Origin of the sequence: Halalkalibacter oceani, from assembly GCF_023715605.1 — a bacterium.
Classification (GTDB): Bacteria; Bacillota; Bacilli; order Bacillales; family Bacillaceae_D; genus Halalkalibacter; species Halalkalibacter oceani.
In genome coordinates this window covers 115,344-168,436 of sequence record NZ_JAMBOL010000007.1, presented here as the reverse complement: position 1 = coordinate 168,436, position 53,093 = coordinate 115,344, and the positions used below count along the sequence as shown (strand labels likewise).

Annotated in this window: 56 protein-coding genes; 46 read left to right on the top strand and 10 right to left on the bottom strand. The window is 47.1% G+C overall.

The window, feature by feature from the left end:
* The first annotated feature begins 308 nt into the window (after positions 1-308).
* Positions 309-755, top strand: coding sequence for a hypothetical protein (locus M3202_RS10390; RefSeq protein ID WP_251223269.1), 447 nt, complete (start codon positions 309-311; stop codon positions 753-755).
* A gap of 149 nt (positions 756-904) precedes the next feature.
* Here M3202_RS10390 and M3202_RS10385 read toward each other — a convergent pair whose 3' ends face one another.
* Positions 905-1,351, bottom strand: a complete 447-nt coding sequence (locus M3202_RS10385) for a DUF3888 domain-containing protein (RefSeq protein WP_251223268.1) — start codon at positions 1,349-1,351, stop codon at positions 905-907.
* A 267-nt stretch (positions 1,352-1,618) separates the two neighbouring features.
* Between M3202_RS10385 and M3202_RS10380 the strand changes: the two genes are divergently transcribed.
* Positions 1,619-1,840: a helix-turn-helix transcriptional regulator gene (locus tag M3202_RS10380; RefSeq protein ID WP_251223267.1), complete on the top strand. Its 222-nt coding sequence runs from the start codon at positions 1,619-1,621 to the stop codon at positions 1,838-1,840.
* Between the two features lie 18 nt (positions 1,841-1,858).
* Complete coding sequence (locus M3202_RS10375; RefSeq protein WP_251223266.1) at positions 1,859-2,245, top strand: hypothetical protein; 387 nt, start codon at positions 1,859-1,861, stop codon at positions 2,243-2,245.
* Positions 2,246-2,370: 125 nt separating this feature from the next.
* Here the strand turns inward: M3202_RS10375 and mreBH are convergent, their stop codons facing one another.
* Both mreBH and glcT read right to left on the bottom strand, forming a co-directional pair.
* Positions 2,371-3,378, bottom strand: coding sequence for a rod-share determining protein MreBH (mreBH, locus tag M3202_RS10370; protein WP_251223265.1), 1,008 nt, complete (start codon positions 3,376-3,378; stop codon positions 2,371-2,373).
* Between the two features lie 499 nt (positions 3,379-3,877).
* A complete protein-coding gene (gene glcT, locus M3202_RS10365; RefSeq protein ID WP_251223264.1) occupies positions 3,878-4,708 on the bottom strand; it encodes a glucose PTS transporter transcription antiterminator GlcT in 831 nt (276 codons plus the stop codon).
* A 129-nt stretch (positions 4,709-4,837) separates the two neighbouring features.
* Here glcT and M3202_RS10360 point away from each other — a divergent pair, with 129 nt between their 5' ends.
* The 4 genes from M3202_RS10360 to M3202_RS10345 all read left to right on the top strand — a co-directional run bounded on the left by M3202_RS10360 (position 4,838) and on the right by M3202_RS10345 (position 7,930).
* Positions 4,838-5,602: a YkgJ family cysteine cluster protein gene (locus M3202_RS10360; protein WP_251223263.1), complete on the top strand. Its 765-nt coding sequence runs from the start codon at positions 4,838-4,840 to the stop codon at positions 5,600-5,602.
* On the top strand, positions 5,589-6,002 hold the full coding sequence (locus M3202_RS10355) for a thiol-disulfide oxidoreductase DCC family protein (RefSeq protein ID WP_251223262.1): 414 nt from the start codon (positions 5,589-5,591) through the stop codon (positions 6,000-6,002). The genes M3202_RS10360 and M3202_RS10355 overlap by 14 nt, the downstream gene beginning before the upstream one ends.
* A 118-nt stretch (positions 6,003-6,120) precedes the next feature.
* The gene (locus M3202_RS10350) at positions 6,121-6,456 is read left to right on the top strand and encodes a hypothetical protein (protein ID WP_251223261.1); all 336 of its coding nucleotides are present in this window, start codon (positions 6,121-6,123) and stop codon (positions 6,454-6,456) included.
* A gap of 112 nt (positions 6,457-6,568) precedes the next feature.
* Positions 6,569-7,930 (top strand): MATE family efflux transporter, encoded by a 1,362-nt coding sequence (locus M3202_RS10345; RefSeq protein ID WP_251223260.1) that lies wholly within the window; start codon positions 6,569-6,571, stop codon positions 7,928-7,930.
* Between the two features lie 140 nt (positions 7,931-8,070).
* Here M3202_RS10345 and M3202_RS10340 read toward each other — a convergent pair whose 3' ends face one another.
* Positions 8,071-8,322, bottom strand: coding sequence for a hypothetical protein (locus tag M3202_RS10340; RefSeq protein ID WP_251223259.1), 252 nt, complete (start codon positions 8,320-8,322; stop codon positions 8,071-8,073).
* Positions 8,323-8,742: 420 nt separating this feature from the next.
* Entirely contained in the window at positions 8,743-8,877 is a 135-nt protein-coding gene (locus M3202_RS22345) for a hypothetical protein (RefSeq protein WP_285890382.1), read from the bottom strand.
* Between the two features lie 130 nt (positions 8,878-9,007).
* On the opposite strand from M3202_RS22345, the gene rnhA reads away from it, so the two are divergent.
* The 11 genes from rnhA (at position 9,008) to M3202_RS10285 (ending at position 21,353) form a co-directional block, all read left to right on the top strand.
* Positions 9,008-9,625 carry a ribonuclease H gene (gene rnhA / locus M3202_RS10335; protein ID WP_251223258.1) on the top strand — a complete coding sequence of 206 codons (618 nt, stop codon included), beginning with the start codon at positions 9,008-9,010 and terminating at the stop codon, positions 9,623-9,625.
* Positions 9,626-9,710: 85 nt separating this feature from the next.
* On the top strand, positions 9,711-11,024 hold the full coding sequence (locus tag M3202_RS10330; RefSeq protein WP_251223257.1) for a lysine N(6)-hydroxylase/L-ornithine N(5)-oxygenase family protein: 1,314 nt from the start codon (positions 9,711-9,713) through the stop codon (positions 11,022-11,024).
* Between the two features lie 281 nt (positions 11,025-11,305).
* A complete protein-coding gene (locus tag M3202_RS10325; RefSeq protein ID WP_251223256.1) occupies positions 11,306-12,274 on the top strand; it encodes a sugar phosphate isomerase/epimerase family protein in 969 nt (322 codons plus the stop codon).
* A 23-nt stretch (positions 12,275-12,297) separates the two neighbouring features.
* On the top strand, positions 12,298-13,449 hold the full coding sequence (locus M3202_RS10320; protein WP_251223279.1) for a Gfo/Idh/MocA family protein: 1,152 nt from the start codon (positions 12,298-12,300) through the stop codon (positions 13,447-13,449).
* 22 nt (positions 13,450-13,471) lie between these two features.
* Positions 13,472-14,533: a LacI family DNA-binding transcriptional regulator gene (locus M3202_RS10315; protein WP_285890381.1), complete on the top strand. Its 1,062-nt coding sequence runs from the start codon at positions 13,472-13,474 to the stop codon at positions 14,531-14,533.
* 32 nt (positions 14,534-14,565) lie between these two features.
* On the top strand, positions 14,566-15,216 hold the full coding sequence (locus M3202_RS10310; RefSeq protein ID WP_251223254.1) for a ThuA domain-containing protein: 651 nt from the start codon (positions 14,566-14,568) through the stop codon (positions 15,214-15,216).
* 15 nt (positions 15,217-15,231) lie between these two features.
* Positions 15,232-16,350: a Gfo/Idh/MocA family protein gene (locus M3202_RS10305; RefSeq protein WP_251223253.1), complete on the top strand. Its 1,119-nt coding sequence runs from the start codon at positions 15,232-15,234 to the stop codon at positions 16,348-16,350.
* 6 nt (positions 16,351-16,356) lie between these two features.
* A complete protein-coding gene (locus M3202_RS10300; protein WP_251223252.1) occupies positions 16,357-17,649 on the top strand; it encodes an ABC transporter substrate-binding protein in 1,293 nt (430 codons plus the stop codon).
* Between the two features lie 62 nt (positions 17,650-17,711).
* On the top strand, positions 17,712-18,644 hold the full coding sequence (locus M3202_RS10295) for a carbohydrate ABC transporter permease (protein ID WP_251223251.1): 933 nt from the start codon (positions 17,712-17,714) through the stop codon (positions 18,642-18,644).
* Positions 18,641-19,471 carry a carbohydrate ABC transporter permease gene (locus M3202_RS10290; protein ID WP_251223250.1) on the top strand — a complete coding sequence of 277 codons (831 nt, stop codon included), beginning with the start codon at positions 18,641-18,643 and terminating at the stop codon, positions 19,469-19,471. Before M3202_RS10295 ends, M3202_RS10290 begins: the two co-directional genes overlap by 4 nt.
* Positions 19,472-19,736: 265 nt before the next feature.
* Entirely contained in the window at positions 19,737-21,353 is a 1,617-nt protein-coding gene (locus tag M3202_RS10285; RefSeq protein WP_251223249.1) for a gamma-glutamyltransferase family protein, read from the top strand.
* Positions 21,354-21,654: 301 nt separating this feature from the next.
* On the opposite strand, the gene M3202_RS10280 is transcribed toward M3202_RS10285, so the two are convergent.
* Positions 21,655-22,104, bottom strand: a complete 450-nt coding sequence (locus tag M3202_RS10280) for an Lrp/AsnC family transcriptional regulator (protein ID WP_251223248.1) — start codon at positions 22,102-22,104, stop codon at positions 21,655-21,657.
* A 108-nt stretch (positions 22,105-22,212) separates the two neighbouring features.
* Here M3202_RS10280 and M3202_RS10275 point away from each other — a divergent pair, with 108 nt between their 5' ends.
* Together M3202_RS10275 and M3202_RS10270 are read left to right on the top strand one after the other, a co-directional pair.
* Positions 22,213-22,794, top strand: coding sequence for a chromate transporter (locus M3202_RS10275; protein ID WP_251223247.1), 582 nt, complete (start codon positions 22,213-22,215; stop codon positions 22,792-22,794).
* Positions 22,791-23,321, top strand: a complete 531-nt coding sequence (locus tag M3202_RS10270) for a chromate transporter (RefSeq protein ID WP_251223246.1) — start codon at positions 22,791-22,793, stop codon at positions 23,319-23,321. Before M3202_RS10275 ends, M3202_RS10270 begins: the two co-directional genes overlap by 4 nt.
* 182 nt (positions 23,322-23,503) lie before the next feature.
* Here M3202_RS10270 and M3202_RS10265 read toward each other — a convergent pair whose 3' ends face one another.
* On the bottom strand, positions 23,504-23,653 hold the full coding sequence (locus M3202_RS10265) for an FbpB family small basic protein (RefSeq protein WP_251195146.1): 150 nt from the start codon (positions 23,651-23,653) through the stop codon (positions 23,504-23,506).
* Between the two features lie 216 nt (positions 23,654-23,869).
* On the opposite strand from M3202_RS10265, the gene M3202_RS10260 reads away from it, so the two are divergent.
* From M3202_RS10260 to M3202_RS10230, 7 genes are all read left to right on the top strand, one after another.
* Positions 23,870-24,289: a hypothetical protein gene (locus M3202_RS10260; protein ID WP_251223245.1), complete on the top strand. Its 420-nt coding sequence runs from the start codon at positions 23,870-23,872 to the stop codon at positions 24,287-24,289.
* Positions 24,290-24,443: 154 nt separating this feature from the next.
* Positions 24,444-24,590: a hypothetical protein gene (locus tag M3202_RS10255; protein WP_251195148.1), complete on the top strand. Its 147-nt coding sequence runs from the start codon at positions 24,444-24,446 to the stop codon at positions 24,588-24,590.
* Between the two features lie 125 nt (positions 24,591-24,715).
* On the top strand, positions 24,716-25,057 hold the full coding sequence (locus tag M3202_RS10250; protein ID WP_251223244.1) for a hypothetical protein: 342 nt from the start codon (positions 24,716-24,718) through the stop codon (positions 25,055-25,057).
* Positions 25,058-25,701: 644 nt separating this feature from the next.
* Positions 25,702-26,082, top strand: coding sequence for an OsmC family protein (locus tag M3202_RS10245; RefSeq protein ID WP_251195150.1), 381 nt, complete (start codon positions 25,702-25,704; stop codon positions 26,080-26,082).
* A 149-nt stretch (positions 26,083-26,231) separates the two neighbouring features.
* Positions 26,232-27,602: an MATE family efflux transporter gene (locus M3202_RS10240; RefSeq protein WP_251223243.1), complete on the top strand. Its 1,371-nt coding sequence runs from the start codon at positions 26,232-26,234 to the stop codon at positions 27,600-27,602.
* Between the two features lie 20 nt (positions 27,603-27,622).
* Positions 27,623-28,237, top strand: coding sequence for a YczE/YyaS/YitT family protein (locus M3202_RS10235; RefSeq protein ID WP_251223242.1), 615 nt, complete (start codon positions 27,623-27,625; stop codon positions 28,235-28,237).
* 115 nt (positions 28,238-28,352) lie between these two features.
* Positions 28,353-29,156 (top strand): YfkD famly protein, encoded by an 804-nt coding sequence (locus tag M3202_RS10230; protein ID WP_251195153.1) that lies wholly within the window; start codon positions 28,353-28,355, stop codon positions 29,154-29,156.
* A 165-nt stretch (positions 29,157-29,321) separates the two neighbouring features.
* On the opposite strand, the gene yfkAB is transcribed toward M3202_RS10230, so the two are convergent.
* A complete protein-coding gene (gene yfkAB / locus M3202_RS10225) occupies positions 29,322-30,434 on the bottom strand; it encodes a radical SAM/CxCxxxxC motif protein YfkAB (protein WP_349775615.1) in 1,113 nt (370 codons plus the stop codon).
* A 158-nt stretch (positions 30,435-30,592) separates the two neighbouring features.
* Between yfkAB and M3202_RS10220 the strand changes: the two genes are divergently transcribed.
* From M3202_RS10220 to M3202_RS10190, 7 genes are all read left to right on the top strand, one after another.
* Positions 30,593-30,781, top strand: a complete 189-nt coding sequence (locus tag M3202_RS10220) for an SE1561 family protein (protein ID WP_251195157.1) — start codon at positions 30,593-30,595, stop codon at positions 30,779-30,781.
* Between the two features lie 14 nt (positions 30,782-30,795).
* Complete coding sequence (locus M3202_RS10215) at positions 30,796-31,434, top strand: histidine phosphatase family protein (protein ID WP_251223241.1); 639 nt, start codon at positions 30,796-30,798, stop codon at positions 31,432-31,434.
* A 299-nt stretch (positions 31,435-31,733) separates the two neighbouring features.
* Positions 31,734-33,278, top strand: coding sequence for a fumarate hydratase (locus M3202_RS10210; protein ID WP_251223240.1), 1,545 nt, complete (start codon positions 31,734-31,736; stop codon positions 33,276-33,278).
* Positions 33,279-33,363: 85 nt separating this feature from the next.
* A complete protein-coding gene (locus tag M3202_RS10205; RefSeq protein WP_251223239.1) occupies positions 33,364-33,786 on the top strand; it encodes a hypothetical protein in 423 nt (140 codons plus the stop codon).
* A gap of 153 nt (positions 33,787-33,939) precedes the next feature.
* The gene (locus tag M3202_RS10200; protein WP_251223238.1) at positions 33,940-34,344 is read left to right on the top strand and encodes a hypothetical protein; all 405 of its coding nucleotides are present in this window, start codon (positions 33,940-33,942) and stop codon (positions 34,342-34,344) included.
* 63 nt (positions 34,345-34,407) lie between these two features.
* On the top strand, positions 34,408-35,214 hold the full coding sequence (pdaA, locus tag M3202_RS10195) for a delta-lactam-biosynthetic de-N-acetylase (RefSeq protein ID WP_251223237.1): 807 nt from the start codon (positions 34,408-34,410) through the stop codon (positions 35,212-35,214).
* Positions 35,215-35,328: 114 nt separating this feature from the next.
* Entirely contained in the window at positions 35,329-36,366 is a 1,038-nt protein-coding gene (locus M3202_RS10190; protein ID WP_251223236.1) for an LLM class flavin-dependent oxidoreductase, read from the top strand.
* A 222-nt stretch (positions 36,367-36,588) separates the two neighbouring features.
* Here the strand turns inward: M3202_RS10190 and M3202_RS10185 are convergent, their stop codons facing one another.
* The gene (locus tag M3202_RS10185) at positions 36,589-37,800 is read right to left on the bottom strand and encodes an MFS transporter (protein ID WP_251223235.1); all 1,212 of its coding nucleotides are present in this window, start codon (positions 37,798-37,800) and stop codon (positions 36,589-36,591) included.
* Positions 37,801-38,132: 332 nt separating this feature from the next.
* On the opposite strand from M3202_RS10185, the gene M3202_RS10180 reads away from it, so the two are divergent.
* The 11 genes from M3202_RS10180 (at position 38,133) to M3202_RS10130 (ending at position 50,819) form a co-directional block, all read left to right on the top strand.
* Positions 38,133-39,917 (top strand): sensor histidine kinase, encoded by a 1,785-nt coding sequence (locus tag M3202_RS10180; RefSeq protein WP_251223234.1) that lies wholly within the window; start codon positions 38,133-38,135, stop codon positions 39,915-39,917.
* Positions 39,914-41,461 carry a response regulator transcription factor gene (locus tag M3202_RS10175; RefSeq protein WP_251223233.1) on the top strand — a complete coding sequence of 516 codons (1,548 nt, stop codon included), beginning with the start codon at positions 39,914-39,916 and terminating at the stop codon, positions 41,459-41,461. Before M3202_RS10180 ends, M3202_RS10175 begins: the two co-directional genes overlap by 4 nt.
* Positions 41,462-41,541: 80 nt before the next feature.
* Positions 41,542-42,861 (top strand): ABC transporter substrate-binding protein, encoded by a 1,320-nt coding sequence (locus M3202_RS10170; RefSeq protein WP_251223232.1) that lies wholly within the window; start codon positions 41,542-41,544, stop codon positions 42,859-42,861.
* Positions 42,862-42,916: 55 nt separating this feature from the next.
* Positions 42,917-43,783, top strand: a complete 867-nt coding sequence (locus tag M3202_RS10165) for a carbohydrate ABC transporter permease (RefSeq protein WP_251223231.1) — start codon at positions 42,917-42,919, stop codon at positions 43,781-43,783.
* 10 nt (positions 43,784-43,793) lie between these two features.
* Positions 43,794-44,684: a carbohydrate ABC transporter permease gene (locus M3202_RS10160; protein WP_251223230.1), complete on the top strand. Its 891-nt coding sequence runs from the start codon at positions 43,794-43,796 to the stop codon at positions 44,682-44,684.
* A gap of 32 nt (positions 44,685-44,716) precedes the next feature.
* Complete coding sequence (locus M3202_RS10155) at positions 44,717-45,880, top strand: Gfo/Idh/MocA family protein (RefSeq protein ID WP_251223229.1); 1,164 nt, start codon at positions 44,717-44,719, stop codon at positions 45,878-45,880.
* Between the two features lie 19 nt (positions 45,881-45,899).
* The gene (locus M3202_RS10150) at positions 45,900-46,994 is read left to right on the top strand and encodes a Gfo/Idh/MocA family protein (protein ID WP_251223228.1); all 1,095 of its coding nucleotides are present in this window, start codon (positions 45,900-45,902) and stop codon (positions 46,992-46,994) included.
* Positions 46,995-47,023: 29 nt separating this feature from the next.
* Positions 47,024-47,473, top strand: a complete 450-nt coding sequence (locus M3202_RS10145) for a VOC family protein (protein WP_285890387.1) — start codon at positions 47,024-47,026, stop codon at positions 47,471-47,473.
* A complete protein-coding gene (gene uxaC, locus M3202_RS10140; protein WP_251223226.1) occupies positions 47,470-48,894 on the top strand; it encodes a glucuronate isomerase in 1,425 nt (474 codons plus the stop codon). Before M3202_RS10145 ends, uxaC begins: the two co-directional genes overlap by 4 nt.
* A 4-nt stretch (positions 48,895-48,898) precedes the next feature.
* The gene (gene uxuA, locus M3202_RS10135; protein ID WP_251223225.1) at positions 48,899-49,987 is read left to right on the top strand and encodes a mannonate dehydratase; all 1,089 of its coding nucleotides are present in this window, start codon (positions 48,899-48,901) and stop codon (positions 49,985-49,987) included.
* Positions 49,971-50,819: an SDR family oxidoreductase gene (locus M3202_RS10130; RefSeq protein WP_251223224.1), complete on the top strand. Its 849-nt coding sequence runs from the start codon at positions 49,971-49,973 to the stop codon at positions 50,817-50,819. Before uxuA ends, M3202_RS10130 begins: the two co-directional genes overlap by 17 nt.
* Before the next feature lie 318 nt (positions 50,820-51,137).
* Here the strand turns inward: M3202_RS10130 and M3202_RS10125 are convergent, their stop codons facing one another.
* Positions 51,138-51,500, bottom strand: a complete 363-nt coding sequence (locus M3202_RS10125) for a GAF domain-containing protein (RefSeq protein WP_251223223.1) — start codon at positions 51,498-51,500, stop codon at positions 51,138-51,140.
* A 135-nt stretch (positions 51,501-51,635) separates the two neighbouring features.
* Between M3202_RS10125 and rlmD the strand changes: the two genes are divergently transcribed.
* Complete coding sequence (rlmD, locus tag M3202_RS10120; RefSeq protein ID WP_251223222.1) at positions 51,636-53,033, top strand: 23S rRNA (uracil(1939)-C(5))-methyltransferase RlmD; 1,398 nt, start codon at positions 51,636-51,638, stop codon at positions 53,031-53,033.
* The last annotated feature ends 60 nt before the right edge of the window (positions 53,034-53,093 follow it).

Genomic DNA, 53,093 nt, shown 5'->3' with positions numbered 1-53,093 from the left:
CACTGGTAATGGCCGACATTATGGAAGGCGTCTTTTCCTTTCTTCAGGGTGGTTAATGACATTATATCCGTCAATCCCTGGACAAACAATACCGTCAACAAGTGGACGTTTTTAACCAGCATTAACACCTTATAAAATGAAAAAGGCAGATCATGATAAAACATTTGTTTAGTGAAAAGGACTACACTTTAATTTCAAAGAATGATAGAGGAATCAGAATATAGTAGCTCTATCATGGTAAGAGAAACATCATCAAAATAATTTAATATAGAAACCCAGTCATATCAACGATTAAAGGTGAGGTGGTCATGAGAAAAGCCATTATAACGTTAATTGTACTTATAATAGCAGTTGGATCTTATCTTATTTTCATGAAGACCAATACAATTACATTTAGCGATGCTCTTTCCAATGCAATGGAGGAAAATAATGAAATACAAGGCGAGGAAGTAATAAGATCCATTGACATTACTAGAAGGCACACAGCGAATGATGGGGATTCACAGGGGCATGAATATATAAAAATTGAAGAGGAAGAAACAATAAATGAGATTATGGAGCACACTAACGATATGAGATTAAATAGAAATAATGAAAACCCTGAAGTATGTTACTTCATGTCCATTAATACGAATCATTCAAGTTATGATTTAATAATTGGATTAGACGATTACATTTGGATTAATGATAGATCTTATCAGGTAGAAGGAGAAAACAAGCTTTTAGAAATAGTTAGCTCATTTGATTATGAATAAACATGCCTTCAGTTTAGTGATGAAACTAGTACACTTTCTATGGAATAGGGGTAGTGTTTTTTCATAAACACTTTGTTATCCAATAACAGTAATGCCTGATAAAAAGCCTTTCATTCATGAAAGGCTTTTTACTTTTAGAAAATGTACCGTTAATCACGATAAGGTTTAACAAGATGCTTCCAATTGAGAGGCAGTTCGTAAGTTTTTAGGTGTTTGTATTTTGTCAACTTTACTTGCTCAGGCAAGAGCGGTGAAATTTCAAAAGTTAACCGATCCTTTCCTACGGAGATATGAGGACCGATTACTGGTTCAACTTCAAGAGTGAATGTAAAGTGAAATGACCGAAAACCAGCTACTCTTTTTGTATCAATCATTTTTATGTCATAGGGGTAAACAGTCGGTATTTCTAATAACATTTTTGAATAGTAATTCCCAATTGCTTTATCAAGAGGGTCGAGAAGAAATAGCATTAACGCATCATGAACCATTAATTCTCTTGAATCTGTTGTGACATCGCTACCTTTAGCTGAAATAGGGTTTGGGAAAAGTATACTTAGAGCTAAAAATAAGGTCATGAAAAGAATAAGACGTTTCATTTTGCTCCACCTTGTGTGTCGGAGATTTAGTACATATATCTTTCCATCTTTTTTGAATTTAATGCAGCATATTGGACAACTTGATCGGAATAGAAGTGGTTGACTGTATTTATAAACAAGGAGATGGTTCAGAAGTGGCAGAGGGAGACAGATGTAAGTGGAGCGTTAATGGATAATTAAGACAACGTACTGGTATCTAAGCCTCACAAAAGAAAAAAGTAAAGGGTGCTTTACTATACGATGAGTAATGAAAAGGGAGGCTGTTGATTGAAAAACAAACTACCGGTTTATAGGAAGCAAAATGGCTATTCACAAGACAAACTGGCAGAAAAACTTGGCGTTTCAAGACAAACCATAATTTCAATTGAAAAAGGAAAATATAATCCTTCGCTTCCGTTAGCACTGGTTATGGCGAAATTATTCAATACGTCGGTAGAAGAAATCTTTTATTTAGACGATGAGGATTTAAAGAAGTACGTTAAAGAATAAATACAGGAGGCAATTAAAATGGCATCTCAAAAAACCTTTTTTATCATAGGGGTTTTGTTATCATTTATTTTTGTTGTAAGACTCTTTTTCTTTTTTATGACTGACAATCAAGAGGCGATTGTATATGCTGTGGAACTTTTGAATTGGGGTTCTATCGCAGTAATGGCTTTTTGCTATAGTTATCTTTTCCCTCAATTTAAGGAAAAAGATGAAAGAGCGCAGACTATAAGGCAAAAAGGGATATATTACGCTATGTTTGTAATGATAATCTCTCTAATTATAATAATGCTACTCATTCAATATAGTATTTTATCTTTAACAACCCTTGCAGTCGTACGAATTTTAATCTCATTAGTTCTTATAACCATTTCATTATCTTGGGTTATACTTGCAAAAAAAATGTAATGCGAAAGATGAGTATCCAAACTGAAATGTCAGCTCTATTCTGCACTCAGCCCGGAGGAAAAACCATTTTCCTCCGGCTTTTAAACTCGTGTGCAGCTTTCATTCATCGCTTCCTGGATGTGTGTTTACACAGTGGCCTTTTGCAGCTTGTCGATGAATTTCAATGATCGTCCTGTGCCGATTGCGACGGATTCGAGCGGCGTGGGGGCGATATGGACAGGGACGTCGATCTCGGTTGAAAGCCATTCCTGAATGCCGTTGAGCAGGGCGCCGCCGCCGGTGAGCATGATGCCTCGATCTACAATGTCACCGCTCAGCTCGGGCGGACAGTCCTCTAATGTCGAGCGGATTGATTCGAGCAGCTGGAGCATATGCTCTTGAATCGCCTGCTGAATTTCCGTGGAGCGCAGCGTAACGGTTTTTGGCAGGCCGTTCACGAGGTCGCGTCCTCTAATCTCCATCGTCATTTCCTCGTGGGTAATCGGAGCGTAGCCAATTTCCATTTTGATCTGCTCGGCCGTGCGTTCGCCGATCAGGACGTTGTAAGACTTTCGCACGTATTGAATAATGCCTTCATCGAGCTTGTCGCCGCCAATTCTGACGGAGCTGCATGAAACGACGCCGCCGAACGAAATAATCGCGACTTCGGTTGTGCCGCCGCCGATATCAACGACGACATTGGCCACCGGCTCTTCGACGGGAAGGTCGGCGCCGATGGCGGCCGCAACCGGTTCTTCAATGACATGAACCTGTTTGGCGCCGCAGCTTTTCACGGCGTCGAGAATGGCCCGCCGTTCGACCGAAGTCGAGCCGGAAGGAGCGCAGACGACGACATTCGGCTTGCGCATGGCCAGACCAAGCTGCTTGCTTGCCTTTCGCATAATCGCTTTCAGCATTTTCGAGGTCATATCAAAGTCAGCGATTACGCCATCCTGGAGTGGGCGGACGGCGACAATATTTGCTGGCGTCTTTCCGACCATGCTTTTCGCTTCGAGGCCGACGGCCAGCACCTCCTGCGTTTGGGTGTTTATCGCCACAACGGAAGGTTCGTTTAAAATAATTCCTTTTCCTTTGCTATATACAAGTAGGTTCGCAGTTCCTAGGTCAATTCCAATTTCAACATTATTCCACATTTTTTTCACCAACTTCATAGATTTCATTGTCTAGGGTAACATTTTAACAATGAACAAACTCGAAAAATAGAGACGGAACGCTTATCTTCTATGTAAGAATATGAGAGAAAGTCAAGTGGATAAAGAGATTCAGCGGATTTAATGGAAAACGTTGCTAAAAACGCCGGTACTTAGGTCTTAAGCCTGGTGAAGGATGGAGGGGGGCGGAAGCTTTTTTTCTTTAAAGCAACATTAGGAGGGGAGACAAAGCCAGTTAGCATACAGTAGCAATGGCTCCGCTCGCCACAATCCCGTTGTGAGAAACCCACTCACAACGGGATTTAAAAGATAGTGGCGGCTTCGCTCATTGCTTGAGGCTGGGATAAAAGATGAAAAATAACCTTTTATCCCAGCCTCTATAGTAAGGTGGGGAGGTGACAAGAGCGTAGGCCAAGCATAACCTGCTCTTACATAGACAATACCCGGCCACCTCCGGATTAAAACCTCATTCTTTTTTCGATTATCGTCTGGCGATCCGTTGCAAATGCAATGTTAAATAAACCGCCTCCGTCTCAGGTACTTTTTTTTCTAATGACTGCTCCATCATCTCCAAAAGAGTCGATGCTAATTCATAGCAAACGGGGTACTGCGCCTGGAGAATGTCTTTCAGCGCATCCTGGTTATCGTCATACTGATCTTTGTTGATCAGTTCAATCGAATGGCGAAGATGTCTGACGAGGCGCAAATAGTTGATGTCTTTGCGGTCAATTGACAGCTGCAACGTGTTCTCCACTTCCTGCACGATTTCACCGATCAGCCACGTATGCTGATTAACTTCCTGAATGGAACGCTTCGTCAGCGCGCTATGAATGTGGAGGGCGACAAAGCCGATTTCATCCGGCGGGATCGAGACGGAAAGCTCCTGGTTGAGCCGGGCGATAATTTCGGCGGCAACATCAAATTCTTTCGGGTAGGCAAGCTCTGTTTCAGGCAGGAAAGGATTCTTAATATCCAGCTTCTGCTTGACGCGCTTCACCGCATAAAAAAGATGATCCGTCAGCGCGCTATGAATATGCTCGTGAAGCCGGATGGAAAAGCGCTCCTCGACATGCTCAATCACGTCGTTCATTAACCCGATAAAATCTTCATCTATATAATGTAACAGCTTTTTATAGCGTTCCTGTTCTTTCGCTTCCTTCAGGACAAAGAATTTTTCAGCCTGTTCACCGGCAACGAGTTCACCGTTTTTTTTACCGAAGCCGAGTCCTTTGCCAATTAAAATGACTTCATTGTAGTCCGGGTGATGCGCTATAATAACATTATTGTTTAATACTTTTTTGACAGCTAGCATAGCTTCCCCTCCCGTTTTCATCATAGCGGGAATGCTGAGGAGCGTCAATGAACGAAGCTTTGACATTCTTGGCTCTTCTGGCTGCACTTCCCTATTTTCATAAACTTTACTAGAAAGAGAGGCGGATGGATGACCCCTCTAACGATAGACGAGATTAAGCAGGTCGCTGTTAAGATTAATAAAAGAACATATGACTATGAAGCGCCATTTCTGCAAAAGGTTGATCAGATTTTGGATGAAAGTGAAGGTAAGCATGTCGAGACGGTGCTGAATGAGGCCTTTACCGGTCTGCTTGCCCAGGTTGATCGGGAAATCGAAGAAATGGAAAGCGAGCTTGGAGTACGGCCGAGCTGCGCGCTTGGCTGCGATCATTGCTGCTATTTTCCGATTATTGTAACGCGGCTTGAGGTGAAGCTGATGCTAAAAGTGATCAAAGGCTGGCCGGCAGAGCGGCGACAGAGGATGGCAGCGCAAATTGATGGGTATTTGACGACTTATCAGGCGGAACTGGCGGAATTAGTCGAGCTGGACTTTCGGGAAAATCCAGCCTTTAAGGAGCGTTATAAGCAAAAAAATCTTCCATGCATCATGCTCGATCAAGAGACACGGACATGCATGGCGTACGAAATCAGGCCGATTCCATGCCGCACTTATTTAAATTATGCAAGCCCGCACGTTTGTCAGGAAAGTCATGTGCCGGCGGAACCACTTAGCTATGAATTTCTCTACCCTTTTTATGTAGGGGGGATGGCCGAGGTGCTGGCGGAAATTCTTGAAGTGGTCGAGGACAGTGCGCTCGGTTTTTCTTATCCACAGGATGCCGCCGAGGTTCATTATCTCCCATTGCTGCTGCAGGAGGAATGGAGAGGGGGAGCTGTCATTGCCGGAGAGTAACGAAGAGGATCGCCCGATTTTAATGTTTGACGGAGAGTGCAACCTATGCAACGGTTTCGTTGATTTTATATTACGTAAGGAGAAGGATCACCGCTTCTTGTTTGCTTCGCTGCAATCTGAACGGGGAAGGCAGCTGCAGGAGCAGTTTGCGATAGCGCCGACGGTTGATTCCGTTATTGTGATTAATGATAAGGCCGCTTATCTTTACTCCGATGCTGTATTTCAAGTAATGAAGGCGTTGCCTTGGTATTTTCGGCTATTGCTTGTGCTGCGTGTTGTACCAAAGGCCGGACGTGACCGGCTCTACCGGCTTGTCGCGAAAAACCGTTACCGTCTTTTCGGGAAACGGGAGAGCTGCCGCCTGCCGACTGCGGAGGAAAAGAGCCGGTTTTTGCAATAGCAGTTTTTTCTTATTTTAGTCTTAGGAAAAATCATGGTATGATATAAGTATAGAAATAGAACTGCCGGAATGTGAGACACGATGCGTTAGTATGAGAGAGAATCTGGGAGGGATACCGATGGAAGAGAAAAAAATAGCTGCCTATCTTCAGGAAAGGCTGACTGAAGCCAAACGTCAATTTGAAAGAACGGTGGACTGTAAGCACACGGAATTTGATGATCTCTATCCATATATGACAGAGCAGCCGCAGTTTTTCTGGTACAAACGCTATGTCGCTTGGCAGGAGCTGTTAACCGTCGTCAAAATAGCGGAAGATCTCGATGTTCCGTGGAAGGATTTGTTTCTTGAAAAACAGGCTTCCTTTGTTGAAGCAAGGGTGCTTGATGCCAAGGTGCTGGATAATTGGTATGAAGAAGAGCTTGAAGCCGAATCAGCACAAAACGATAAAAAATAACGAATGTCCGCTATTGGAATTCCGTTCCTGTAGCGGTTTTTTCTTGGGGTTTTCCTAAAGGCCATCATGTTGGGGAAGCTCTCCTTGTTGTGATAATGTAGGAGGAATAGGGATGAAACCGACACAAACCATTCGCCAGAAAATACGGCTGTTTCTCATCGTGATGATGCCGATTTTGGTGACACAGCTTGGTTTATACGCGATGAATTTTTTTGATACGATGATGTCCGGGCAAGCGGGGGCGGAGGACTTGGCCGGGGTGGCGATCGGCTCAAGCTTATGGGTTCCGGTCTTTACCGGGCTGAGCGGTGTGCTGCTCGCTTTGACGCCGATTATTTCCCAAACGATTGGCGCTGACCGCAAGGAAGACGTTCCGTTTTCTGTTTTGCAGGGTGTGTATTTATCCGTTTTTCTTTCCGTTGTGATTCTGATCAGCGGGGCGCTCGTCATCGAGCCGATCCTTGCTTATATGAGCCTTGATGCCGATGTTGAGCATATCGCTTATCATTATTTGATCGGGCTTGGTTTTGGCGTGCTGCCATTGTTTATTCAGACAGCCCTGCGCTGCTTTATTGATTCGCTCGGCCAGACGAGGGTGACGATGCTCATTACCTTGATCGCGCTTCCGATCAATGTGTTTTTTAATTATGTTCTTATTTTCGGCAAGCTCGGTTTTCCGCAGCTCGGCGGAATCGGAGCGGGCTATGCTTCCGCTGTGACCTATTGGGTGATTTTGTTCATTACGATTTATTTCGTCAGCCGGGTGCGCCCGTTTGCGGCGTATGGCATTTTTAAAACGTTTGTTAACGTCTCGCTTGCGAAATGGAAGGAAATTTTATGGCTCGGTTTGCCGATTGGATTTACGATTTTCTTTGAAACGAGTATTTTCGCTGCCGTTACGTTGTTAATGAGTACATTTGACACGGCGACGATTGCGGCTCATCAAGCAGCGATCAATTTCGCTTCGTTTCTGTATATGATTCCATTGAGCATGGCTTTTACGTTAACGATTGTCGTCGGCTATGAAGTCGGGGCTAAGCGGCTTACTGATGCGAAGCAGTACAGCAAGCTCGGGATGGTCATTGCGATCGGCATGGGGATTGTCGCGGGAATTATCATTTTTCTCTTGCGTGAACCCGTTTCCCGTCTTTATACGGTAGATGCGGCTGTCGCTGTGTTGATTCAGCAGTTTTTGATTTACTCGATTTTCTTTCAGCTTTCTGATGCGATTGCCACCCCGATTCAAGGGATTTTGCGCGGCTATAAGGATGTCAATATTCCATTTTTGTTCGCGTTCGTTTCCTTCTGGTTAATCGGGCTGCCAACAGGATATATTCTCGCCAATTACACCAACTTCGGCCCGTTTGGCTACTGGATCGGGCTTATTACCGGTCTTGCCGTCGCCGCCATTGCCCTGCTGGGCCGCCTGGCAAAAGTGGAGAAAGGCGCAGCTCAAAGCCGGCTTGAAGGCTGAGGTGGCTGGAGCAATGGCTTCACGCGCCACAAGCCCGTTGTGAGTGGTTTTCTCACAACGGGCTTTAACAAATAGTGGCGGTTTCGCTCATTGCTTCGGGACTGGGGAAAAGGTGAAAAACAACCTTTGTCCCAGCCCTGCTAATTCAGCGTAATATGAGAGTCGCGATGCTGGTACACACCATCGAGTTCGTCCTTAACATCTTCTTCAATTTCATCGTTTGTCGGCAGGGAGTCATAGCTTTCAATAATCGTAAATGTTTCAAGACAGAGCAGATGATAAGGGTATTTTTCACCATGGTCGCAAATGATCGCGTAAAGCTTGTTTCCTTTCGTACTGACCAAATCCCCCGGCTCCTGAACCGACCGCTTCCGATTAATCGTGATATTCACCTACCATCACCTCTTTTTGACACCCAGTATAGCCAAAGAAAGAAGTAAATATACAAGGACTCGTCCGAAAAGGTTGGTTTTTACCTTTTCGGACGAGTCCTAAGCAATGTGCGGAGTCGCTACATCATTTATAAGCATAGAGAGGAGTGGGGTCCTCCTCTCTATGCGAGTAGCGAACGAAGCCATTGCAGCATCCTGAAACAGGGGGGAAGGTTGGTTTTTACCTTTTCGGACGAGTCCTAAGCAATGTGCGGAGTCGCTACATCATTTATAAGCATAGAGAGGAGTGGGGTTCTCCTCTCTATGCGAGTAGCGAACGAAGCCATTGCAGCATCCTGAAACAGGGGGAAGGTTCTTCTCTTCTTAACTTTGCGCAGAACAGAGCCGCTGCTATCCTCTCTGAACTGTCCAGCTAATCCCTTACTGTTTCTTCTTATTCGCTTTGTTGCCGCCCTCGTCGACAAGCTCGCTGGCGACCTCCTGATTAAACAGGTTGCGTTGCGGAGTTTGGTTATTGGTCAGGGCTTTGTCTTTTTGCGGTTGACGTTTTTTCATCGAAGCAGCTCCTTTTCTTCATTTGTGAAATAGCTCTTTCGCTGTTAGTATTTCTGTATTGGCATAATTTATTAAGAGCTTTTCACAGACAAACGAGGAGAACCAGCTCTCGGAATAGGAAGGTGCAGACATGGCAAAGCAGAAATTTTATGTAGTCTGGAAAGGGAGGAAAACAGGGATCTTTCCTACATGGGCGGAATGCGAGGCGCAGGTGAAGGGCTTTACAGGAGCTCGTTTTAAATCATTTGCGACAAAAGCAGAAGCGGAGAAGGCGTTTAACGAGGGGGGCTTCAAACAATCATCGGCAAAGCGTGCTGAACCGCTGGCGACGTTTGATGAAGAAATCGATTACGACAGCATTTCGGTCGATGTTGGATGTCGGGGAAATCCGGGTATTGTGGAATATAAGGGCGTCGACACGAGGACAGGAGAGGTGCTTTTTTCTCACGATGAAATTCATATCGGCACAAACAACATGGGAGAGTTTTTGGCGATTGTCCACGGTCTTGCTTATACGAAGCAGCGCGGTGAGACGAAAACGATTTACTCCGATTCTTTAACGGCAATTAAATGGGTGAAGCAGAAAAAGGTGAACTCTTCGTTGAAACGAACGGAGGAAACAGCCTATATTTGGTCCCTCGTCGAACGAGCGGAGCGCTGGCTACAGACAAACACGTATCAAAACAAAGTGAAGAAGTGGCATACAGAGAAATGGGGAGAGATTAAAGCGGATTATGGACGTAAATAATGGTCCTCCTTCCCTGGCGCTCCGGACAGGCTGTCCCTCTAATGAAATCAGATTTTAAAAAAATCGAAAAGAGATGGTGAGACAGATGAACGAGTATACGCAGTATGACCTGGTCGGAGTAGGGATTGGACCCTTTAATCTTGGACTGGCTGCCTTAGCGGAGGAGGGGACATCCTTAAAGACGGCATTCTTCGATCAAACTGAAGTCTTTCAATGGCATCCGGGAATGCTGCTGGAGCAGGCGAACTTGCAGGTGCCGTTTTTGGCCGATTTAGTTACGATCGCCAATCCGCAAAGCCGGTATACGTTTTTAAATTACATTCATAAACAGAATCGGATGTTTCCGTTTTATTTTTTTAAGCGTTTTGACATTCCTAGACAGGAAAATAATGAGTATTGCCGCTGGGTGGCAAATCAGCTGGCAAACTGCCATTTTGGCTACGAGGTTGTCAATTGCCGCTATCAAATGCAAGATGGCGTCTATCTTCTGACGATAAAACATGTTCGGACCAAAGAGGAGAAAACCGTCTTGGCACGTCATGTTGTGCTTGGGACAGGAAGTGTTCCCCTCATTCCGTCCCCGCTTCAAGAAGTGCTCAATGACGATGTCATCCATTCCGGCAGCTACCTTCATTATGCAGCAGAAATGAAAGAAGCGCGTTCGATTACGGTCATCGGTTCAGGGCAGAGCGCCGCTGAAATTTTTCATGACTTGTTGAAGCAGCAGGAGGCTCATCGCTATCAGCTCACCTGGTTAACGAGGTCGGCCGGCTTCTTCCAATTAGAGTCGGGGAAGCTTGGACAGGAGGTCTTTTCCAATGATTATGTCGATTATTTTCATCGGCTCTCGTTTGAGCAGCGGCAGGATGCTTTGCCGACCTTGGAAAGCTTGCGAAAAGGCGTCGAGGAAGAGACGCTGAAAGCCATTTATGAGCTGCTTTATTATCGGTCTGTTGGAAAAGAGCGGCTGCCGGTCAGAATCCAGGCTATGACGGAGATAGACGGGATTGTCCCGGAGGAGCAAGGCTATCGGCTTGAATGTCATCAGTGGCAGCAGAACAAGTCGTTTACGCTCCGTTCAGAAAAGGTGATTCTTGCCACCGGCTACAAGCCAAACCTGCCCGGCTGGCTGATCGAGATGGAGAATGAATTGGAGTGGGAGGACGATAAACGCTTCGCCGTTACCCGTGATTACCGGTTGAAATGGAAGGAAGAGCGTAGCGGGCATATGTATACACTGACGAATCTTGAACATACTCACGGAGCCGGGGCGACAAACCTCGCCTTATCGGTTCAACGGAACCAAATGATTCTTAATGCGATTACGGGAGAAGAGGTATATCCTCTACCGTCGCAAACTGTTTTTCAGCAGTTTGGAATTGAGGGTAAAGAGGAGTAACAAAGGAGACAGAAGTGTCGACGAGGCTTGGCCGAAGGGGTGTTTTTCCCTTTTGCCAAGCCTCTAAGCAGTGGGCTTGAAGCAAGTGAAGCTGTCGGCATTTGATCATTTTATTTCAAAAATTCAGAAAAGTTGTTGAACTTTTTCGGAAGATCAGCTAGAATAGAAATGTGAAAGCCCTTTCAAAAAATCAGGTTCATTCCAAGGTTTATAGAGGAGCAGGCTGAGAACCTTTTAGCCGCAGCCCTATAAAATAAATAAGCAGGCGAAGGGGAGGTTACATGAAAGTAGGAGTTTTTGCCGTGTTGCTGGCCACTGAACCATTACACGAGGTACTTGATTACTTGCAGAAGAAGGGAATAAATACCGTGGAAATCGGGACTGGAGGCTTTGTGGGGAATGCGCATTGCAACCCGACTGAATTGCTTGCCAATCCAGAAAAGCTGGCAGCCTTTAAGCGTGAATTTGAATCGCGCGGTATGGAAATAAGTGCGCTAAGCTGCCATGGGAACCCTCTGCACCCTAACGTCAAACGGGCTCAGGACGATCATCAGACTTTCGTTGATACAGTCAGGCTTGCAGCGAAGCTGGGGGTTGAGAATGTCGTGACGTTTTCCGGATGTCCTGGTGAATCAGAGCAGTCGCGGTATCCGGTATGGAACACGTGCACGTGGCCAAATGATTTTGCTGAAGTCTCCGAATGGCAATGGGAAAAGAAAGTAATTCCGTATTGGAAGGAGCAGAATGCGTTTTTGGCGGAACAAAATGTACGCGCGTCCATTGAGCCGCATCCGGGCTTTGTCGTTTACAATACGGAGACGATGCTGAGGCTGAGAGCAGAATGCGGAACTCAGATTGGCGCTAACTTTGATCCGAGTCATTACTTTTGGCAAGGGATGGACCCGGTCGCTTGTATCCGGGAGCTGGGCAAGGAAAATGCTCTCTTTCACTTTCATGCGAAAGATACGAGAATTGACCGGCAAAATAGTGCGCTTAACGGCGTACTCGATTTAAAAAGCTATCGTGATCTGGCGAACCGCTCGTGGATTTTTAGAACAGTCGGGTACGGACATGGGGAGGAGATTTGGAAAGAGATTATTAGTGAATTGCAAAGGATCGGCTATGATGGAGCAATCAGTATTGAGCATGAGGATGGATTGATGAATCATCTGGAAGGACTCGAAAAAGCCATCTCCTTTTTACAAAGCATCATTATTGAAAAACAGGAGGTGGAGATGTGGTGGGTGTAGAGAAGCGTAAAATCAGAATCGGCATGGTCGGCTATAAGTTTATGGGAAAGGCTCACTCTCATGCGTATCGCGATGTTTCCTTTTATTTTGATAATCAGGTTGAACCGGTTCTTCAGGCAATTTGCGGCCGCGATCAGGCTGCCGTAAAGGAAGCGGCGGAAAAAATGGGCTGGCTCAGCTATGAAACGGACTGGAGAGCACTGATCGCCCGTGACGATATTGATTTAATCGATATCGTAACCCCGAATAGCAGTCATGCGGAAATTGCGATTGCGGCAGCTGAAGCCGGGAAGCATGTGTTTTGTGAAAAGCCGTTGGCGATGACATTGGAGCAGGCGAAGCGAATGCTGGCCGCCGTTGAAAAAAATAATGTCCTCCACATGATCAACCATAATTACCGTTTCGCTCCGGCTGTGCAATTTGCCAAGAATTTGATCAATTCGGGGCGTCTAGGAAGGATTTATCATATTCGCGCGACTTACTTGCAGGACTGGATAATGGATCCGCAGTTTCCACTCGTATGGCGGCTATCCAAGGAAGCGTGTGGTTCAGGCGCGCACGGCGATTTAGCTGCGCACAGCATTGATCTAGCGAGATTTCTTGTAGGGGAATTTAATGAGGTTAGTGGATTAATGGAAACCTTTATAAAGGAACGGCCGCTTGTTGAAGGAAGTTCCGGCTTAAGCGGAAGTGCGTCAAGCTCAAAAACAGGACCAGTACATGTCGATGATGCCAGTTTATTTCTCGCCCGTTTTGAGAATGGGGCAATCGGGACCTTTGAAGCGACTCGTTTTGCCGGTGGAAATCGAAACGGCAATCGCTTTGAAATTAACGGTGAAAAAGGCTCGGTTCGTTGGGATATGGAGAAAATGAACGAACTGGATGTTTATTTTCACGATGATGAAGTCAATGTTCAAGGCTTCAGAACAATAAGCTGCACGGAGGAGGGGCATCCATTTGCCGCTGCTTACTGGCCGGCAGGACATATTATTGGCTATGAACATACTTTTATCAATCTAGTAGTAGAATTAGTAAAAGGACTTGAGAAAGGGGAAAGTCCAGCACCGAACTTTGTTGATGGTATGAAAAACCAGGCTGTGCTGGAAGCTGTTGAGCGTTCCGCAAGCTTGAAAAGATGGGTCGCCATATCAGAAATAGAATCAAAATTCAGCTAACATTTGTACGCGCGTACAAAATTTGAACGCGGGTACATACGAGAAAGGAAGAGCAACAATCGCAACGAGAAAAGATGTCGCAAAAATGGCAGGAGTATCAGAAGCAACCGTATCTCGTGTCTTCAGTGAACAGGATGCGGTAAAGGAGCATACAAAGCAAAAAGTTCTAGCAGCAGCCAAGTCGCTAAACTATTATCCAAATGTGATGGCGAAAAACTTTGCAAAACGTAAAAGCGGGAATATAGGGGTGATTTTACCCTATTTACCAAAGGTGAAGCTGTTTTCTGTTTATTATTTTTCTGAGATTTTAAATGGGATTGGCGAGGCGATTGAAAAAGAGGGCTATGATATGCTGCTATTATTTCAGCGTGTCGGCCAGCCGTATGATTACAAAAAATATTTTCTGAGTCATAAGATTGATGCAGCGATTATATTAGGCGCGAAGGATTCACCTGAAGAAAGGGATTCACTGCGGGAGCTAAGGGATGCCGACTTCCCTTTCTGTCTGGTCAACCAACATTTTGACGGTGAGCAATTTTGTGAAATTGACGCTGAGCATGTGGCAGGCAGCTATGCTGCTGTGACTCATTTAATTGAGCAGGGCTGTCAGAACATCGCTTTTCTCAATGGACCTCTTGCCTATTCGAACAGTCTTGATCGTTTGAAAGGCTATCAGAAAGCCTTACAGGATCACGGCCTTTCAGGACAGGAACAGGCGGTTTTCTATGGTCAATACAGTCTTACGAGTGGTTATAAGGTGGCAGATGATCTGTTATCAGGTCAGCTGTATGACGGTATTGCGGTTGCTAATGACAGAATGGCGATTGGTCTTATGCAGCGGATGAAGGAGCTTGGGATCAAGCCGGGAGCTGATATAGCGGTTGTTGGATATGATGACTCCGATGCTTCCGCGATGTGTGATCCGGCTTTATCAAGCGTTCATGTTCCCTTTTTCGAAATGGGCAAACGATCTGTCCAGCGGCTTGTTAATCAACTGGCCGCTCCACACATGAAGCTGTTTCAAGAGAAGCTGGAAACAAGGCTGCTCATTCGGGAGAGCTCTCAACGAAATCAAGTCAAATAAGAATGTTCATGTAGGAGTAGGAGGAACTGGTGATGAAAAAGGCATTGATATTCCAAGGAGGCTGGGAAGGTCATGAGCCTGCTGAAGTAGCTGAGATTCTGGCCGGCATTTTAAAGCAGGAAACGTATGAGGTTGATATAACGGATACATTGGAAACGTTAGAAAAGGCTGAGCTAACGGGCTATGACTTAATCGTGCCGAATTGGACACAGGGCACGATCACGAAGGAGCAGCTTCAGCCTCTCCTTGACGCTGTTGCCGCCGGTACAGGGCTGGCCGGGTTGCACGGAGGAATGGGAGACAGCTTTCGGATGGCAGTGGATTATCAATTTATGGTGGGAGGTCAATGGGTAGCACACCCGGGCAATGAATTTGTTGAATATCAAGTCCGGATTCTTGATCAAGACCACCCGCTTACCGAAGGAATCAATGATTTTACCGTCGTTTCTGAGCAGTATTATATGCATGTTGACCCTGCTGTAAAGGTTCATGCGACGACAAAGTTTCCAATTAGTGAAGGGCCACATGAGGCAAATGGCGAGGTTGAGATGCCTGTCGTTTGGACGAAACGCTGGGGGAAGGGAAAGGTCTATTACTGTTCTCTGGGACATGTGGCAAAAACGGTGAATATGCCGGAAGTCATTACCTTAATGCGAAACGGAATGGTCTGGGCGACACGATAAGGGGGCGGGTTGACGATGAAAATTGGAGTGATCGGATGTGGGAATATTAGCAGCATCTACCTTGAGAACTGTCAATCATTTGCTGAAATAGACGTAAAAGCTTGTGCTGATTTACATCGGACTAAGGCAGAGCAGCAAGCAAAGAAATTCGGAATTCCTTTTGTTTACACGGTCGAAGAGCTGTTAGCGGATCAGGAAATTGAGGTTGTCATTAATTTGACGATTCCAAAGGTTCATGCTGAAGTTAGCCGGCGTGTGCTTGAAGCAGGTAAGCATGTCTACGTGGAAAAACCATTAGCGGCCGAGCTTGACGAGGGAGAGGAGCTTGTCGCTCTTGCCGCGCAGAAAGGTTTGCGAATTGGTTCGGCTCCGGATACGTTTTTGGGAGCTGGCATTCAAACGTGTAAAAAGCTAATTGACGAAGGGGCTATTGGTCGGCCGCTTGCTGTCACTGGATTTATGCTGAGACCTGGACATGAGTGGTGGCACCCCGATCCGGCATTTTTTTACGAACGGGGCGGTGGTCCGATGTTCGATATGGGGCCTTATTACTTAACGGCATTTGTTCAGCTTCTCGGTCCGATGAAGCGAGTGACCTGCTCTGCCTCCAAAGCCTATTCAGAAAGAGTCATTACGAGCGAACCAAAATATGGCGAAAAAATTCCTGTGGAAACACCAACCTATTTGGCCGGGACGATTGAATTTCAAAACGGAGTCATTGGAACGCTGATTACAAGCTTTGATACATTTGCCAAAACTGACTACCCGAATATTGAAATTTTCGGGACGAAGGGGGTGCTGCGCGTCCCTGATCCAAATCGTTTTGGAGGGCCGGTATATGTGAAAAAGCAGGGGGAAGAAGAATGGATGGAAGTAGAATTGACACATTCTTATGATTATAATGCGCGTGGGCTAGGCGTATTAGATCTTGTCACAGCGATAAGAGAGAATCGTGAGCACCGGGCGAATGGAAATGTCGGGCTGCATGTACTTGAAGTGATGCATGGCTTCCATAGAGCAGCAGAGGAAGGACGGCATTATACAGTGAAGAATCAGTGTGATATTCCTAAACCGTTGCCGGAAGAGAAAAAACAGGCCGGATTTGAAAGCGCTATCAAAAAAGTAAAGGAATGATGATGAATGAAGAAATTCCATTTGTTGTTCGGTGCTTTGGTCATTTTGCTTGTTGTTGCAGCGTGCTCCCCAAGTGATGAAGGGAGCAGTACCCCGGAGTCGAGTGAGCAAAATGGCGATAAGAAGGTCATTGATTTTTGGCATATTGATCCTGGTGTGAGAGAAGAGGTTTATATGGAGGCTGTTGCCCGGTTTGAAGAGAAGCATTCGGATGTGCAAGTCAACGTTCTGCAAATTCCGAACGACGATTATAAGCAGAGGATGGTCGTTGCGATGTCAGGGGGGAATCCGCCGGATGTTTTTCACAGCTGGGGAGGAGGCTGGCTTGAGGAGTTCGTTCAATCCGGTCAGGTGAAAAATTTAAATGATGAGGATATTGATTTTAGTCAATTTGCTGAAGTGGCTTTAGACAATTCCACGTATGATGGAAACGTTTATGGGTTGCCGCTCGGATTATCTCCTTATGTCTTCTACTACAATAAAGATATTTTTGCTGAACATCATTTGGAGGTACCTGAAACGTATGATGAATTACTGACGATCATTGATGTGTTAAATGAAAATAATGTCATTCCCATCGCTTTAGCGAATCAGCCGAAGTGGCCAGGTGCTTTCTTCTTAATGTATTTGGCTGACAGGCTCGCCGGGGAGAATCTTTTTCTTGAAGCGTATCACCGCGAAGGAAGAGGCTTTGATGACCCTGCCTACGTTCAGGCAGGAGTGTATATTCAGGAGCTGGTAGAACGAAATGCCTTTAACCCGGGCTTTAATGGCATTTCCTATGATGCAGGTCAGGGGCGGCAGCTGATGTATTCAGGGCAGGCAGCGATGATGTTGATGACAAGCGGTTTTGTAAATAACATGCGGGACGAAAGCCCAGACTTTGAAGAAAAAATGGGAGTTTTTAACTTCCCGGCGCTCTCAGAGGGTGAAGGCGATCCTTCCAATATTAGTGCGGGAGCATCCCCGGTATGGTCGGTTTCTGAAAACGCCGAGCATGCTGACCTGGCTGTTGAACTTGTCAAGGAACTGACGAGCGTAGAAACGGCCCAGGCATTTGTTGATCGGACGGGTACAGCAGTGGCGTTGCTGGGAATAGAAAGCAGTGATCCATATGTGCAAACGTTTATGGAGTTGATCGGCGAGGCCAATTCAATCCAGTTTCCTTATGATCAGGTACTTCCGCCGGCTTTAGGGGAGTTGCATAAGGATACAACACAGGAAATTTTAGGATTGACGATGACACCGGAAGAAGCAGCGGCGCAAATGGAAAGCAAGGCTCAGGAAGAGTTAGAGTAGACCGCGGATGAGACGCGCCATCCCTATTTACACTTATTCTACGATAAAGAAGGGGATATCTAATGAATACTGTGCTACGTACAGAAGCAGCGATTGTAAAACAAGCAAAAAAGCAGAAACAGAAAAAAGCCATTACGATAGCGCTTTTCATTTTGCCAGCGCTGCTTGTTTATTCGGTTTTTATTCTTTATCCAATTGTTGCGACGTTTCAATACAGTCTCTTTAGCTGGAGCGGCGGCCAGGGAGAGCGGACCTTCATCGGATTACAAAACTATACGGTCTTGTTTGCCGACCAAACATTTTGGTCGGCCCTGCAAAATAACATGATGCTGATCTTAGCCTCTGTTTTCATTCAGATCCCCTTAGGCCTGCTTATGGCGTTAGTGTTATTCAGTCCAATTAAAGGGATTAAACTTTTGAATGTGTTGTATTTCCTGCCGTATTTGATGTCGACGGTGGCGATCGGCTTGCTATGGATCTTTATGTATGATCCAATAAATGGTCCAATGAACCAGGTTGTTCAATGGTTTGGAGTAGAGCCTGTTGCCTGGCTGGCAGATCAAAATACGGCACTGATTGCTGTATTAATTGTTATTATTTGGCAATTTGCGCCGTTTTATATGATCTTATTCAAAGCCGCAATGGTCGGCATTCCGGATGAATTGTATGAAGCAGCAGAGATTGATGGAGCAAATGGGATACAGAAGTTTTTCTCGATTACATTTCCAGCGCTGATTCCAACTATCGTGACTTCTTCTATTCTGGCGATTGTCGGTTCCTTAAAAGCATTTGACATCTTCTATATTATGACAGGCGGGGGACCAGGGAATGCGACGGAAATAGTAGGAACCTATATGTTCAAGCAAGGGTTTATTCATTTCAATATGGGCTATGCGAGCACGATTGCAGCAATGATGTTCATTCTGGCCTTTATTAGTGTACTGATCATTCAAGTGTTCGAGTATCGACGGAAAAAACGGGGGGCAGTGCTATGAGACCAGTTGAAATGCTGAAAAGAATCCTTCTTTATGTTTTGGCAGTCTTATTATTGCTGTTTACTGTCTATCCCTTCGTCTTTATGCTCGGTACGTCATTTAAAAGCATGGATGAGTTCTTTGCGAATCCGTTCTCCATTTTTCCCCAGTCATTCACAATCGAGCATTATGTATCTGTGTTTGATATGGGATTAACAAGCTATTTTGTGAACAGTCTAATTATTACCACTGCCGCGGTTATTATAGTCGTCTTTATTGCTGCTTTAACAAGCTATCCACTGAGCCGGATCAAATTTAAGCTGAATCGTCCTTTGTTTTTGCTCTTTGTAGCGGGAATGATGCTGCCAATTCACGCCACATTAATTCCTATCTTTGTCATGACGAACAACTTTGGAATTTATGATACGCTGCTGGCGTTACTTGGCCCGTACGTTGCCTTCAGCCTGCCAATCTCGGTGTTCATTCTGACTCAATTTATGCAGGAAATCCCAAGGGAGCTGGAAGAAGCAGCGCAAATTGATGGAGCGAGTCATTGGCGGATCTTTTCCAAAATCATTTTTCCGAATGTGGTTCCGGCGATTTCTACAATTGTCATTTACAATTTTGTTTTTCTTTGGACAGAGTTTATCTTTGCGCTGATTCTCATTCAAACGCCTAGCAATATGACATTGCCGCTAGGGCTGCAAAATTTTTATGGCGAGTTCTCGATAAATGTGCCTGGCCTAATGGCCGCTTTGGCATTGGCCAGCTTGCCTGTACTGCTGTTGTTTATTCTTGCCCAAGAGCGTGTTGTGAAAGGCTTATCTGGAGGGGCGGTAAAGGGATAGTGCAACAATCCCGCAAATAAGCTTGAGACAAAACGAGTTAGCATAGGGCTCGTAGTGGTTACGCTCATAGGGCTGGCCAAAAGGTTATTTTTTGCCTTTTGCCCAGCCCTACTTTATTTTCGCAAAAATCCGAATAATACATAGACGAACATATTGAAATTAATTATAATGGATTAATGAACAAAATGATTGAATAGTAGTTTAATATCATTTTAAACGAAAGAATATGTAAGAATGACTTACCATTTGGTTAGGGGGAGACAAGATGCACGTATCATTTGATTCACATCGTTACCCATACTCGTCGAAGCGCAATGTCGTATACGGCAGACGGGGAATGGTTGGAACATCTCAGCCGCTCGCCGCAGAAGCGGGTCTCGCTATATTGAAAAAAGGTGGGAATGCGATTGACGCCGCGATCGCGACAGCAGCCTGCCTCACAGTGGTGGAACCGACGTCGAACGGAATTGGTTCCGATTGTTTTGCCCTTGTTTGGACAAAAGGCAAGCTACATGGATTGAATGGGAGCGGGCAGGCGCCACAGCAGCTGTCGATCGAGGCTGTAACCGCAGCGGGGCATAAGGAACTGCCTAAGCACGGCGTCGTTCCGGTAACGGTTCCAGGCACACCGGGCGCCTGGGCGGAGTTATCGCGAACGTTTGGGAAGCTGCCGTTGGCGGACGTGTTAGCACCGGCGATTGAATACGCTGAAAATGGCTATCCGCTTTCTCCAACCTTGGCTCATTATTGGCAGGAAGGCTATCGTCAATTTTCTTCTTATCGGGAGCGAAAGGAATTTGCTTCCTGGTTTGAGACATTTGCGCCAAATGGTCGTCCTCCACAGGCTGGTGAAATCTGGTCATCGCCGGATCATGCCAAGACATTGCGTTTAATTGGAGAAACCGAGGCAAAGGCGTTTTATCAAGGTGAGATTGCCGAAAAGATTGCGTCGTTTTTTAAAGAGCATCAAGGATTCTTGCGTCAGGAAGATTTGGTTGCTTACAAGCCTGAATGGGTCGACCCGATTCATACGGACTACCGCGGCTATCAAGTGTGGGAAATTCCGCCGAACGGGCAAGGACTGGTCGCGCTTGAAGCGCTTAATATTTTAAAGGGATTCGAGTTTAAAGAGCGGGAGAATGGTGACACGTATCATAAAATGATTGAGGCGATGAAGCTCGCGTTTATTGACGGAATGACATATATCACTGATCCGCGGCATATGACGGTGACGCAGGAAGAGCTTTTATCGGATCAATATGCAGCTGAGCGGCGCGCTTTAATTGGGGAAGAGGCATTGCATCCGCAGCCAGGCACTCCGCAGTCGGGAGGGACTGTTTATATGGCGACGGCGGACGAGGAAGGAAATATGGTTTCTTTTATTCAGAGCAACTATATGGGCTTCGGCTCGGGGATTGTCGTACCGGGTACGGGCATTGCGATGCAAAATCGCGGTCATAACTTCTCGCTTGACCCAGCTCATGATAATGCGCTTGCGCCGGGAAAGAAAACGTATCATACGATTATTCCGGGCTTCTTAACGAAGGGAGATCAGCCGGTCGGACCTTTTGGCGTGATGGGCGGCTTTATGCAGCCTCAAGGTCATGTCCAGGTAGTGACCAATGCGATTGATTTTGCTTTGAATCCGCAGGCGGCTCTCGATGCACCACGCTGGATGTGGTCCGGTGAAAAAACGGTTTATCTTGAGCCGCATGTCCCGCAGCATATTGTGCAAGAATTGCGCCGGCGTGGCCATGATGTTCATATCGGCTTAGATATCGGTTTATTTGGCAGAGGCCAAATCATTTGGCGTGACCCGGAAACCGGTGTCCTCGCAGGAGGAACAGAACCAAGAACAGACGGACACCTAGCTGTATGGTAAGGCATATGCCAAAAGGTGGTTTTCCCTTTTGGCATATGCCTGAAGAGCGAGCGAAGGCGGCGCAAGGGGTTTCAAGGTCAGAAGGGAAGCGGGTTTCTTTCCTGCTGGCCGTGCGCCAGCCGGAGCCGCAGTCACTCAGGCAAAAGGTGGTTTTCCCTTTTGGCATCTGCCTAAAGAGCGAGCGAAGGCGGCGCAAGGGTTTCAAGGTCAGAAGGGAAGCGGGTTTCTTTCCTGCTGGCCGTGCGCCAGCCGGAGCCGCAGTCACTCAGGCAAAAGGTGGTTTTCCCTTTTGGCATATGCCTTACAAATTAAGTCCGCTGCGGCTTTTAAAGCGGCGTAAAAGAATATGGCTTTCGACGCGGGTGATTCCGTCAAGGGCATAAAGCTCTTCATTGATGAAGGATTCGAGCTGTTCAAAGTCATCAACGAGAACATGCATATGAAGCGTGCTCGGTCCTGTCATCTGGTAACAGCTTGCCACTTTGGGGTTTTCAGCCAGCTTCTCTGCTACGGAGACAAGGGATGTTGGTTCACAATCGACCTCAAAAAAGGCAGATACTTTCTTTCCCACTTTGTCGGAATTAATGACAACGCTGAATTTCTCGATGACTTCCGCTTCAATCAATTGATTGATCCTCTCCCGAACAGCGACGCGGGAAAGCTTTAATTCCTTCGCGATGTCGACATACGACATACGGCCATTCATTGTTAAGAGCTCAAGAATCTTTCGGTCTGTTGCATCTATTTTCATTTGCAGGCCCCACTTCTTTTGCTTTGTTTTGTATCTTATCATGATTGCCGCGTTATGTGTAGACTACTAAGGACGAGGAGGAAGTCTCCTGATGAAAGGGGTAAGACGATGAATTGGAAAACGAATAAAGATTTGTTTGTCGCTTTTTTTCGTGCGGGTATTCTCGGCTATGGCGGCGGGCCGGCAAGCATCCCGCTCTTTCATAAAGAAGCAGTCGAGCGGTACCGCTGGGTGACCGACGAAGAGTTTGGCGATATTCTCGCCCTAGGAAACGCGCTTCCCGGGCCAATTGCGACGAAGATGGCCGGATATATCGGCTATCGTCTTGCCGGCTGGAGCGGGCTTGCCTCCGCTATTTTGGCAACGGTTCTGCCTACAGTTCTGTTAATGATTGGGCTGATGGGTCTGCTAACAAGCCTGCGGGATTCCGCGATTGTGCAAGGGATGACGCAAGCGATTACTCCGGTAGTAGCGGTGATGATGCTGACGCTGACCTATTCCTTTTTCAAGCAATCGAAAAAGGGACTTGGGCTCGGACTGAGTATCGCGCTTGTGATTGTCAGTTTACTGCTTTACCAAGGCTTAGCGCTTCATCCGGCGGTCATCATTGGCGCTTTGCTGGCATATGGTCTTTTGGCAAAGCCGCGCAAAGAGAAAGACAAAGACAGGAAAAAAGGAGAAAGCGCATGATCTATCTGCACATCTTTTTAGCTTTTTTTATTCCTAATATTGTTGGATACGGCGGCGGGCCGGCCTCTGTTCCGCTGATCCAGGAAGAAGTGGTCAACCGCTATGGCTGGATGACGGTGGAAGAATTTGCTGAACTGCTGGCGATTGGAAATGCGCTGCCTGGCCCGATCAACACGAAATTAGCCGGGTATATCGGTTATGAAATGGGGGGAGCATTTGGTTCGTTTGTCGGTCTGTTCGCGACGATTGCCCCTTCTTTACTGGCGATGGTCTTCTTGCTCGCGCTGTTGTATAAATTCCGCAACTCTCCACGGGTGAAACGAATGACCGGTTTGATCAGGCCAACGATTACCGTATTGCTTGGAGTGCTTACATGGCAGTTTTTCGGAAGCTCATTGCAAGGAGCGGGCCTCGGTCATACGATGGTGCTGGCTTTGGGCAGCTGGGTCTTGATGGAAAAAGTGAAGATCCATCCAGCCTATGTCATCGCCGGATCGCTTTGCTATGGGGCGCTGTTTTTAGCCTGAGCGCTTCAGACGCGTCACGTCCTGCACAAGGTGAGTTTTGCGACAAAACCAGTTGGAGGCCGGGCAAAAGGTAACCCTTTGTCCCGGCCTCCACAGTTTACACGATGTGCGTCTTCTGTTTTTTATCAATTATCCAACGGTTTCGTACAACCCCTGATTATCTTTTGCCTCGAGGCCTGGTGTTACTGGGCCTTTTTAAATTCTTTTTCATTGTTTTGAGAAGAACGCTCATCAATGCGTTTTTCAATTTCGGCTAAAGCCTTTGGATCATTTAAGAGCTCTTTTTTGTTCTCGGATACAAGTTCTTTAAATGATGCTACCTGTCTTCTCATACTGGAATCACCTCAACTCTTAGGATGTAAGTTCATTATAACAACAGATGATGTGGAAAGAATGAAGGAATTGTTACAATTTTGCGAAAAAAGAATTTTATTAACGATTATTGTCGAATATGTCTATCGACAGAAAGCCTTACATACGTTAAGAAAAACAGGGTTATGAATAGGGGATGTGTTGTTTATCCATGATAAAGGCAGGGGGAAGTTGGCATGAAGGGCTGGTATCACTGGCGTCCGATCAACCCGCGGTTAATTGAGGACTTGTTGAAAACGGAGAGCTCAGATATGCTCACGATTGATTATTTATCCGTGATTGCGAAAACAAGTGAAGAACGTCAGCTTTGGCGGCTCCTTCTTGACAGCAGAAGAAAAGATTATATTCTTTTAAAGCAGGTGTACAGCTTGCAAACCGGGACTTCCCCTGAGGTTGACCAGGAGGTTTTTCAAAAGCCGGAATCATATGAGCAGGGCATGCATGCCCAAATCCGGCAATCGGGACACAGGCTATCTTTGCTTGAACAGGCTTATCAGGAAGCAGGCGATGAAAGAATCAGGCAAGTCCTTCAGCTGCTCATTCATCAGCATCGGTATGAAGGAATGGTTTTTAGACGTTTAACTGCTTTACAATAAATAAAAAATATTTTTCAAAAAACTATTTACATGGACAGATTATGTTGTTAGAATATTTTTAACATTTAAAAGGGCGAGCACTCTTTTATAAATAGAAAATGAGCGAATGCTCAATCGGCTGCCGCCATAAATAACATCAAGGGAGAGAGAAGCTATGACGGTATCAGAAAAGAAAGCATTGGAAGAAATGCAAAAGAAGCTGGAACTTCTTGCGACGGAGATTAACGACTTAAAGAAATCAAGTCAAAATGGCTTTGAACAATTAGATACGGATGACTTGCTGACGCAGGCGTATAACTAATAGACAGAAGGACTCCCAGGCCAGGCTTGGGTTAGTCCTTTTTTTGTCGGACTTGCCCTGCGGATAGAACTGGTAGACCCTTGGCTTCAATGGTAAAATGAAAGAAAAGCGGAGGAGGATGGATGATGGAGAAAAAGTGCACGATGTTTTGTAAAGGAGCATGGATAGGAGGCGCCATTGCTCTTGGTGTTCTGCTGTCAAAAAAGGAATACCGGGAAAGAGTGGCAAAGGAAGCAAAACAAGTCAAACAGTGCACGGTGGATGCAGTGAATTTTGTCCGGGATAACCGCGAGCAGATTATCGCTCACATTCGTGAGACGGCAAACGAAGTCTCCACCATGATGCGTGACATTAGCGAGGATGTTAAGCAGCTAAGTCAGGCCGCAAGTCATCTGAAGGAAAGCTCCGAGGAGATTGTCAAAGCAACAAAGGAAGCAGCGGCGGAAATAAAGACCTTGAAGAAATAGACGGACTGACAGCTGAAAATGTTTATGTATAGAGTCCGGACAACGGGACATGATAAGGAGCGAGGAAGCAGCAGCTGCTGTTTCCCATCCACCCACCGTTTTCAAGATAATGTTCAAAGATGCAACAGGCTAGTAACGTGAATTGTAAAAGGAAAGCCTTTTTCGAGGTGATTACGTTGGAGAATGACAAATATTTTCAAGAATGTTTTTAACATGAATGAAGGTAGGTGTCTCCAAAAGACAAACATCGTTTCGACCCCAGATTGTTCATTGAATAATCATGCTTGAGCGGTAGTGGAAAAAAAAGAAGGTGACCACCTCGCGTGTGTCACCTTCTTTGATCTTTAAAGGGAGAGTGAGCGTATGAGCAAGAAAAAGAAGCAAAAGCAAAGCGCCAATCAAAAACATAACCATAAAACGAGCAGTTCAGCTAATAAATCCAATCAATACCATTAAAAAAGCTCGATCTGCTCTGTGAGCGTCAGTGTGTAAAGTCCGGGCAAAAGGTGAAAATCCTTTTGTGTCGGGCTTTTTTTATGATGAGCGCGTGGATGTACGGTTTCTGAGAACGTAAAAAGTGGCGGAATACATGACGGCGTCGGTCAACGCTGTTACAATAAAAGGAAGAGAGGGAGGGATAAGGCATGGATTTTCACATGAAGGAGCATAGCTTTACGACCGATTTGGAGTTTGGTCAGCTGGAAGTATCGGGGAATGAGGAATACGGGTTTCGGCCTTACCAATTACTAGTGTCGGCGACTGCTGTTTGCAGCGGGGGTGTGCTGAAGAGGATATTGAGGAAGCAAAGAATCACGTTTGAAGATATCCGTATTCATGCTGATGTGAAGAAAAGTGAGCATGGGGCCAATGAAATAACGGACATTCACCTTCATTTCACGATTGCCGGCACGGATGCTTCTGAAGAAAAGGTGAAGAAAGCACTGGAAATCACACGCAAAAACTGCACGATTGTCCAATCGATCAAGGATAGTATTAACATAACGGAGAGCTTTGAACTGCAATAAGCAACGTACAGAAGCAATAAACTGATGATGCTTATTGTTCTGTTCTTACATAATTGTACAAGATAAGATAAAAGGACGTCGGCTTGAAAGAAAACCGACGCTTGTAAAAAATGGTGCAGTGGGGGTTTTAGCGAGGGAAGGGATGACGATTGACACAGGAAAATCAACTCGATTTCACAGAAGGAAAAATCCTCAAAAAAATGGTGCTGTTTTCGTCGCCAATATTCATCAGCAATCTGTTACAGTCTTCCTATCAGCTGATTGATTCGATTTGGGTTGGGAACTTACTTGGAGCGGATGCTCTCGGTGCCATTTCAATATCGGCTACGGTCGTGTTTACGGTCCTGTCCTTTATTATTGGCTTAAACGGTGCGACCTTGACGGTAATTAGCCAGCGAAGAGGGGCGAAGGACGAAGAAGGACTGAAGGATTCGCTGAATGCGTTTGTGTTCGTTCTCGGCTTGCTCGCACTTTTGCTCGGCTTGATTGGCTTTTTGTTTTCCGGCGCGATTCTACGCTTTATGGGGACACCGGAAACTATTTTGCCAATGGCCCAGGCGTATTTGCAAATTAATTTTGTCGGGATTCTCTTTTTATTCGGCTATAACTTTATCGGGACGGTCTTACGCGGGATGGGTGACAGCCGCACGCCAGTCCGTTTTATTTTGCTTGCTGTTGTGCTGAATGCTTTTCTTGACCCGCTATTTATTTACGTGCTTAATTTCGGAATTGAAGGAGCAGCTTACGCGACAGTTATTTCACAGGGGATCGCTTTTTTATATGGGCTGTTCTACTCAATTTATAAAGCAAACGTTCCTTTTCAAGTGCCGAAGCTGCCGGAGAAGAGATATTTTATTGTCCTGTTTAAAATGGGGCTGCCGGCCGGGCTTTCGATGATGGCCATCTCAGCAGGAATGATGGCGATTATGACCGTTGTTACAAGCTTTGGTGAACAGGCGGTCGCCGGATTTGGCGCCGCTCAGCGACTTGATAATCTGATTATGCTGCCGGCTCTCACACTTGGGGCGGCGGTCAACAGCATGGCCGGGCAGAACATCGGGGCAAGGCAGTGGAAAAGGGTCAATGAAATTGCCAAGCAGGCGATTATCCTGATTATCGTTGTCTCCCTGACGGTAAGCACGATTATCTTTATCGGCGCAGAAACATTTGTCAGAATCTTCGTCCAGGAGGAGGAGACGGTGGCCTTTGGCGCGATGTATATCCAGGTGATTGCCTTCTTTTACCCATTTCTCGGGATCAACTTTGTTTTGAATGGAATCGCCAGAGCAGCCGGAGCGATGTTTCCTGTGCTCATTTTGAACATCATTTCATTTTGGGTGTTGCGCTATCCGCTGACTGCACTATTTGCGTCCTGGTTTGGAGAAGAGGGGATTGCGATTGGCATGGGAGTAAGCTTTGTCATTAGCAGCGTCGTGGCGACCGGCTACTATTTCCTCGGAAATTGGCGTAATATCAGTGAAGAGGTGATGACAAGCACCGAAAAACAACCGCAAGAGTAAAAAAAGAAATGGAGAATTCAATGAAACCTATCATGATTCGTTTAATAAGCTATCTCGGTGGATTGCTTATTCTATCTTTTGGCATAACGTTGACGATTCTGGCCGGGCTCGGTGTCGGTGCCTGGGACGCTTTAAATGTCGGATTGGCGAACCGGACGAACTTTTCAGTCGGCAATTGGGTGATTTTTGTCGGGATCGCGCTCATTTTGCTTAATGCGCTGCTCGGCAAACGAAAGCCGGAGCTTCTTGCGCTCGTCACTGTGATGGCGATTGGGTATTTTATCGATTTTTGGCTGATTGTCGTTTTTGACTATCATTTATTCAGCGGCTTTTTGCTTCAGCTGACCGTCCTTCTTCTCGGCGCGGTCATTATTGCTTTCGGGATTTCGGTTTATTTGCAGGCCGAGTTTGCCGTCATCCCAATCGACCGTTTTATGTTTGTGATCAAAGATTTATTAGGTGTTCGTTTAATGGTGGCCAAAACGATTTCTGAGCTTATCGCCTTAACGGCTGCCTTTGTCGCAGGCGGGCCGATCGGACTTGGTACCGTTCTTGTGACGTTTTTGATCGGACCGATGATTCAATGGTTTTATCCGCGGGTGGAGAAGCGGATTAATTGGCGTGAATCGTTGTAGCGACATGGAATTTTCATCGAAGAAGCATCCTCCTTGACCGGATCGTGGATAAATTTTTTAACAAGGCTCACACTATGAACAAAAGAGAGCTGAAAGTTAAAAGGAGGCTTCGAAGATGAAACGATTTATCGCTGTATTCATGCTGGTCTGCCTGTTCATCCCGTTCGGAAATGCGCTGGCTACCGAAGGTGACAAACAAGAAAAGCAGTCATTTCAAATTCCTAATTCTGTGTTGAATATTTCCAAGGAAAACACGTATACAAATCCTACTCAGGACTTGCCATATTTGCAGCCGAGCACGCTTGCTCAGGAACTGATGGAGACGACAGAGGTGAAAATTGAGAACCCGGACCTGATCCGGATTTTAAATGAATCGACGATTAACGATTCGAAATTAGCACTTGGCTTCCGGGCCTCCATTTATTTAGGGGAGTGGCCGCTTTCCTATGATTCGGCCGGAACCGAGGTGAATTGGGAATACCAGAAGGTCAACACGAACTATTTGGACAACCGCGGCGGACGTACACCGCAGAAGCTGACGTATCATCAGGAGCAGCAGAAAAAGGTCAATGGCGGCTTAACCGCGAAAATCCCAAACAGTGAAGCCGTCAAAAAGATGATGATGATTAAAGCGGCGGAGCATACGAATTTGCCATTATCGTTTGAGACGGTGATCGGGCAGGGAACGCGGAAAAACAACACCTATAATATCGCGCCGAAGCAGGTCGGCTATTTGCACAGCTTCGTGCCGGCGGTCAATGAAAAAGGAAAAGTGACATATGGCGAGGTGTATTTAACGTTTAAAGGCGGAAAGCGGAAGCTTGAAGTGAAAAACGTCACCCAGCAAGGCGTCGGCTCGTGGATTCCGGTACAGGATCACCTCTCGTTTTCCTTCATGTCGGCGAATCAGCCTAGATAAGCTGTCTTGAATAAATGACATACAAATAACGCTCAGGCTTTCCCCGCTGAGCGTTATTTGCATGCTATTTGAATTGTAACTGATAAGCAAGAGCATTACTGAAAATACTGGGATGAACTTTTTCCATTCATACAAAAGCTCCGATCTCGCTTCGGCCATAATCCTTTATAGATTCGTCTTCTTTTTTGTAAAGTCAACGTCCTGGTAATAGGAGTTTTTGACAAGGAGGTTGGGGCCGAGACATTGGACGGTTGGGCAATGACAATGTAAGGAGGCGGCCACGGTGGAACGGTGCCACGTTTCAAAGGCCTCCGGCAAGGAAGTCGTGCGGATATCACCCAATGGCGGCGTATCGCCGAAATCAGTCACGATGATCTTGCCGTCAAACACATTAATGTTTAAGCGTGAACGCCCGTCAGGGTCGTTGCGTACGGTCACATTCTCTTCGGCATAGAGCCTCTTTTGCAAAGCGAGATCTTCTTCATTCATGCTGCACGGGTAAAATGGCAATGTGCCGAACAGCATCCACACCTCTTTGGCACGAACGTCGAGCAAACGCTGGATTCCGTCGCGGATTTCAGCGAGACTGGCGACCTCAAGCTGACTGGCGAAGTCGCTTGGATACATTGGATGAACCTCGTGACGCTGACAGCCCATCTCCACAATTTGCTCATGAATTTTTTCAATATGAGGCAAGGTCCGTTTATTGAGCATCGTCTCAGCCGAAACAAGCACTCCCTCGCTTGTGAGGGCTTTCGCATTGTCAACCATGCGGTGAAACAGCTTCGCGCGCTGGGCGAAGCTTGGCTTTCTGTCCATCACGGCAAAGCCGATGTCGGCAAAATCATCAACGCTGCCATAATTATGAGAAATATGAAGTACATCTAAATACGGAATAATTTTTTCATACCGCTTTAAATCGAGCGTTAAGTTCGAATTGATTTGCGTCCGGGCGCCTCGTTCGCGGGCATATTTCAGCAGGGGAACGACGTATTGCTCAACGGATTTCAGCGAAAGCATCGGCTCTCCGCCGGTGATGCTGAAGGCGCGCAAATGCGGGATTTCATCGAGACGGCTAATCAGCAGCTCAAGCGGCAACGGCTCGGCTTCCTTTGTCGTTAGCGTATAGCCGACGGCGCAATGCTCGCAGCGCATATTACATAAAGTAGTGGTCGTTATTTCAATATTCGTCAAGGTAAGCCGGCCAAATTCTTTCATATCCTGATAAGCTTCCCATGGATCGTGGCTTGGGGTAATTGCCGGTAATGTATGAATCACAAAACATCGTACTCCTTTTTATTGTAGCTGAAAAACATCATGCCACTATCATACCGTATTGCCCTGTGAAAATTCCACCCTGCAATCCGCGTTGTTCAGACGGGGTCAATCTGTTAAACTTTGAATACGATACTTGCTTTGCGAAGGAGAGAACACAGTTGGGTGGAGCGATTCACGATAAAAAAACACAATTACATTATTTACAAAATCGGTTTGACCTTGTCATGCAGATGCTTGAGACGATTGATCCTGACGAAGCGGGAGTGGAAGAAATCGACCGTCTGCTCGCGATCCTCGATGAGATTGAGCTGAAATGCAAGCAGTTCAGACATGATTGGTCTGAATAAGGAGCTGAATGGTAATGAATGTCTTTTTCATTCGTCACGGAGAGTCGATGGGGAACCGGCAAGGGAAGATTCAGGGCTGGATGGACTTTGAGCTGTCCGAGCTCGGCATCAAGCAGGCGCAGCTGCTCGCCGCCTATTCAGAGAACCTGGCACTCGATTATCTTTACAGCAGTGATTTAACGCGGGCCTATGATACAGCGAAAGCGATTGCCGCACGCAATCACCTCGATGTGAGAAAGTGGACAAAGGTGCGTGAAGTTCACTTAGGTCCGCTGCAGGGGCTGTCTCGCCCCGACATTTATGAGCGCTTCCCGGAGACGAAGGAGCGTTCCATTTTAACCTCAGGATTGGACGGAACGGAAAGTGTGGAGCAGCTTACAAAGCGCTGCCGCTTTGTCGTCGAGCAGCTGCTGCTCGCTCATCAGAACGACAATATAGCGATCGTCTCCCACGGCGGCTTTATTAGCATTTTGCTCACTTATTTGCTGGCGGGAGAGCAGTGGCCGTCTTTGCACCGGGCGTTCCAGATTGGCAATACAAGCATCACTCATGTGGAATGGACAAAGGAACAGAAGCCGGTGATCCACTATACGAACCAGACGATTCATCTCTCCTCTCTGCTCGAACCGAGCAATAAAATTGGCTTATTATAGCGTGGGCAACCCGGATTTGTTAAGAGGATGGCCCGTAACTTGATAGCATACAATGGCTCCACTCGCGACAATCCTTTGTGAGAAACCCACTCACAACGGGATTTGAAAGATCGTGGGGCTCCGTTCATTGCTGAGAGGCATGGATAAAAGGTTGTTTTTCACCTTTTATCCATGCCTCTTGTTAAGTCTTTCCTGGGTACGAAGCCGCTACTTTTCCCTTTCGGAATGTTTCGACTAGCATTATAATAGGAGAGGATGAATGTGACTAAGGAGATTACATAGAGGAAAGGGAGAGGAAAATGCAAAAGCTACAAGAAAGCATGTACCAATTGATTGTCGAAACGTCTACCAACTTGCCCAATGATGTTCGGCGCGCAATCGTGAAAGCAAAGCAGCAGGAAAACGCAGGTACGCGTGCGGCGTTATCGCTTTCTACGATTACAGAGAATATTGAAATGGCGGATGATAAAATTTCGCCGATTTGTCAGGATACGGGAATGCCGACCTTTAAAATTAAAACGCCGGTCGGAGTGAATCAGCTTGAAGTGAAACGGGCCATTCATGCAGCGATGGAGCAGGCGACGGCGGATGGAAAGCTTCGCCCCAATTCCGTTGATTCATTGACTGGAAAAAATTCAGGAAACAATCTCGGTGAAGGAACGCCGGTCATTTACTTTGAACAATGGGAAAAGGATTATATTGACGCGCGCTTGATTTTAAAAGGCGGCGGCTGTGAGAATAAAAACATTCAGTATAGCCTGCCAGCCGAGCTTGAAGGATTGGGCCGGGCAGGACGCGACCTGGATGGGATCCGCAAATGCATTATGCACTCTGTCTATCAGGCGCAGGGCCAGGGGTGCAGCGCGGGCTTTATCGGCGTCGGCATCGGGGGAGACCGGACTTCCAGCTACTCTCTTGCCAAAGAACAGCTGTTTCGCACGGTGGATGATGTCAATCCGAATGAAGAACTGCGCAAGCTTGAGGATTATGTCATGGAGCATGCCAATGAGCTTGGCATCGGAACGATGGGCTTCGGCGGGGAAGCAACGTTGCTCGGCTGTAAAATCGGCGCGATGAACCGTCTGCCGGCCAGCTTCTTTGTTTCCGTTGCCTACAACTGCTGGGCATATCGCCGTTTGGGCATCGTCATTGATCAGGAGACTGGCGGAATTAAGGAATGGCTTTACAAGGATGGCGAGACAGTCGATTTGAATGTCGCCTCGAAGGAAGTGGCCGCTGCTGCCGAGGAGAAGAGCGAAGTCCGTGAGGTTGTGCTGGAAGCGCCGATCACCGAAGAGAAGATCCGTGAGCTTAAAGTCGGAGATGTCGTCATTATTAATGGCATGATTCACACAGGTCGTGATGCGATCCACCATCACTTGATCGACCATGAGGCGCCAATTGATTTGGACGGTCAGATCATTTACCACTGTGGTCCGGTTATGCTGAAGGATGACAAGGGCGAGTGGCATGTGAAAGCAGCCGGCCCGACGACAAGTATTCGCGAGGAGCCGTATCAAGGCGATATTATGAAGAAGTTCGGCATCCGCGCTGTTATCGGTAAAGGCGGAATGGGGCCAAAGACGCTGAAGGCGCTTGAGGAGCACGGCGGTGTTTACTTAAACGCGATCGGTGGAGCGGCGCAGTATTATGCCGACTGTATTAAGAAGGTGCACGGCGTTGATCTGATGGAATTCGGGATTCCGGAAGCGATGTGGCACCTTGAAGTAGAAGGATTTGCGGCGATTGTCACGATGGATTCGCATGGCAACAGCCTGCATGCTGATGTCGCCAAAACATCGCTTGAAAAGCTGGAGCAGTTTAAAGAGCCGGTGTTTAAGTAAGCGGTAGAAAACAATTTCAGGGATGTCCCGAAAGGCCGATGGCTGGTCCTTTTGCGGCATCCCTTTTTCGTAAGGAGGGGGAACATTGGATTACCGTGACTACCAAAGGAGGCAGGCGAAGGCGCTTAAATGGGCGGGTCATTTTATGCTTGGGGTGTCCGTTCTATTGCTTCTCTATGCCGCTTTAACGGGCTTTGCTACTTTTTTTGCGGGAAGAGGGGGGCAAGCTCTCCTTTACTTCGTTTTTATCCTGATCATCTGCTACAGCTTTTCCTCCTGGTTTTCACATTTAGCAAACCGCGAGATCAATCCGCTCACGTTTGACAGTGAAGAAACGCTTCTGACAGCGGGCCGTCTTCTGTTTACATCAGACATGCATTGGCTTCGGCGCTTTCATTTCTTTTCATTGGATGGCAAGCGTGTCGCCTATGTTGAAGAGGAAGCTGCTGAAAAAGTACGATTTTTGTTTTTCAGCAGCTTTTTTGTAATGAGCGTAGCCGTTGCCTGATTTTGAAAGCCTTGCTACGAGTGGGTGTCTCGAAGCAAGGCGCGCAACGTGCGAAGCCATTACTCTTCTTTGAGTTTACGAAAAAGGAAGTTTTTCAGTGGCCTCTTTTGGAGCGGGCTTTTCCGTTTGATCGGGTTGAGCATGCTGTTTCCTGTGAAGATGACATTTCAGATTGATCCGGAGCGTCAGCTGATGCTGCTGAAAAAAGCGGGGATGTCAGCGCCGTTCGTTCTGCTTGATGAGGCTGGAGAAGAAATCGGTTATTTCACTCATAATTGGCGTGCTTTTTCGCGCTTTGACGTTCAAATCCATTATCGTGGAGAACAGATTGCGGCATTAAACGGCGGGATCGGCGCCTTGGAATTTAAGGTAATAGACAAGGAATCACACCAGCAATCGCTTTTTGTCAGAACAGGCGGAGTGCCGACCGAAGCGATGGAATTATTTTCAAATGGGGCCGATATTATTGATCTCGATCCAGCTATGAGTGAACAGCGGCGTCTGCTGGCGCTTGGCTCATTGGTCGCGTTATACACGTATTATCAGATTAGACGTTGAGCCATACATAAACCATTTCCGCAAGTGCCACACTAACAAAAAAATGAGGGAGATTGATACATCATGCCGAGAAAAATCATCGTTCTTCTTTTCCTCATGCTGGCGTTCGTGTGCGCAACGAGCATCGAGCCGGCGCTCGCTTATAGCAACAAAACGTATAACTGGAGCTATAAGCCGGAAAAAGACAACAAACCGGTCACAACCGAACCTGTTTTTGAAAAATTGCTGGAGGATACAAATGGCGTCTTTATCGGCGATACGACGAAAAAAGAGCTCTATTTGACATTCGATAATGGCTATGAAAACGGCTATACCGAAAAGGTGCTTGACGTGTTGCAGGAAAAGCAGGTGCCGGCGACTTTTTTTGTGACGGGGCATTATTTGGAAACCGCGCCGGAGCTGGTCCAGCGTATGGTGGCTGAAGGTCATATCGTCGGGAATCATTCCTGGCATCACCCGAGCCTGCCAAGCGTCGGCGACGGGCGTTTGATTGACGAGCTGCAAAAAGTGAAGGAGGCTTTCGCGGAGCTGACAGGTGTGAAAGAAATGAATTATTTACGGCCGCCACGGGGGGAATTTAGTGAGCGGACGTTAGCATTGTCGGAAAAAATCGGCTATACGAATGTATTTTGGTCAATGGCCTACAAGGATTGGGAAGTCGACAAGCAAAAGGGCGGCCAGTATGCCTACGATCAAATTATGAAACGGATTCATCCCGGCGCGATCATGCTGATTCATTCGGTCTCAAGCGATAATGCCGAAGCGCTGCCGAGCGTGATTGATGAGGCGAGGGAACTCGGATATGAATTCAAAAGTCTTGACGACCTGATGCTTGACAAGCAGCTGCAGCAGTTCCCCTTTCCGCGATAATAAAGAGATATCGTTGGCAACATGCGGCAAAATATGATACATGTAAAACAGGAGAAGATCACGATACTGTTGCTTTGCTCATAAAAAGTGAACAGGGAGTTGGAGGAGCGTTTCATGGAAATAGGGATCAGTACATTTGTCGAAACAACACCAGATGTGAACACGGGAAAAACAATTAGTCATGCCGAGCGCATACGGGAAGTCGTTGAGGAAATCGTCCTCGCCGATCAGGTCGGTCTTGATGTATTCGGTGTCGGCGAGCATCATCGCGAGGACTTTGCCGCCTCTAATCCGGCGGTCATCCTGGCCGCTGCCGCTTCGCAAACAAAGCGGATCCGCCTGACGAGCGCGGTCACCGTCCTTTCATCGGATGACCCTGTCCGCGTCTTTCAGGAATTTGCCACGCTTGATGCGATTTCAAACGGACGGGCGGAAATTATGGCGGGACGGGGCTCCTTCATCGAGTCGTTTCCGCTGTTCGGCTACGATTTGCACGATTATAATGAGCTGTTTGACGAAAAGCTGGAGCTTCTGCTGCAAATCCGTCAATCGGAGAAAGTCACATGGCAGGGCAAGCATCGTCCGGCGATCCGCAATTTAGGCGTCTATCCGCGTCCGGTGCAGAATCCGCTGCCTGTCTGGATTGGAAGCGGCGGCAATCCCGAGTCAGTCGTCCGCGCCGGTACACTTGGCCTGCCGCTCGTGCTGGCGATCATCGGCGGTCGCCCGCTTCAATTCGCGCCGCTCGTTCAGCTCTATAAGCAGGCTGCCGCAGAAGCGGGTCATGATCCGGCGAAGCTGACCGTCGCTTCTCACTCACATGGGTTCATTGCCGAGGATCGGGAAGAAGCGGCAGACGCCTTTTTCCCGTCAACGCAGCTGGTGATGAACAAGCTGGGCAAAGAGCGGGGCTGGGGCCATTATGGGCGGGCGAGCTTCGATGCCGCCCGCAGTCTGGAAGGAGCTTTGTATGTCGGCGATCCGGACACCGTCGCAGAGAAAATCATTCACCTCCGCAAGAACGTCGGCATCACCCGCTTCATGCTCCATGTTCCTGTCGGCTCGATGCCGCATGAGCAGGTCATGAAGGCGATTGAGCTGCTCGGTACGAAAGTCGCGCCAAAAGTGCGGGAGGAAGTGGCGGGGCTGTAGTGGCTCCGTTTTATGCCAATCCCCTACCGAAGGGTTTCTTCGGTAGGGGATTTATGTAAAATCAAAGCTTATTTTGATCTCTAATTTCCTTCAAAATTTCAATTACACGGTTGTTCTGATTTTCGATCGTTTTCAGTCTTTTTTCAATGATGGCTAGAAAAAAAGACAATTAGAACAAGAGCGATAGCGATAATTTCCATATCTTTTCCTCCGTAACTTCTTTTAAGAAATTTTCCCCTTGCCTCTAAATTCCCCTGCATAATAAATCAAAGCAAGTACCGGTAGGGCCAGGCCAATCAGTAAGGTCGTTTCCCAGCCGCCGCGGGCATAGGCCCATCCGCCAACCGCGGACCCGATCGCGCCGCCGGCAAAGAAAATCGCCATGAAAATTCCATTAAGTCGGCTGCGAATTTCACCGCTCAATGAAAAGATCGCACGCTGTCCGAGAACCAAATTCGCTGAAACCCCCATGTCGAGCAAAATAGCCGCTGCCACTAACGTAATCAGCGCGAACGTTGAACCGCCTTGGATAACGAGCGGCAGAACGATGGATATGACGACCAGCACGAGCGCAACCCCGGTGGCCGGGCGAATCCATCCCCGGTCGGCAAGGCGGCCGGCAACAGGTGCGGCAAGCGCTCCGGATACACCGAGCAAGGCGTACAGCGCAACGCCCTGATGGGAGAATGAAAAGACAGGCCCGGTCAATAACAAAGGAACCGTGGTCCAGAACAGGCTGAACGTTCCAAATAAACAAGCGTGATATATCGCCCTGCGCCGCAAAATTGGTGTTGTCTTTAACAGATAAAACATCGAGCCAAGCAGCTGCGGGTACTTTGTTGTTGTCACCGGTTTCCTTACTGGCAGTGTCCGAATGAGAATAACCGCCAAGACGAGAATGGCCGTGGCCGAGAAATAGTAGACGGAGCGCCAGCCCCAATATTCCGCCATCATACTCGAGACAGGGCGGGCAAGCATGATGCCGAGCAGCAGCCCGCTCATCACGTTCCCAACATTACGGCCGCGCGTCGCTTCCGGTGATAGATGGGCGGCGAACGGCACGAGCATTTGCGCAGCGACCGAGCCAAGCCCAATTAAGAGGGAAGCAGCGAGAAAAGGAATTACGCTTTTTGCGACTCCCGCCACCGCCAGTGCAATGGTTGTGAAGAACAATAGTCCGGAAACGAGCTTCCGGTTTTCCACCATATCTCCCAAAGGCACGAGCAGCAATAAGCCGAGGCCATAGCCGATTTGGGTCAGTGTGACGATCAGACCAGCCGCCTCGGAAGTCAATCCGAGCGAGGTGCTGATCGGACCGACTAATGGCTGCGAATAATAAATATTGGCGACGATTACGCCGCATGCGGTGGCGATGATGAAGATAATCCGCGCTGAAACAGCCGGCTCCCTTTGCTGAGCGTTGATTGCGTCCATGGCCAGGCTCCTTTACTAGAAAAAAGTTGTTCCTTCCATGAGGGATTCGTTGGCAAATACGCTTTGCCGCCTGACGCCAACACCCTCGTTTTCCGATAAATAATAGTATAATCGTTTCCCTATGATCAGTCTAACTATTTTGATTAATTGAAAAAAGGGAGTGAAGGAAGACGTCTCCGCAAGCTGTTTCACTACGGTTTCATCCTCCACGCAGTCTGCTCGCCGCTTAGAGGTAAACTTGACAAGAACTGTTACAGTGGGTTAAGAAGATATCATTCGGAATTAAGCGAAAATTTAAAAGTGATTGAAAACGAAAAAGGAGGCGAATCTGTTTGCGAACATTCGTCAATCGCTGGATTGGGAAGATGAGGCTGCAGACGAAAATGATCGTCAGCGTTTCATTGATTTTATTAATTTCCTCGCTAATTACAGGCTATCTTTCTTATTTGACTCATCTTTCTATCGCGGAGAAGGAAATTAGTGATCAAATTTTGCAAAAGGTGGAGCAAGTGTCGGCGCGGATTGATTTGAAACTGGATGAGCTGTACCGTTTTTCAAACAGTATTTTATTCCATCCGAACGTCGAGAACTTATTGTCAGCCTCTAACTCGGGAGAGGGAGTCAGCTACAACGATATTATGACATTTGATCAAGTGCTGAACAAAATGCTGCTTGACAATACGGACGTCTATTCCGTTCATATTTACAATAATGCCGGCCAGCAGTACAAGCCTACGCACTCGTATCAATTCAAGGAGTTAAATCGCCAGCTTTATCAAAAGGTGAAAAATAAACTGGAGAGCACAGACGGAGAAATGATCTGGATGAGTGATAATTTGACGACGTATGAAGGACGGAATCAGGACGTGATTATCGCCACGCGCAAAATTAAGAGCAACCGTCTTGAGGATGAAGGGATGCTCGTCATTGTTCTCAATGTCCGCTCCTTGTTTACAATTTTAAGCGAGCTTGTTGTCGAAGAGAGCGATACAGTTTATTTATACAATGGGGAGCACGAGCTAATTTACAAAAATACGGATAAAGAGATGACCGGTGGAAGCGGGAATGGCTCGCAGTTATCGACTGTTTTCAAAGAGGAAGTGAATGGCACCCGTTATTTGGGAGCAACGGTTCAATCTGAGAAAACGGGTTTCATTTTATCCAGTCACAGCTCGATGGCCAAGCTTCATGAAAAGAGTAAAATGATTTTTAATGTCATTGTCGTAAGTGGAATTGTAAGCATTTTCATTGCGGTCCTGCTGATTCTGTTTACGAGCCACCGTCTGCTCCGCCCGATTAAACGGCTGCTAAACGGCATGAGGCGGGTTCGCGAGGGACAGCTGGATTACCGGATTGAAGTTCATTCGAGCGATGAATTATCGTATATCGGCAACAGCTTTAATTCCATGACGGAGCATGTCAGCAAGCTGATCGAAGACGTTTATGAAAAGCAGCTGATGCAGCGTGAGGCCGAGCTTACCGCATTGCAGGCCCAACTGAACCCGCATTTTTTATACAATACGCTCGACATGCTGCGCAGTAAATTGTATTTACAGGATGACTACGAAAATGCCGATTTAATCGTTTCGTTATCGCAAATGCTCCGCTATTCGCTAGAACCAGCCAGCACAAGGTCAACCTTGAAGGATGAAATCAAACAAATTCAAAATTATTTGCTGCTGCAAAAGGCGCGTTATGAGGAGGAGCTGGAGATCAAGATTGACATTGATGAAGAGGTGCAGTCATGCCATATTTTACGCTTATTGCTCCAGCCGATTGTCGAGAATGCGTTTGTCCATGGATTTTACGACCAGGATGAAAAACGCATCAGCATCCGCGGTTTCAAGCAGGAGGGGCATCTGATTATCGAGATCTCGGATAATGGCTGCGGGATGAAACAAGAAACCGTAGCGAGAATATTGGGGAAAAACACTTCAAGTATGGCGGATACGAAAAAAAGAATCGGGATTCATAATGTCATTCGCCGGATTGAGCTTGTGTATGGTGAAGGGAGCTTTTTAGAGATTGAAAGTGAGGAAGGAAAAGGAACAAAAGTGCGGATGACATTGCCATTTGAAGGCGATTATCATCTGGTTGAAAAGAGGGATGTGTCATGAACAGTACAGTCATGGTTGTCGACGACGAAAGAGTGATACGCAAGACGTTGGTCAAAATGATTGAGGAGGCTAACGGCGGTTGGTCTGTTGTAGGAGAAGCGGGAAATGGGGAAGAAGCGATTCAGAAAATGGAAGAGCTTTCACCTGATCTGATCATTACCGATATTCGAATGCCACGGATGAATGGAATTGAGCTGGCGAAGCATGTCTATGAAAATAAGCAGGATACACGGGTCGTGATTTTAACAGCCTATAAAGATTTTGACTATGCCCAGGCAGCTGTTAAATATAAAGTGACTGATTTTCTGCTGAAGCCATGTCCGCCTGACGAAGTCGCCGAGCTTCTCAAATTGGTTCGCGAGGAGCTGCTCGAGCAGAAAGCGCAGGCTGCCAAGCAGGAAAAAATAAATGAACGGATGATTATCCGCTCATTATGTTTGCGGCTGCCTTATGATCCGCAAATGGCGAATGCCGTTGAAACGAAATATGCCAAGGCGGAATTCCTGCTTGTAAAAGTGACGGATTTCTCACCGCATTTTGTCGTTTCCAAGCCGGATGATTTGCGACTCGTTCAATTTTCATTAATCAACATTGTCGAAGAATTAGCAGGGCTTGATCAATCTGGCAAGTCGCTCATCCCGGTTGAATATGACACCTTTGTCTTCATGCTGTCCCGCCGGGAATTGAATGCTGTCCGGCTCGATGAATTGCAGAGCAAGATTGAAGCATTATTGGAAATCTCGGTCTCTATTCATCATGTCGGGGAGCTTAGCCGCTTGGAGGATATTACGAGACTGTACAGCCGCTTCTACAAAGCGGGCTTTGATTCATCACCGGACGCCGCGGCGAGTGAAGACGTAGCTGCCTATTTGAAGCATAACCCGACCATTCAAGAATTGAAAGCGAAGCTGCTGGCCCCATTAATGGTCGGGGAAATCGCTCATTTTGTCGCGCTTGTCGACGACATGATCAAAAAGTATGAGGAGCATTCTTTGGCAACGGTTAAGATTGAAGCCTATTCACTCGTCTATGCCCTCCATTCCATTTCCGAAAAGGAATTTCAGTTTCCTTTATCGTTTAACATGATTGAAGAGATTGCAACGCTTAATGAAAGCAAGAATAAAGAGCAGGTCAAAGAGTGGGTGCAACGTTATCTGGCCGATTTTCAAAAGCGGCTTGAACAGTGGAAGGCGGAAAGAAGTGAATCGATTATCGACCGTGTGATCGACTATATGAATCAGCACTACATGGAGGCGTGCCAGCTCTCCGATGCAGCGGCGTCTGTTTACTTATCACCTAAATATTTGAGCGAGCTGTTCAAGAAAAGTACCGGAGAGACGTTTACGAGCTATTTAACAAAAGTCAGAATTAAGAAGGCTGAGCTGCTGTTATCCAATACGAAAATCAAAGTGACTGAAATTGCAAGAATGGTTGGCTATGATGATCCTAATTATTTCTCGACGGTTTTTCGGAAAGCGCTTAACTGCTCGCCAAATCACTACCGCAAACAAAAGCAGGATATTTTCAAGAAACGTATAGATTAATTAAAGGTAGCTCACTAAAGAAAGCGTTATCATAATTTTGTAAGCAATAAAGAAAAGATAACGATAAGGGAGGAATACGAGTGAACAAACGAAGAAACGTGTGGGTTACAGGGGTCATTATTCTTTTACTAGCAGTTATAACAGCCTGTTCATCCAGTGATGAAACTGGTAACGAAGAAGACACAAGCACTGAAAATTCCGACGCCGTCTCTCTCCGGGTGCTGCACGGCTATACGGGGGAGCAGCCGCAGGCTCCGGTCTTTGAACCGGCATTGGAAAACTTTGATGCGAGCCACGACGATATTGATTTAACGATTGAAGCATCAGCCGGGAATTCGATCCGGGAGAAATTGCTGGCGGAAATGGCCGCAAACAGTGAGCCGGATGTCTTTACTCATTGGGGCGTCCGTCGTGTAGAAAATTATATTAAAAGCGATAAGATCGCCGATTTGTCAGAGTTAATTGCCGAAGACAGCGATTTGACGGATCGTTTCGTTGACGGGTCCTATAATGCGATCGAGTATCATGGCGGCGTGTACGGGTTGCCGCTATCAAGCTATCAATACTATTTAGTCATTAATAAAGCGTTATTTGAAGAGCATGGGGTGGAAGTGCCGACAACGTATGACGAACTTGTAACCGCTGTCAATCAGTTTACCGAAGCAGGGCTGATTCCATTTGCGGCGAACAACCATAGCGCCCGTTATATGATGCTTACCTGGCTGGCGCAAAAAACAACGTTAGACACCTTGATTACAAATGTAACCGGTGAAGTGCCATTTGGAGATGAACTGCTTCAGGCGGCAGAAAAGGCGGCGGAGCTGCAAAGACTCGGTGCTTTCCCGGAAGGAAAAGAGACATTGTCCACGCTTCAATCCTTAGAACTATTCAATTCAGAGCGTTCGCCGATGATGTATCAGCATAGCTGGACTGTCGGAAGCATTGCGCCGGAATTAATCGACCAGGTGGAGGTCATTCCATTTCCACTTGCGGACAGTGAGGCAGAGCCGACTGTTATTGCCGGCACAGGGTTCTTCGCCTTTATGAGCCAGAAGGCGTATGACGATCCGGAAAAACGGGAAGCCGCGTGGGAGCTGTTGAAGGAACTGACTGGTCCTCAAGTTGGAAAGGACTTTATTGAAATCGCCGGAAACCTGACACCGGTTGCCGTCGAACATGATCGTGACAAGGCGAGTCCGGTTATGAACGAAGTGCTCGACATGGCCGCAACAAGTGAGAAAGTAATCCCGTCTCTCGATGAACAGCTGACATCACAGGAAGTGGCGGACAATTACTGGGATTTAACAGATCAATTATCACTCCAGGCGATTTCTCCGGAGGACTATGTCGACGCCTTCAATCAGATGATTCAAGAGTACCCGAATACGCAATACGAATAACGTCGAACGGAGGGGAGGAGATGTCCTTCCTTCCTACTTTATAAGGAGGAAGAAGATGGTTAAGCCAAAGCCCTGGGTCTTGATACTTTTTGCATTGCCAACGGTCTTATTTTACTGGTATTTCTTTATCAGCCCTTTAGGAAGCACGATTTATAACAGTTTCTTTGAATGGAACGGCCTGTCTGATAAGACGTTTATTTTTTTGGAAAACTACATTGCCCTTGCCCAGGATAAAATTTTTTACCGGGCGCTGCTTAATACCTTTTATTGGGTGTTTCTCGTTCTGCTGATTCAAATTCCGGTTGGCTTTCTGCTCGCCTATTTTCTTTATACGAAAGTGGCCGGCTTTAAGTTTTTGCGGACGGTCTATTTTTTCCCGGTTGTTACGTCGACCGTGGCGATTGCGCTCGTTTTTTCCTTTATTTATGAGCCGACCTTCGGCATTTTAAACACGATCCTTCATCAGGTGGGGCTTGGCAATCTGGCGACGGCGTGGCTTTCGAATCCCGCCACTGCAATGACCGCGGTCTCCGTGCCTTTTATCTGGTCTTACATTGGTTTGACGATGGTGATTATTTATTCGGGCCTGCAGTCGATGCCGGAGGAAATGCTTGAAGCGGCAGAGCTGGATGGAGTCAACTTCTTTCAAAGAATTTATTATATTATTTTGCCTTCGATTAAAAGCGTGATGGTCGTCAGTCTCGTATTAGGGATTTCCTATGCCTTTAAACAATTCGACTATGTTCTTCTGCTGACAAACGGCGGGCCGATTCACCGTACGGAAGTAACCGGGACCTATATGTACAATCAAGGCTTCCAGAACATGAATTATGGGTTCGGGAATGCGATTGCCGTCACGATGACGGTCATCGTGCTGATTATCTCTTTCAGTATTAATAAAGCGATGACATCGAAGGACTAGGAGGGATTATGTGAATACAGAAGGCCAGCTTCAGGAACGTTCAATACCCGTTACCAGTACAGGTACGAAAAAGCGAGCGAAACTCACTTTGTTTCAAGTCATTAAATATTTCTTTGTCTGGGGCTATGCCGCGCTTACCGTCGGACTGTTTGTCTGGGTGACGCTGACAGCTTTTAAATCAAACCGCGAAATCTTCGCTGATCCGTTTGGTCTGCCAAGTTCATTCAACTTTGAAAACTTCGTAAACGCCTGGAATTCGGCTAATATGTCGAGCTACTTTTTGAACAGTTTAATTGTTGCCGCCTCAACAGTCATTCTTTGCATTGTTTTAGGCTCGACGGTGTCCTTCGTGATCGCCCGCTTTCAATTTCGCGGAAACATGCTGTTATACGCCCTGTTTATCATCGGGGTGACGATCCCGCTCCAATCCTTGCTTTTGCCGATCTTCTTTAAAATGCAAAGCTTAGGATTGCGTAATACGTTGTTGAGCTTAATCATCGTCTACACGGCGTTAAACCTTCCGAAAGCCGTTTTTATTTTAGTCGGCTTTATGAAAAGCATACCGAAAGAATTAGAAGAAGCGGCGATTATCGATGGCTGTAATTACTGGAAAATGTTCTATAAGGTGATCATGCCGATTAGTAAGCCCGGTATTTCGACGGTAGGTATTTTAGTGTTTATCGCCGCCTGGAATGAATACGTCTTTGCGACCATTTTAGTTTCGGCCGATGTCGCGAGAACCCTGCCGCTCGGTCTGGCTAATTTCCAAACCTCCTATGCGAGCAATTACGGTTTAATTGCCGCGGGGGTGCTGATTTCAGTCATTCCGGTCATCATCGTCTATATGATTTTGCAGGAGCAAATCATTAAAGGGATGACAGCCGGAGCGGTCAAGGGCTAGTTGACCATTCGAATAATTAAGGAGAGGATTATATGTTAAACGTTGCGATTATAGGACTGGGAGCCATTTCGCCGTCCCATATTGAAGGGTATAAGCAATTTTCAGATCGCTGTCGGATTGTCGCCCTCTGCGATCTTGATCCAGAGAAAGCGAAGCAGAGAGCAGCCGAATTTGACTTGCAGGCAGAGGTGTATCAGGAATACGAAGAAATTGTTAAGCGGTCCGATATTGACCTCGTTTCCGTGTGCACACCGCCGTTCACTCACGCGCAAATCGCGATTGACTTATTAAACTCAGGCAAGCACGTCCTTGTCGAAAAACCGATGGCCTCTTCTCTTGAGGAATGCGACGCGATGAACGAAGCGGCAGAACGAAACAAGAGAATTTTATCGGTCGTCGCACAAAATCGCTTCCGCACGCCGATGATGAAGCTGAAGCACGTGCTGGAAACCGGACTGATGGGGCCAATTGTTCATACACAGGTCGATTCTTTCTGGTGGAGAGGGCACAGCTACTATGATCTCTGGTGGAGAGGGACGTGGGAAAAGGAAGGTGGGGGCTGCACATTGAATCACGCCGTCCATCATATTGATATTTTCCTTTGGATGAATGGAATGCCGGCCGAGATTACAGCCGTCGCCAGCAATACGTCACATGACAATGCCGAAGTCGAGGACTTGTCGATCGCGATCGGCCGTTATGACAATGGCAGCCTGGCGCAAATTACGAGTTCGGTCGTTCACCACGGCGAAGAGCAGCAATTGATTTTTCAAGGCAAGCACGCCCGTGTCTCTGCCCCCTGGAAAGTAAAGGCGTCACAGTCGAAGCAAAATGGCTTTCCCGAGGCCGACCCGTCATTGGAGGGAAAGCTTCAGGACGTCTACGATCAACAGCCGGAGGTCGAGTATGAAGGGCATGCCGGACAAATCGATGATGTCATCCTGGCGATTGAAGGCAAAAAGGCCGTGCTCGTCGATGGGGTTCAGGGTCGGCAAACGCTTGAATTCATCTCAGCGATTTATCAGGCTTCAAGCTTAGGACAGTCTGTCAAGCTGCCATTAGATAAAGAAAGTCCGTTTTATACGCGCGAAGGAATTATGAAACACGCCACCCACTTTTACGAAAAGACAACAAGTATTCAAAACTTCACCGATAACAAGATTACGACAGGCGGCAATTATTCTGGCAATCAATAAGGCTGAGGGAGTGAGCATAGTGAACAGGAAAGACGGAATGAATTATGCCCCGAAAGGAAAAGTGAACAAAATCGTGGAGAGCGGTCGCTTTCCTTTCGCGGCAATCGGACTTGATCACGGGCATATTAACGGAATGTGCAATGGATTAATAGAAGCGGGAGCGGATTTAGTCGCTGTCTACGATCCTGATCCGCAAAAGGTGCAAGCCTTTTGTGAAGCGTTTCCTGGGGTAAGAGCGGCGGACTCGGAGCAGGACATTTTGCTTGATCCGGCGATTCAGCTTGTCGCCTGCGCCAGCATACCAGCGAAGCGCGGGGAGATGGGCGTAAAGGTGCTGGAGCACGGAAAACATTATTTTGTGGATAAACCGGCATTTACGAAGCTCGATCAGCTCGAAAAGGCAAGGGAAAAAACAAAGGAAACCGGCTTGAAATGGGGCATTTATTACAGCGAACGACTTCATGTCGAAAGTGCGGTGTTTGCTGGACAGCTGATTGAGGAAGGGGCGATTGGCCGCGTCGTGCAGGTGATTGGAACCGGGCCGCATCGCGCCAGCGCAGAAAGCCGGCCGGAGTGGTTCTTTGATCCGGAAAGCTATGGCGGGATTCTCTGTGATATCGGCAGTCATCAAATTGAACAGTTCCTTCACTACACTGGGGCGAAGGACGCGAAAGTGCTGCATAGCAAAGTCGCCAATTACCATTATAAGCAGTATCCGCAATTTGAAGACTTTGGCGACGCGACACTTGTCGCCGACAATGGAGCCACGTTTTATTTTCGCGTGGATTGGCTGACGCCGGATGGTCTTGGTACATGGGGAGATGGTCGCGCGTTTTTGTTAGGAACAGAAGGATATATCGAGATTCGCAAGTATCTGGACGTCGGCCGCGATTCTTCCTCGGATCATTTATATTTGGTCAATCAAGAAGGAGAGAAGCATTTTGCGCTTTCCGGAAAGGTTGGCTATCCGTTTTTCGGTCAGTTCATTCTCGACTGTCTGAATGGAACGGAAAAGGCGATGACCCAGGAACATGCCTTTAAAGCGGCTGAATTATGTATTATTGCCCAGGAACAATCAATCAAAGTCGAAGGAGCAAAAACGCCGGCGAACTAAACAGGGAAGGAGAGGGAACAGTGTTCGAGATGGAAGGCATTCACCATGTCAGTCTTTCAATTACGGATATTCACGAAGCACGGCAGTTCTACAGCACGATTCTTGGGCTTGCCGAAATCGAACGCCCGGATTTTGGCTTTCCCGGAATATGGTATCAAGTTGGTGAGCAGCAGCTTCATTTAACGGTTCATCCAGCATCTGATACGCTGCGCCCTAAAAGCGTCGTGGAAACGAAGGCGGGCCATTTTGCGATCAGGGTGAAAGATTATGATCAAACGCTTCATTACTTGAAGCAGTCCGGCGTCCAGCTTGTGGAAAAGCCGGAAAGCAAAAGCGGCTTCGCACAAATTTTCTGTCTTGACCCCGACAATAATGTCATTGAATTGAATGTCGATCAAGCTGATTTGCAGCGATGTTCGAGGGTGTGCAGGGATCTTTATAAAGATGAGAAGAAATTAGCGAATGAGGTGTTGGGATGAAGGCGTTTATGGATGACGATTTTTTATTGGAAACAGCGACGGCCAAAGCTTTGTATCACACCTATGCGAAGAAAATGCCGATTATTGATTACCATTGCCATCTGTCAGCGAAAGAAATTGCGGAAAACAAGCAATTTTCGACATTAACCGAAGTATGGCTCGGTGATGATCATTATAAATGGAGAGCATTGCGGGCCAATGGCATTCCGGAGCATTACATCACCGGGCAAAGCAGTGAAAAAGAAAAATTTATGAAATGGGCTGACACGATTCCCGCTCTTATCGGGAATCCGCTTTATCATTGGACCCATCTTGAGCTTCAACGCTGCTTCGGAATAGAAGAAATCCTTACTCCTGAAACAGCGGAGGCGATTTGGAATGAAGGCAATCAACAATTGCAGACGGAGCGATTCAAAGCAAAGGAAGTGATCAAGCGCTTTCGCGTGAAAGCGTTATGTACGACCGATGATCCAGTCGATTCGTTACAATACCATAAGCAATTGAAGGAAGATCAAAGCTTTGACGTAAAAGTTCTCCCCACCTTTCGCCCGGATGGGGCACTGGCGATTGAAAAGCCGGCTTTTTCGAGCTGGGTACACGAGCTGGAGCAGGCTGCCGCGATGCCCATTCGATCGTTAGCTGATTTTAAAGCGGCTTTGGCAAAGCGGATCGACTATTTTGATGAAGCAGGCTGTCGCTTATCCGATCATAGCCTTGAGTCTGCCTTTTTTAAACGCTTTACGGAAGAAGAGGTGGAAGCAGTCTTTCAACGCGCTTTAAGAAAAGAAGTTATCACGGAAGCGGAAGCGGTTCCCTATAAAACGGCGCTGATGATTTATTTAGGCGAGCTTTATGCCGAAAAAGGCTGGGCGATGCAATTTCATATTGGCGGCTTAAGGAACGCGAATACGAGAATGGTCGCCCAAGTCGGCCCGAATACGGGCTTTGACTCGATTGCTGATTTCACCTATGCCGGCGAGCTGGCTCATTTACTGGACGAACTGGAAAAGAAAAATCGTTTACCGAAGACGATCCTCTATTGCCTGAACCCGCGCGACAATTATATGGTGGCGGCTCTTGCCGGCAATTTTCAAAGCGAAATCCCAGGCAAAATTCAATTCGGGACGGCATGGTGGTTTAATGATCAGCGTGATGGAATGGAAGAGCAAATCAAAACATTGGCGAACGTCGGGATTTTAGCGAATTTTATTGGGATGCTTACCGACTCAAGAAGCCTGCTTTCGTACACAAGACATGAATATTTCAGAAGAATTCTTTGTAATATGGTTGGCAGATGGGTTGAAAATGGCGAATACCCGGCACAGCTGGATTACATCGGCAAAATCATTGAGAACATCAGTTACCGAAACATAGAGAGCTACTTAGGGCTGGAAATTGAAGAAGAAACGGAGCTGTTATAAACAAATGAGAATGGTATTCCGTTGGTTTGGCGAGGGAAATGACCTTATTCCATTAGACTATGTGAAGCAGATACCCGGCGTAGAAGGGATTGTCTGGGCATTGCATGATATTCCGGCCGGGGAAGCATGGCCGCTGGAACGAATAAAAGAAGTCAAAGAACAGGCAGACCGCTACGGCCTTCATCTCGATGTCGTGGAAAGCGTGAATGTGCATGAAGATATTAAACTCGGCCTGCCATCAAGAGACCAGTATATTGAAAACTATAAAACGACGATTCGCAGGCTGGCCGAAGTCGGGGTAAAGGTCATTTGCTATAATTTTATGCCGGTCTTTGATTGGACACGTACAGATCTGTTTAAAGAACTGGAGGACGGTTCAACAGCGTTGTTTTTTGAACATGCGAAAATCAAGGATCTCGATCCGCTGGAATTAGTGGACAAAATCGCCGGCAATTCCACTTTGACGATGCCGGGCTGGGAGCCTGAGCGGCTGAAATATTTATCAACGCTATTCGAGCAATATCAGGAAGTATCGGAGGAAGATCTTTGGCAGCATCTTCGTTACTTTTTGGAGCAGATCATCCCAGTAGCTGAGGAACACAATATCAAAATGGCGATTCACCCGGATGACCCGCCGTTTTCCGTGTTCGGGTTGCCGAGAATCATCGTCAACAAACAGAGCATTGAGCGCTTTTTAACGCTCGTGGATCGTCCGGCTAATGGATTGACGCTTTGCAGCGGCTCATTGGGAGCGAACATCAACAATGACGTTGCTGAGATGGTCCGCGCCTTTGCTGATCGGATTCACTTTGCCCATATTCGCAATGTGAAAACAGATGAAAACGGTGATTTTATCGAAACATCCCACCGCTCGGCTGACGGCACAGTCGATGTACTTAGCATTATGAAGGCCTATCATGATTGCGGCTTTACCGGGTACGCAAGGCCGGATCACGGCCGCCACATTTGGGGTGAAACTTGCAGACCGGGATACGGCTTATATGATCGCGGCCTCGGCATCATGTACTTGTGGGGGATTTGGGATATGCTGGAGCGATTGAAAAAGGAGGGCAGCCATGCTGGCGGTCAATAGCAATTTACAAGGAAAAGTGGCGGTGATTACCGGAGGAAGCGGCGTATTATGCGGGGCGATGGCGAAGGAATTAGGCAGACAAGGTGTCAAAGTCGCGATCTTAAATCGTCAGCTGGAAAAAGGGAAAGCGGTTGAGCAGGCGATACGGGAAAATGGCGGAACAGCGCTTGCTGTTTCATGTGATGTGCTTGATCTGGAAAGTGTGAAAAAGGCCGAGGCGCTTATTTCCGCCCAGCTTGGAGAATGCGATATTTTAATCAATGGAGCCGGAGGAAATCACCCGGACGGCTCGACGACGAATGAAACGTTAAAGGCAGATGATCTCGCTCATCCGGAAGTAAAAACATTTTTTGATTTGACACCGGAAGGCTTCCAATTTGTTTTCAACTTGAATTTAATCGGGACGATTATCCCGACTCAGGTTTTTGCTGAAACGATGATCAACAAATCAGGGAAAACGATTATTAACATGTCTTCAATGAGTTCGCCCTCACCGATGACAAAGGTTCCGGCGTATAGCGCGGCCAAGGCCGGTGTAGACAACGTAACAAAGTGGCTCGCCGTCCATATGGCGGAGATGGGGATACGGGTGAATGCCATTGCCCCCGGCTTTTTCCTGACAGAGCAAAATAAACGATTATTAACAAACGAAGATGGCTCATTAACCGAGCGATCACATAAAATAATCACTCACACGCCGATGCGGCGATTCGGCAAACCGGAGGATCTGTTGGGCACCTTGCTCTGGTTGGCCGATGAGAGCATGTCCGGCTTCGTCACCGGCATTACGGTCCCGGTAGACGGCGGTTTCTTAGCGTATTCCGGTGTATAGCGGACAACGACAAAGACCCGATAAAGGAGCAGGCTTCCGGGCCGGCGCTCTGCTTTATCGGGTCTTTTTTATAAGCTGATTCGGTGGGCATCTGTACGTGACATGCCTGTCTGAATGCCCATTTTCAAGCCACTTTCCAGCTCCACACAAAAACCGCTGCGCGTTTTTTACATAAGAAAGTATTTGCGGGATGATTCAGGGAAGGCGTCGGCTCCGCACGTTACGCGGATGACGGAAAGAACCCTGCTTTCCGTCATCTTTAAGTAATTGTAACGGCTCCACACGCCGCTTTTAAGAAAAACCGCGCAACGGTTTTTCTTAATTCGAGAAGCTCTCCTGTCCGATCGCGGCGGCGATTGTTTCGAGAGTGCTGACGTCTGTGACGTCAAAAGCAATTGGCTGGCGGCTGCGGACGACCATCATTCCGATTTCTTCTTCAGATGAATTCGTAATCGGAAACTTCAGCTCTCCATTACATTCCCATTTCAAGTCATCTTCAAAGTCGGAAGCGGCCACAAGCTTATGGTCAAGGTTTTCATACATATAAATCCCGACCCAATCTATGTATGGAACTTGTTCAACTAGACTTTCCACTGTTTTCTCAAAAATGGTGTTGAGGCTGGCGCGTTTGTAGACGTGAGCCATAATTTGCAAGGATGCAACATCTGTAGGTATTGACAACGGTAATCTCTCCTCTGCTTTCGATTCCTCTCCTATTTTAGCAGACAACGACCTTCTTTCGGTCTAGTAAGTTTAGGAAGTTGGAAAACGATGTGCTATAATGGGTGCGCATAAACTTGGACGGAGATGAGCGCAATGACGAACAAAGCATCAAAGCAGGAACAGCCAGTAAAAATCGAAGTGGGACAACGGTTTCCCCTCACAATAAAGCGGCTTGGCATCAACGGCGAAGGTGTCGGTTATTTTAAAAAACGGGTCGTGTTTGTCCCCGGTGCGCTGCCAGGCGAGGAAGTCGTGGCGGAAGTGACGAAAGTGCAGCCGCGCTTTGCCGAAGCAAAGGTCAAAAAGCTGCGCAAATCATCGCCGGACCGGGTTGCTCCTCCGTGTCCGATTTACGACTCCTGTGGCGGCTGTCAGCTTCAGCATATGGCCTACCCGGCAACATTGCGTGAAAAGCGTGACATCGTGAAGCAGGCATTCGAACGGTATACACGACTGAAGCCGGAAGAATTAAATGTGAAAGAAACGATCGGCATGGAAGATCCGTGGCACTATCGCAATAAAAGTCAGCTGCAAGTCGGCAAACAAAATGAAAAGGTCCTTGCCGGCCTGTACGGAATGAATTCGCACGAGCTGATTGATCTGACGGACTGTATGGTCCAACATCCGGCGACGAACAAGGTCACCGAGCAGGTCAAACAAATCCTGGAAGACTTGCACATTCCAATTTATAATGAGAAAAAACGAAAAGGAATCGTGCGTACAATCGTCACCCGCGTCGGCTTTGCGACAGGGCACATCCAGCTCGTGCTGATTACGACGCAGAAGGAGCTGCCAAAGCAAAAGCTGCTGCTTGATGAAATCACACGGCGAATCCCCGAAGTGACTTCGATTCTGCAAAACATCAATGGTCAGAAAACGTCGCTGATTTTCGGCGAGGAGACCGTCCATCTTGTCGGGGAAGAAGTCATCCAGGAAACGTTGGGCGATGTCTCCTTCGAGCTGTCAGCCCGGGCGTTTTTCCAGCTGAACCCCGAACAAACGGTCAAGCTGTACGACGAAGCAAAGAAAGCGGCCCAACTAAGCGGCACAGAAAAGGTCGTGGACGCCTACTGCGGTGTCGGCACGATCGGAATGTGGCTGGTCAAGGATGCCGGAGAAATCCGCGGCATGGATGTCATCGCCGATTCCATCGACAATGCCAACAGGAACGCCGAGAAAAACGGCCTCACCAACGCCCATTACGTCGTCGGCAAAGCGGAAAAATGGCTACCGAAGTGGGTCAAGGAAGGCTGGAAACCGGACGTCATCGTCGTCGACCCGCCAAGAACGGGCTGCGACGCCGCCTTACTGAAAACGATCATCGAAGTCAAGCCAAAGCGGCTCGTCTACGTCTCCTGTAACCCATCCACGCTCGCCAAGGATATAAACGAGCTGCTTAAGGCAGGATTTAAGGTGGAGTACGTTCAGCCGGTGGATATGTTTCCGCACACATCTCAGGTTGAAGTCGTAACACAGATTGTGTTGAAATAACTGAGTCCGGTACAAAACTAGTTTTGTCATAGAAATGACTTCATTCGATACAAGCCCGTT

Bases quoted from the DNA above. Each gene is read 5' to 3' on its own strand.
- M3202_RS10390 (WP_251223269.1), top strand. From the start codon at position 309: ATGAGAAAAGCCATTATAACGTTAATTGTACTTATAATAGCAGTTGGA.
- M3202_RS10385 (WP_251223268.1), bottom strand. From the start codon at position 1,351: ATGAAACGTCTTATTCTTTTCATGACCTTATTTTTAGCTCTAAGTATA.
- M3202_RS10375 (WP_251223266.1), top strand. From the start codon at position 1,859: ATGGCATCTCAAAAAACCTTTTTTATCATAGGGGTTTTGTTATCATTT.
- mreBH (WP_251223265.1), bottom strand. From the start codon at position 3,378: ATGTGGAATAATGTTGAAATTGGAATTGACCTAGGAACTGCGAACCTA.
- glcT (WP_251223264.1), bottom strand. From the start codon at position 4,708: ATGCTAGCTGTCAAAAAAGTATTAAACAATAATGTTATTATAGCGCAT.
- M3202_RS10360 (WP_251223263.1), top strand. From the start codon at position 4,838: ATGACCCCTCTAACGATAGACGAGATTAAGCAGGTCGCTGTTAAGATT.
- M3202_RS10350 (WP_251223261.1), top strand. From the start codon at position 6,121: ATGGAAGAGAAAAAAATAGCTGCCTATCTTCAGGAAAGGCTGACTGAA.
- M3202_RS10345 (WP_251223260.1), top strand. From the start codon at position 6,569: ATGAAACCGACACAAACCATTCGCCAGAAAATACGGCTGTTTCTCATC.
- M3202_RS22345 (WP_285890382.1), bottom strand. From the start codon at position 8,877: ATGAAAAAACGTCAACCGCAAAAAGACAAAGCCCTGACCAATAACCAA.
- rnhA (WP_251223258.1), top strand. From the start codon at position 9,008: ATGGCAAAGCAGAAATTTTATGTAGTCTGGAAAGGGAGGAAAACAGGG.
- M3202_RS10330 (WP_251223257.1), top strand. From the start codon at position 9,711: ATGAACGAGTATACGCAGTATGACCTGGTCGGAGTAGGGATTGGACCC.
- M3202_RS10325 (WP_251223256.1), top strand. From the start codon at position 11,306: ATGAAAGTAGGAGTTTTTGCCGTGTTGCTGGCCACTGAACCATTACAC.
- M3202_RS10320 (WP_251223279.1), top strand. From the start codon at position 12,298: ATGGTCGGCTATAAGTTTATGGGAAAGGCTCACTCTCATGCGTATCGC.
- M3202_RS10310 (WP_251223254.1), top strand. From the start codon at position 14,566: ATGAAAAAGGCATTGATATTCCAAGGAGGCTGGGAAGGTCATGAGCCT.
- M3202_RS10305 (WP_251223253.1), top strand. From the start codon at position 15,232: ATGAAAATTGGAGTGATCGGATGTGGGAATATTAGCAGCATCTACCTT.
- M3202_RS10300 (WP_251223252.1), top strand. From the start codon at position 16,357: ATGAAGAAATTCCATTTGTTGTTCGGTGCTTTGGTCATTTTGCTTGTT.
- M3202_RS10295 (WP_251223251.1), top strand. From the start codon at position 17,712: ATGAATACTGTGCTACGTACAGAAGCAGCGATTGTAAAACAAGCAAAA.
- M3202_RS10290 (WP_251223250.1), top strand. From the start codon at position 18,641: ATGAGACCAGTTGAAATGCTGAAAAGAATCCTTCTTTATGTTTTGGCA.
- M3202_RS10285 (WP_251223249.1), top strand. From the start codon at position 19,737: ATGCACGTATCATTTGATTCACATCGTTACCCATACTCGTCGAAGCGC.
- M3202_RS10280 (WP_251223248.1), bottom strand. From the start codon at position 22,104: ATGAAAATAGATGCAACAGACCGAAAGATTCTTGAGCTCTTAACAATG.
- M3202_RS10275 (WP_251223247.1), top strand. From the start codon at position 22,213: ATGAATTGGAAAACGAATAAAGATTTGTTTGTCGCTTTTTTTCGTGCG.
- M3202_RS10270 (WP_251223246.1), top strand. From the start codon at position 22,791: ATGATCTATCTGCACATCTTTTTAGCTTTTTTTATTCCTAATATTGTT.
- M3202_RS10265 (WP_251195146.1), bottom strand. From the start codon at position 23,653: ATGAGAAGACAGGTAGCATCATTTAAAGAACTTGTATCCGAGAACAAA.
- M3202_RS10260 (WP_251223245.1), top strand. From the start codon at position 23,870: ATGAAGGGCTGGTATCACTGGCGTCCGATCAACCCGCGGTTAATTGAG.
- M3202_RS10255 (WP_251195148.1), top strand. From the start codon at position 24,444: ATGACGGTATCAGAAAAGAAAGCATTGGAAGAAATGCAAAAGAAGCTG.
- M3202_RS10250 (WP_251223244.1), top strand. From the start codon at position 24,716: ATGGAGAAAAAGTGCACGATGTTTTGTAAAGGAGCATGGATAGGAGGC.
- M3202_RS10245 (WP_251195150.1), top strand. From the start codon at position 25,702: ATGGATTTTCACATGAAGGAGCATAGCTTTACGACCGATTTGGAGTTT.
- M3202_RS10235 (WP_251223242.1), top strand. From the start codon at position 27,623: ATGAAACCTATCATGATTCGTTTAATAAGCTATCTCGGTGGATTGCTT.
- M3202_RS10230 (WP_251195153.1), top strand. From the start codon at position 28,353: ATGAAACGATTTATCGCTGTATTCATGCTGGTCTGCCTGTTCATCCCG.
- M3202_RS10215 (WP_251223241.1), top strand. From the start codon at position 30,796: ATGAATGTCTTTTTCATTCGTCACGGAGAGTCGATGGGGAACCGGCAA.
- M3202_RS10210 (WP_251223240.1), top strand. From the start codon at position 31,734: ATGCAAAAGCTACAAGAAAGCATGTACCAATTGATTGTCGAAACGTCT.
- pdaA (WP_251223237.1), top strand. From the start codon at position 34,408: ATGCCGAGAAAAATCATCGTTCTTCTTTTCCTCATGCTGGCGTTCGTG.
- M3202_RS10190 (WP_251223236.1), top strand. From the start codon at position 35,329: ATGGAAATAGGGATCAGTACATTTGTCGAAACAACACCAGATGTGAAC.
- M3202_RS10185 (WP_251223235.1), bottom strand. From the start codon at position 37,800: ATGGACGCAATCAACGCTCAGCAAAGGGAGCCGGCTGTTTCAGCGCGG.
- M3202_RS10175 (WP_251223233.1), top strand. From the start codon at position 39,914: ATGAACAGTACAGTCATGGTTGTCGACGACGAAAGAGTGATACGCAAG.
- M3202_RS10165 (WP_251223231.1), top strand. From the start codon at position 42,917: ATGGTTAAGCCAAAGCCCTGGGTCTTGATACTTTTTGCATTGCCAACG.
- M3202_RS10155 (WP_251223229.1), top strand. From the start codon at position 44,717: ATGTTAAACGTTGCGATTATAGGACTGGGAGCCATTTCGCCGTCCCAT.
- M3202_RS10145 (WP_285890387.1), top strand. From the start codon at position 47,024: ATGGAAGGCATTCACCATGTCAGTCTTTCAATTACGGATATTCACGAA.
- uxaC (WP_251223226.1), top strand. From the start codon at position 47,470: ATGAAGGCGTTTATGGATGACGATTTTTTATTGGAAACAGCGACGGCC.
- uxuA (WP_251223225.1), top strand. From the start codon at position 48,899: ATGAGAATGGTATTCCGTTGGTTTGGCGAGGGAAATGACCTTATTCCA.
- M3202_RS10130 (WP_251223224.1), top strand. From the start codon at position 49,971: ATGCTGGCGGTCAATAGCAATTTACAAGGAAAAGTGGCGGTGATTACC.
- rlmD (WP_251223222.1), top strand. From the start codon at position 51,636: ATGACGAACAAAGCATCAAAGCAGGAACAGCCAGTAAAAATCGAAGTG.